Here is a 57,671-nt window from a genome sequence, read left to right on the forward strand (position 1 = left end):
GAGACCTCCTATGACCGCAATGCTATCAACCTGATAGCCGCCAACGATTTCCTGGACGCCGGCACCAAATACATTGCCGGTTATACAGAAAACCGCAAGATGATCATTGATGGTAAAAAAGTAGCCAAAGACACCACTGTTGGCGTAGACGGCGTGTCTACCTGGACCCCCGGCGACGTGAACGTGGCGGAGAAAAAAGGCGGCCTGGTTAGTATTGCCTCTACCAAAGAGTATGCTTCCCAGATGCCTAACATCACCATCACCATCAAAAAGTTCGCTTACGATCACAGAACAGATATCGAGAACCTGATCATGGCCCTGTCACAGGCAGGCGACCAGGTACGTTCCTTCTCAGAAGCCAAGGCTTTTGCGGCTGGCGTATCTGCCAAAGTGTATAACGAACAGGATGGCGCTTACTGGCTCAAATATTACAACGGCCTGGAAGAAAAAGACGCACAGGGTATTAATGTTAGCCTGGGCGGCTCTATGGCCTTTAACCTGGCAGATGCGGCCAACATGTTTGGTTTAGGTAAAGATGGGCTGGACCGCTACAAGATCGTGTACAACACCTTTGGAGATATCCTGGTTAAAATGTACCCGGAACTGGTGCCTACCTACCCCGTGTATAACAAGGTGGTCGATAAATCCTTCCTTACTTCCGTGGTATCTAACCACCCGGAACTGATGGAAGGCGCCGCTATCCAGGAACAATATGCTACAGAGATCACCCGCGAGGTATCTTCCAAATCATATGAGATCCAGTTCGAGACCGGCAGCGCGGTAATAAAACCCGCTTCCTACACTGTTCTGGACGAGATCCTGAAAAGCGCCGTGGTGGCAGAAGGTCTTAAGCTGGGCGTATACGGCCACACAGATAATGTTGGTAACGACGCCGCTAACCAGAAGCTGTCTGAAAGCCGCGCAGAATCCGTGAAGAATTACCTGATCAGCAAAGGCTTATCAACAAGCCGCCTGGAGTCTAAAGGTTATGGCGCTTCCAAACCTATTGAAGATAATGGTACCGCAGAAGGCCGCGCCAGGAACAGGCGTGTGCAGATAGTACTGGGTAACTAATCATTCTATTACAAATGTCCTGTCCCATACAGGGGCAGGACATTTAATTTCCTATACCATGCATTTTATCAAATCCATTTTTGAACCACTACGTATCATCAGCCGGCGGAACATGCTGTTCCTGATGATCGCGGAAGCAGTGCTGGCCCTGGTTGCCTGGCAGCTGAGCGGCGGCGGGCTTATTCCCACGCCTGTCAAGGTGCTGCAGTCCCTGGGCGCCATTGTTACCGAACGTGATTTTATAGATAACCTCTTTAGCAGCCTTTCCCTTACCATCAAGGGCATGGCTATTTCCATTATCATAGCGCTGGTGATCAGTTACCTGTCTATGATCCCCTTTTTCCATCCTATTTCCCGGTTTGTGGTAAAATGCCGTTACCTCACCCTTACCGGTCTTATATTCCTGTTTACCTTATGGACGCAGAATGGCCATCAGCTGAAGATAAGCCTGCTCATCTTTGGTATTGTGCCTTTCTTCGTTACCTCTTTGCTGGCCGTTTTTGAGAACATCAGTGTGCAGGAGTTCGAGCTGTGTACCACCTTGCGTATGAATTCCTGGAAAACATGGCTGGAGGTAGTGATCCGCGGCCGGCTGGACCAGGTGTTTGAAGTAATGCGGCAGAACTTTGCCATTGCCTGGCTCATGATCACCAGCGTGGAAGGCCTGAGCATGAGCGAAGGCGGACTGGGCGTAATGCTCATAAAAGCCAATAAATACGTGCAGCTGGAAAAAGTATTCGGTACCCTGGTGATCATTTTTATACTGGGTGTTTTGTTTGATTATATCCTGGGCAAAATGCGCCACTGGCTGTTCCCCTATACCCAACTTCAAATCCGCCACTCATGAATTATACGAAACATAACGTGTTGTTAAAGGCTGATGGGGTAAACCTGCAGTATGGCGACAAACAGATCTTGCGTGACATCAATTTTTCGATCCAGGATATTCACCGGCCGGAAGTATCACAGGGCCAGGTAGTATCTCTCATAGGCCGCAGCGGCATTGGTAAGACCCAGCTGTTCAAGATCCTGGCAGGGTTAATAAAACCCACCAGCGGCATAGTGACCATAGAAGAAGACCAGCACCCGGTAGCTGCCGGCGAAATGGGTATTGTGCCCCAGCATTATGTGCTGTTCAACCACCGCACCATTTACCATAACCTGAAGATAGGGCTGGATAATGCCGCTGTAAAACTATCTGACGATGAAAAGAAAAGGATCATTGCTGATTACGCGGAGACCTTTGAATTAACAGAGCACCTGAAGAAATATCCCGCACAGTTAAGCGGCGGGCAGCGTCAAAGGGTAAGCATCATTCAGCAGGTATTGACCGGCAATAAGTTCATATTGCTGGATGAGCCCTTCTCCGGTCTGGATATACTCATGATCGATAAGGTGATCAAACTGCTGCTGCGCGTATCTACCCTGCATGAGCAGAATACGCTGATCATTGTAAGCCACGACATTGAGAATGCGGCGGCCATCTCTGATACCGTTTGGATCCTGGGTACGGAAGAAGGCAAACCCGGCGCCACCATTGTAAAGGAATATGACCTTTGTAAAACGGACCTGGCCTGGAGACCGGATATCCATACCAATCCTGATTTTATAAAACTGATACAAGAGATAAAACAGCAGTTATAAAAACTGCTGTTATGTGTGTAAGAGGTAGTGGATGGATACCCGTCCGTTCTCTTCTATAATAGCGCAGTGGTGGCGTTTGGAAATAGTCCTTACGGCTACTATGGCGCTATCTGTATTGATCACCATGAAAGGCTCGTCTTTTTTGCCATGTATATCTTTCATGCTATACACAGCGGCATGTTTAGGTCCGGCTACCACTACCAGGCCACCTGGTACATAACAAACAGCTTTGATCCCCTGTCCGGCGGCAAAATAGTGTTGTTGCACATTCATGTTATACTGGGTAGGCACCAATAATACACAGCCGGCTTCCGTAGCGGCTACAATAGTGGTGGCCGTATCTATGGTGCTGTCAGCCAGCATTATTACACTGCCCTTCAGGCGCGTGGCCTGCATCTCGCCAAGGAACGTTACCCGCAACACATATTCCCCATAATACAGGTAAAAATAATTATCGCGGCAGATCATCTCCTGGGCAGCGGCCGGCGCCGTAATAAAGCGCATGCTGTCGCCGGCTATCCGGCAATCATTTACATACCGGAGGCCAGTGGTAACGCTATAGCATCGCAGGGTGAGATGGTGATTGTCCTCTACATGCACGGTGAAAATATGCCCATCTGGCGACAAGCCAAAGCCCAGCAGGTTTTTGGGCAGCCATGTAGGGCATTTTATGGGTATTTTCTTTGGGAAAGCAGGCGTTTGCGTCAGCAGTTTATCCTGTAAGCCCACTGTGGTACCATCCTTCCAGCCCTTCTTATCGGAATAAATATTAGCCTGTAAATATACATTGTCAGAAAAAGAAGGATTGCTAAGGAACGTGAAGCCCGCGAGCTTTTCCACCGGCATGGACCACAGATGGTATTCCAGTTTGCCTTCCTCATTGGCGCGCACCAGGTACATACCGGTATCTTTTACCCCCAGTATCAGCAGCTGGGCGCCATAACTTACCGCGCCCACCCAACGGGTATCCCGGGCCAGTTGAAAGCTGGTGACCGCCGGCCGTGGTTTGGGCAAAGGTTTCCGGTTAGCGGTGAACCGTTGCAGGTCCACGGGTAACAGGCGGTCTTCCGGTATAAAATGCTGCAGCAGGGCTATGTTACTGATATCGTCTTCAGACAGCTGTTTGCCTATTACCTCATAGGTGATATCTGCGGCGGTTGTGGTAAGTTCCGGCTGGGAATATTGCTTATGCACGGCCATCAGCACGCTCAGGAAATCAATATGCCGGGATGCCGGCGTTTCCTGGTCAAATACCTGGCGCACATGGTCTTCCAGCGGGCCGGCTTCCTTATCGGCCGCTGTCATCTCAAAATAACGGGTAAGACAGGACACTGCCTGCCGGTTATCCTGCCAGCCCTGCATCAGGTTTTGTTTGGCCCTTTCCGGCTGTTGCAGCTTTTGTTCCATGATACGGGCCGCATCCAGCAGGTTTTGATGGTTGAGGGCATATTCAATACAACGCTCATAGCGTATGGCTGCCTGCTCCCGTTGTTCCATCCGCATATACAGGTCGCCGGCCTGTTCGTGCTGCAGCAGGCTGTCATACAGTTCAATGGCCTCCAGGTACAATCCGCCTTTCTCCAGGCAGGCTGCCGCCGCGGGTAAATTTTTGATATGTTCCTTATACAATGCAGCTGCTTCGCGGTAATACCGGCCCTGTTCCAGTGCCTGGGCTGCGGCCTGGTAATTGCCCAGCAGGTGGGCATAGATATAAGCGGCTTTTTTATAGTTACCGGCCGCCAGCTCTTTTTCTGCGGCCTGCTGGTATTTTTGACGCAGATCGGAGTAGTAATTGCCCACATTCCAGTTGTCTATGGGCTGTCCGCCACCCAGCCGGCTCAGGTCAAAATTGGTGGGCCGTTTGTCCAGTTGGGCAGAGGGGGGCGCTTCTCCACGGCCCATATAAGGGTCTCCCAGCGGTATGGCATATTGTAAAGCCTCATCCGGGTCCGTATCAAATAACTTCATCAGGCGTTGCAGCTCGCTGTCTCGTTTGGCCATCAGTTCCTCCATACGCATTTCCACCCAGCTTTCTATCCGCTGCACCCAGCGGGGCCGCCGCCATTGCCATTGCCATGGCCATTGCCACCGCTTACGTGGTTTACCGGTAATGGGCCGCTCCTCTTGCCTGTAGGGGGTGCTGCTGCTGGTAACAGGCGGCTTGCTGCGGTATAAGTTTTGCGCCAGCAGAAATAAAGGCCGCAGCAACATACCCAGTAGTTTAGACGGTATGCTGCGGTCCTGTTCCTTTTCCCTTTCCGGGATAATATCCGTCAAAGGCCGGTGACCTACAGACTCCTGGAGGGATTCGAAAACGGATGCGGCGTTAAGCCGCTGTACGCTCACCTCCTCCAGCGGGGCCGGCGCAGGTAGCCCGGTATGCGCAAAGGTCCAGTCATTGTCCAGGGGCGCGGGCCAAGCCAGCAGGTCTGCCAGCGATAAGCGGTCTGCGGTCTCAAAACCTACAAAGCCGATGGAAGGATGGTATAGCTGATAATCCCATACCAGCAGCTCCTGCAGCTCCGGCAGGGTTAAGACGGGCGTAAGGTCTGCATGCACAGGCAGGAACAATTTGCCGGCCACCACGCCGTAAGGATAACGGAGACTGTTGGCAGCGGGCGCTTTACCCTGCGGAAAGATCACCAGCAGGCCGGCTGCAGCTACCTTGTCAAATTGCTGCGGCACAATAAAACAGGTAAGCTGTTCTACGGCTATGCCCCAGTCGTTTATTTCGCGCAGCCATATACCGGGTGTGGCGCCTTGTATAAAAGCCGCGGCAACCGGGTGTTTGATATGTGGGTTAAACTGTAGTGCGAGCTGCATAATTTATTAAGCTATCAATGAAACGTTGGATATAATGTTGGTAGAAGTGTTTTCCACTCACATGTTTCTCCGCTTCGTTTAAAATAAAATAGGTATTGCCGCAGGTGGTCCCATCCGCCGCCCAGCAGGCAGTGAACTGGTCCAGGATCAGCAAAATGCATATTTCCGGTATGGTCCTGTCCGCGCTGCGTAAATACAACAGGCCGCGTGAGTCTACAATGGTCTCGCTGCCGTCCGGCCAGGTAAATGTCTCCATTGTTACCTTCGGGTTAAAAGGAGCAGGGAATGTGGCCCCTTTGCGCACGGCAGTGATCTTTGGCATGTAGCCCGGCCAGCTCGTCTGCCTGGCAGGCTGCTTTCTGAGTTTTATGCGGTCATCCTCCTGCGCGTCCACCACCCAGCTGCCAATCATCAATCGGTGAGCGCCGTTAACGTAGAGCCCTCCGATACTGCTTAATACGCTGTATCCGTTGTTTATGAATGAAGTTATCCGGTTCCGTACTTCCAGCCCCAAGGCATGCCGCTTACTCACAGACTCCAGTACCGCTTCACTCAGGTGTTCCCCTTGCCGGATAGTAGCATTGTCTGCATTGATGGAGAAAGTGCCTGCAGCCGTTCTTACAAAAAAGCAGTTAAGGTAAAATACCGTCTCCCTTATACCTGTTACTTCCTGTTCCAGTGATGTGCAACTTACATCCAGCGTATTCAACGATATTTCATACAGCTGCAGCCGTTTTTTTGAGATCATGTACAGCAGCAGGTATACCCGTGCCTTCTGCTGGTCAACCCCAAAATAATAATTGCCCTCCTCAATAAAGCTCATCACTTCATAAGCGCCTTTTTTGCGGGTATCCCAGTATAATACACGCTGATCCTGGGTAACCGCTAGTACGCCCCTATCTCCGAGATGGACAACAGTGTATTGATTTATTATCACTTTGGAGGTCGGAAATCGCAGCGGAAAAGGATCTTCCTTAAAGAGCACCGGCCAGTCGCCTGCTGGTAGAACACGGGGAGTAACGGGCGTTTTATCTGACTGTTTAGGCGGGGCAAACAGCAGCTCATCCAGGTCAAAAAAGGCATAGGCAACCGGCTTTTTACGGCCGTTCACCAGCTCATAACAACACAGCCCGCCATTCCGGTTCACGGTGATGATAAACCCCGGATGCTGGTACAAGCTGGCCAGGGCCGGCTGAAACGCGGGCGACGCCAGTGTTTGCTCATCGGTGATCAGGAAAAAGGAACGGTCGTCGCTCCGGGGCTGCTGTCCCAATAAAGCCAGCAGTGCCTCCCCGCTGTGTAAGGCAGTATCCATTTTCTCCAGCCCGTTAATAATACCGTCCTTGCTCAACAGGTCCAGCGGTTGATGGCTTTTATTACCCAGCGTATAGGCCTGCAGGCTGGCATGCGCCTTATTGTGGCGGGAGCAGGCCAGGGCGGCTGCCATGGCAAACACGCGCGGCAGGCCCCACATCTTTAGCGTGGTATCCACTAGTATTACCCATTCCTTATTGCGTTTGGAAGGCAGTTCCTCCCGGCGCAGGTACAGGGCTTCGTTATTAGCCAGGCGGGCGCTCAGCAGCTCATCATCATATGCCAGCTCACTTAACAGCAGGCGGTCAAAACTGCCGCGGTTCGTGATATCTGATACGCCGCCAAATGACTGGTCACTGCTGCCCTGGGCATGCATAGGTATCTTTAACGCCGCCATTACGCGTTGTGTTAAACGGGTAAGGCCGGCGGTATTTTCATCTTCTGCCAGTTGTGTTAGGAGGTCTTTTTCAGATGGCGGCGGTTCCGGTAGCGTAATAGGGGCCGGCGTTGGTATACGTTCTACGCCGGTGCGCAGTTTTTGTAACAGCGCTTCGGTGGAGGCATAGGTTTTTATTGCCGGCTCAAATGCTTCCAGGTCTGTACGGAAATGGCTCCGTAACCGCCGCCGCAGGTAAGCGGGCATGGTATCCAGCGTTACGTCTGTCGTTACGCTATCCAGGATGGCCTGATCATATTCACCGCTGTTAAACATGCTTAGCAGGTCATCTTGCCCCTGCAGGGTGGCCGCGTCTTTAAAGATGATTTGCAGCAACAGCGTTTTATTGCTGCCGGAACGGTATTCTGCCGGCAATTGCGAGATATGTTGCAGCAGTTGCACCACCCGTATCAGCAGCGCCATATCCGCTACTACGGTAGCCCTGTCTTCGCCTTCCGGTGGCAACACTAAGTTTTGTAGCGTATTAACAGTTATAAGGGAAGGATTCCCGCAGGCCGTCATCACCAGCAGTATGGATGCCAGGGGTGGTAAGCCCTGCGGGGCCAGCGCTTGCAGGATATTAACCAGCTCCTCCCGGTAACAGATGGTGGCTTGCTGCTGCCATTCAATTGCCTCCATGGGAGGCGCGGGAATATCGAAGGTAAGCGGCGGAATGACCTCTTCCTCCGACCAGTTCCAGAAATGGCCTGGTGGCGTGCTGAAATAGGCATTCAACCGGATCAGGTCATTAGTCATCTTCGGTCCTCCTTTCTTTTGTAAGCCGTATTGCACTACGTGTACAGGGTACAAAGTACTCCGGCGGTATCTGCTCCCATTGCCCCTCGGTATCGAACAGCAGCAGGTTTTGCTGCTGGGGGTTCAGCTTACGGGCTACTAATGCCGCTATCACCGGCGGGTCAAATTCAAACCCGCAGGGCAGCAATATATTATCGCGTAGGAAATACTCGCGGCCGGGCACAGGCGGTAGCGGGGTGCCCAGTATCAGCACGGTATTGTTTTCAGATACAGCAAAACGCAGGGGCTGCAGGCGGACCTGCGGCGCTCCCTCCGCATATGTTTTCCAGGTAGCCAGGTCCGTTAGCAGGGCATTGCCTTCCTGCGGTGTGCTGCAGGGCGCCAGCTGTATAGGGTAGGGGGCCGGTAATGCGCCTGGCATGGCGGATACCGGCAGCGTAACAGGCATAAACTCCTTTAAGGTTCGCCAGCGCACCCGGGGTAATTGCCCTATAGGTGTAGGCTTGCCGGGCGGGAACAGGCGTTCCTGTTCATCCAGCATATAGGTATGCAGCGTGGGTAATTGTTGCAGCTTCAGTTCCGCCCTGGCTGCTATGCTAATGCCCCTTACCCACAGTTCTTCCCCATGCGTGGCCGCCCGCAGCCCTTCCAGGTCCCGTACCGCGCCCAGCGCGGCAACGTCCTGGTGGGCCAGTACCAATATCCATTCTTTTATACCACTCATGCGGTTTGCATTATTTTCTGCCATAACTGGTCAATTGGCTGCAGCACATATTGGCGTTGAGTATCATTGCTGATCCATTCGCAGCGCCCGTTCAGGTAACGCAGCCGGTCTTTAATGGCGGAACGGTCTGCACGGGCGGTTTCCGGTTGGTCCCATTGGGCTGTTAGCGCCATCACCTCCTTATAGATCTCGTCCGCATCCGGTGTGCTGTTAACACGGGAGCGGGGATGGTTATCCGCACGTTCCTCATCCGCTTCCACCACGGTGTTTACAATACCGGCAATGATCTCCTGTTGCTCTTCCGTGTCCCAGATATATTTCAGTACCCACAGATCAGAAGGGTAGGCGGTAAAACGTTTGCTCAGCAGGGCGCTGGCGGCTATCAGCCTTTGCAGCTTTACCGCGCGCCTGTCAGATACCATAAGGCCGGCGTTACGGAGCTGTTGCACCAGCGTTATATAAACAGGCCGTATGCCTTGCAGGTCTACGTTGGCCAGTTGTTGTTGCAGCAGGCGTATATCTTCCGCATCCATAGCGGTATGCAGCGCCGTTTTAGGTAGTTCCAGGTTCCAGCCGGCGTGTAATACGGCGGATAACTGCTGCGGGTCCACATAATCACAACGTACCCGTATCAGGAAACGGTCAAACAGGGCCTGCAGCGCTTCATCTTCCGGCAGGTGGTTACTGGCGCCAATGATCATCAGCGCCGGCAGGTGGCGGGTTTCGCGGCCCCGGCGGAAGATCCTTTCATTCAGCACCATGAGCAGGCTGTTAAGGATAGCGCTGTTGGCATTCAGCAGCTCATCCAGGAAGATGAGCGAGGCCTCTGGCAACATACCTTCCGTATTGGTCACCAGGTCGCCCTCCCGCAGCTTGCGGATATCAAAAGGGCCAAACAGCTCATTAGGCTCCGTAAAACGGGTAAGCAGGTACTCGAAGGACTTGCCTTCCAGCAGCCTGGCCAGCTCCCGTACCAGCGCGCTTTTAGCCGTGCCGGGAGGGCCCAGCAGGAACAGGTTCTCACGGCCTGCCAGGCAAATGCCCATCAGGTCTATAATATCATCCTTGCCTACGAAGGTGCTTTTGAGGTGTTGCATGACATCATTCAGGCGGTCTACCAGTTGCCATACTTTCGTTTGTTCAGTATCCATTCGAACATTATTTTTTCAGAAGAAGGGGTAATTCCGGCCACAACTTTTCAGGATAGGCGCCCAGGGCTTCCAGCACAAGCGCTGTTATATGCGGGTTATTACAACGGGCCGTATCGCGCCGGGTAATGATCCTGTCCACATACGCTATCCGTAGCGAAGGGTGATCAAGGACCGTATCCAGCGCAGGCTCCGCCGGCAGGGCAATACCCGCGGCAGAAAAAGGCCATTGCAAAGCAGTGTCTGTAAGGCGCTGTACCAGCGGATCTCCAGGGGCCAGGCTCCTGGCCAGCTGAAACAGTTCCGGCAAATGCCGGAATGTAAGATCCGTTGTATAAATGGCGGCTGCATCTATTTCACCGGGAAACGGGATCAACAATACATCGAGTTGTTCATTTCCCAAATGACGCAAGAGCATCAACTGGATCACATGGTATAGGTAGCGGGCGCTCCAGGCAGCTGCCTGTGGGTTGAACGCCGGGGCATGGTGAGGCATCCCGATGACATCATTAACATAGTATCGTCCTAATACATCAATGGTTTCCTGCACATCATCTTCCCCAAACGGAAGTACTTCTCCGGCTACCGTTACACCAGTTCCCCCAATCAGATCTGATATAAAACCGGTTAACCTCATATTAAAAATGAAGATAATTAAACTTATTTAAACCCTTTATGCTTTTGTGATTAGCTTATAATTATTTCTTTCTGGCCCTTACATTTGCACCTATGATCAGAAAACTCATTGGCTTTTGTTGTGTATTCCCTCAGCTGTTGCATGCCCAGTATCTGCCCGGTAAGAACTATCCGCAGGGATATTTTCGTGATCCGCTGAATATCCCCATCGTACTGGCCGGCAATTTTGGCGAGCTGCGGCCTAACCATTTCCATTCCGGTATGGATATTAAGACCCAGCAGCGCGAGAACCTGCCTGTGCATGCCGCCGCAGACGGATATGTGAGCCGCATCAGCGTGTCGCATACGGGTTTTGGCAACGCGATCTACATTACGCACCCCAATGGGTATACCACCGTGTACGCGCATCTGAACCGCTATTTCCCGGAGCTGGAGCAATATGTGAAACAACGGGAGTATGAGCAGGAGGGCTGGGCAATAGACATTACCATCCCGGCAGACCGTTTCCCGGTTAAAAAAGGGCAGTTTATTGCCTGGAGCGGTAATACCGGCGGCTCCGCAGGCCCCCACCTGCATTTCGAGATCAGGAACTCACAAACAGAAAAACCGCTCAACCCCCTGCTGTTTGGTTTTGACGTGCCGGATACCCGCGCGCCGGAAGTATCCCGCATAGCCATCTACGATATGGATAAAAGCATCTACGAACAGCAACCGCTGATGGTGCCGGTAAAGAAGGCAGGCGGCGAGTATGTGACCACCCAGCCCATCATAAAAATACGCGCAGCCAAGGCAGGCGTGGCCGTACAGGCCATTGATCGCCAAAGCAATTCAGACAATCCCAACGGCATTTTTGAAGCCGTATTGATAGATAACGATATACCCAATATCGATTTTCAGCTGGACGATATTGGCTACGAAGAAACGCGTTACCTGAATGCGCATATTGACTATAAAGTGAAAAAAGGCGGCGGGCCTTTTCTGCAGCTTATGTTCTCTTTGCCCGGCAATATGCTCAACATCTATCACAACCTGAAAGGAGATGGCGCCCTGGACCTCACAGATGGAACGGCGCATGCCATTAAGTTGCTGGTAAAGGATGCCTATGGTAACAGCAGCACCGTAAGATTCCAGCTGCAACAGGAAGGGCAGCCGGCCCCAGCCCCGGCCTGCGCCAACACCATGTACCCGCAGTCGCATAATATCTTTGAAAATAACCAGGTGGAGTTTTTCCTGAAAGATTCCGCGCTGTATGATCAGATCTGTTTCACTTACCAGGAGCTGCCTAATAACAGTTCCAAGGCCTACTCCAACAACTATCGCCTGCATACGCCGCTGGTGCCCATACAGGAAGATTTTGAGCTGCGTATAAAACCCAGCCGGCCCATACCGGAGCACCTGCAATCCAAAATGGTGATCGTGCGGGAAGGGATGGGAGAGAGCGTATCCGGCGCGGTACTGGACCAGGGCTGGAACAAGAACGGATGGTATACCGGCAGCTTCCGCGATTTTGGCGTATTCCACCTGGAGGCGGATACCATTGCCCCAAGGGTTACTGTGCTGGGCGCTGTAAAGAACGGAGCCAGCTTATCCAAAGCGGTAAAGCTATCCTTCAGCATGAGCGATAACAGCGGCATTAAGAGTTACCGCGCAGAGCTGGATGGTAAATGGCTGATGCTCTCCCGTAAAGGCATGGTGCTTACTTACACATTTGATGAGCACTGTCCGCCAGGCGCACATAGCTTAAAGCTGATGGTAACAGACGTAGCAGGCAACATTGGTACACATACATTGAATTTTAGAAGATAGAACATGTTCCATTTAAAAGTAGGTGATAAAGCACCGGCATTTAAGGGCGTAGACCAGGATGGTAATACCATTAGCCTGGCATCACTTAAAGGCAAAAAAGTAGTACTGTATTTTTACCCGCATGATATGACGCCTACCTGCACCGTGCAGGCCTGCAACCTGCGGGATAACTACCAGCTGCTGCTGCAGAAAGGTTATACGGTAATAGGCGTAAGCGAAGACAGTGTAAAGAGCCATCAGAAATTTGCAACAAAGCATGAGCTGCCTTTTCCCCTGCTGGCAGATGAGGACAAAACGATCCTGAACGCTTATGGCGTGTTTGGAGAAAAAAAATTCATGGGCCGTATCTATGACGGCACGCACCGTACCACTTTCCTCATCAATGAAAAAGGGATCATCCACCGCATCATTGATAAACCGCATTCCAAAAACCATACACAGGAAATACTGGAAGCCTGGGGAGATTAGTTAATGTGCTAATATGCTAATGTGCTAATGTGCTAATGGGGGATGATGATACTATTTTAACCAAATACCCCCGGGACAAGGATAAGACAAGGAGAGCACTAGGAGAGGACAAGGAGAGGACTAGGAGAAGCCTGTTAAAATATCACCAGAAAGGGCCGGCCAAAGGATAATACCTTCAGACCGGCCCTTTTTATGCCTTATACGTAACAAAGTATTAATCCACTTTCTGGATCTTTACCCGTTTGTGATACACGCCGCTGGAAATATCCATGATATAAAGGCCGGTGCGCAGTCTGCTTACATCCAGGCTGTAAGTGGATTGCGGCGCCCTTACTTCCTTACGCAGCTGCTGACGCCCGTTAAGGTCGTAGATAGTTACGACATGGGAAGGATACTTGCCGGGCAAGGTATAGTTCACCTGCGTGCGGAAAGGGTTGGGATATACTACAGAAGGTATCTCTTCTGTAGCTGCTTCCTGTTTAACAGCCACCATTCTTGCGTTAGCGGCTGCAGCGCCCACTACGCCCCAGTTAAAGGCTTCCCAGCCCTGTGCTTCCGGACGGTTACAGTTCATGGCTTGTGTACCGTTTTCAGAAGATACGAACATACCGTTATTACCTCTCAGGGAGATAGTGCCATCCGCATTTTTGATCCAATCAAACTCTTCCCAGGCTTGCGGGGCAGGGCGGTTACAGGTCATGGCCTGTTCGCCGTTCTCAGAAGATACATACATGCCCTGGTTGCTGAGGGTAATCTTGCCATTACCCGCATCGGATACCAGGAACTGGTTCCAGCCGCCTACTACGGTAGCGTTACACCACATGGCGCCTACGCCGTTCTTGGAGCTCACGTACTGGTTGTTGAAACCGCGTAACCAGATAGTTTGGCCAATGGGCGCTACTGTGGTATCCGGGTCTTCTGTGGGCGGATTAGTGGTGGTATCCCCCGTAGCCGTGAACTGCATCCAGTTCAGGTTAAAACCAGCGCTCAGCGCCTGGAAACGGATGGTTTGCTCGCCTGCTGCCAGGGTGGCGGTGCTGTTAACGGTGGTCCAGGTTTGCCATGCGCCGGTAGCAGGTGCTGCGGTGCTGGGCGTCAGGGCGCTTGCGCCGGATAACAGCTGGAAGCTGCCGCCGCCATTCTGGCTGGCTACTCGGAACTGTACATTGTAAGTGCCGGCGGTCTGTACTTTTACCTTATAATCCATCCAGCTGCCTGCATCAATATAACCTACGTTCATGCCACCGCCAGCATCGGTAGTTACCTCTGTCTGGATGTTGTTCATGTCGGTAAAGTTCTCTGCCTGTACGGTGCCGGGAATGGCAATGGCAGGCGCAGGGCCGGTGGGCGCGCCGCCCAGCCACAGGATAGCGTCTGTAATGAACCGGTTCTGGATCTCGCTGCCAAAAGTGGAGGAGAGGCCCTGGTTGGTGGCGTAGTTCATGGCATTATGCCCAAAATTGGCATATACCATCTTGTAATTCTTGTTCGTCCAGATAATAGGATAGTAACCACTGGTCCAGATATTACCATTCTGGTTACCCAGCGGGAAGCTCTGCGGGTTGATGGAGCAGAGCACCTTGATGTTAGGGTTCTGGCGCAGGTCGTTGTTCCAGCTGTACCATTCGCTCACTGCGGAGGTGAAGGTGGCGGGCAGGCGCTGCGTGCTGGGATGGGTGCGGTCTTCGCAGGTCAGGATAGCGCTGGAAGGCCCCCAGGTGTTGCCACGGAAATTGCCGGAGCCCAGGAATGTGTTGTTGTACCAGCTCCAGTTATTGGAGTTGTCCGTATAAGCGCATACGTGGAAGCCCATCCAGCCTCCGCCGTTCTGCATATACGTTTGAAATGCCGCACGCTGTGCCGCGCCGGTAGGCGCATCATCCAGGAACAGCACTACCTGGTATTGCGAAAGATAGCTCGCATTCAGGTTGTTCCAGTTGTTGGTAGCGGTGTAAGAGAATCCGTACTGGGCAGCCAGCTGGGGGAACCAGCGGTTGGCTTCCTGCACAAAATTGATGTGGGCGGCGTCGTAGGTGCCGTTGTAGAACGCTACAACCTTAAACTTGGGCGTTTGCGCCTGTACGTTGAATGCTACGGACAGTAACATGGCAAGTAGGGCGAATGTGAGCCGCTTGCATAGGGACATGTTGGTTTTCATGAGGGTGGATTTAGTGGTTATTACGAATAGGATATGGATTTGCAGGCGCTACGACAGGTTAATGCTACGGGTGATATGGTTTACAAAGGCAAAGGCACAGGTACTGTAGGTATAGGCATTAACTTATACAAAAAAGAAAACGGGCTGACTAAAAAGTATCTTCATTTCACTTTTTAATCAGCCCGTAAAATTTATCTGCTCAGCTTATACAGCTGCTACGATCTACTATCTCTTCTGACGCTGTTTCTTGAACAGGTTACCAGTTTTGAACTTGTTACCTTCTGGACTACCTACGCGGTCCATAGCGCAACGGAAGCCAACGGTGTTGGTAGCCATATCTTCCTGCATGTAACGGCGGGTACCGGGAGACAGCCAATAAGCGCGGTCGTTCCAGCTACCACCTTTTACTACGCGGGATTTATCGTTCACCAGGGAAGTGACGCCGTAACCATACTGTACCTGTGACAGGGAGTCACCATCCAGGTAGTTGATCACATCACCTTTCTGGTAGTTCAGACGGTTAGCGCTTTCTTCGTCGGTCACATCGCGCATCTTCAGCACGCCCAGGCTATCTTTTTCAGGCTCATTCTCGCCATTCATATAGGTAGTCTGGAACTTGTTACCACGGAAGTAGTTAAAGTCATCCCCATCGATCGGGTTCAGTGGTCTGTAAACGTCCAGTACCCATTCGCTTACGTTACCGGACATGTTATAGATACCGAAGGTGTTGGGGAAGAAGGTGCGGGTAGGGCCAGGGATGGAAGCACGGTCATTCAGACCACCTGCCATACCCATGTTATCACCGGAACCGCGTTTAAAGTTCGCCAGGAACTGACCTTGCCAGTTGCCGCGGCGGATATCCCTTAAACCGCTGGTATTGGTACCCCAGGAGTACACCTGTTTGTTCATGATCAACTCCTCACCACGTTTACCTTCTTTCTTGGAAGGAGAGGGGTTCTGACCTACATAACCTAAAGCTGCATATTCCCATTCTGCTTCTGTGGGCAGGCGGTAAGCCGGCAGCATTACACCGTCTTCGAACTGGGCGGTACGGGGTGAGCCGTCTGCGTTCTTGAACTGGTCTTTTACAGATTTGGACATTTTACCGGGTGTACCTTCGTACAGGCCGGCGGTATATGCTTTGGTATCAAAAGTATTGTCATCTGCCTGGTTGGCTACGTCTGCTTTGTTCAGCAGGCCTTTATCCATCAGCATCTTTTCGTTCACACGGTTAGAACGCCATTTGGCATAGTCGGTGGCCTGTTTCCAGGTTACGCCTACTACCGGATAGTCGTTATAGGCCGGGTGACGGAAATAGTACTCTACCAGTGGCTCGTTATAAGCCAGCTCGCTACGCCATACCAGCGTATCAGGCAGCGCCTGGCGGTATACCTGCGGGAAAGATTCGCCATATACGCGCTGTAACCAGAAAAGGTACTCGCGGTAGTGTACGTTGGCAACTTCAGATTCATCGATATAGAAGGAGGAAACTGTAATACGACGGGGAATGTTGTTCCAGTCCATCATTACATCCTGTTCGGTGGCGCCCATCGCGAACGTACCACCCTGCACAAACACCAGGCCCGGACCGGTTTGTTGGTCCTTTTGTTTAGCCACGCTGAAACCACCCATTTTCGGGTCGTTATAGTTCCAGCCGGTTGCAGAGGATTTTTCCTTTTTCTTGCCGAAAAGCCCTCCGCCATCCTTATTACAGGCGGTCGTGGCCAGCATCACACTGGTGCCTAAGAGCAAAGACAGAGAGGTTAATCTATGCATGAGATTCAGCTTTTAGTATTGGTTTTATAGGTAAACGCAAATTTAGTACATTTTATTTTATAGTGAAAAAAATTAATTTGTAAAGATTTGGACTTAATTTAGCTTCATTGAATTTGGCTTTCAATGGGTTAGGGAAAACAGCCGTCAGCTGCCGCCCATTTACCCTAACCGCCCGGGCCCTTTCATTGACCGCCAGCCTACGGCTGTTACGATGAAGATCCGGTGATATTTCAACGATAATCCAATGATTAAGCATAGTAAAAGCGTAGTGCATTATATTTAACGCCGCTATGAAGTCCTTTAGTCTGTTGCTATTACTATTGCCCTTTACCTGGTCTGCCGCCTCCGGGCAACGTACCTATGCCCCCCACTCCGTATTGGCGTCCGGTACCTGGTATAAGTTGGCAATTACGCAGCCGGGTATCTATAAAATTACGGTTTCCCAGTTAAATGATATGGGCATTAATACGCAGGCACTGGCTGCCGGCGCGGTACGCCTGTTTGGCCGTGGTGGTCAGCCCCTGCCGGAAGATAACAGCATATCCCGGCCGGATGATCTGCCGCAGATAGCCCTGCAGGCAGCTGATGGGGGAGATGGCCTGCTGAACGGGGACGATTACCTGCTGTTCTACGCCCCCGGCCCGCACAGCTGGACCTACGCCGCCGCCACCCGTACCTATACCCACCAGTATAATATTTATAGCGATACCGCGTGGTACTTCCTGAACATTGGGCAGAACGGCCTGCGCATAGCTACCGATAATGCCCCGCCGCCCACGCCTACCGCAGACATCAACGCCTTTGATTACCGCGCCTTCTATGAAAAGGACAGCGTAAACCTGGTGAACAGTGGCAAACAATGGTGGGGGCCGGTGTTCAGTAACGCCCCCGGCGGTACACTTAGCGGTAGCGTAAACTTTAACCTGCCATCTGCCCCCTCCGGCGCGGTACAGCTGCGCGCCCGTGCCGCCGCCCGCAGCAGCGGCAGCAATTTTAACATCAGCGTAAACCAAACCGCCGCCGGCAGCCTGTACCTGCTGCCGGTAAGCGGCAATATATTCGAGGCCTTTGCTACTGCTGCCATTGGCAACTACACTGTTAATAACATAGCCAGCCCCCAGGTGCAGGTAAACCTGCAATACAGCGGCGGCAATGGCGATCAGGGCTGGCTGGACTACCTGGAGCTGCAGGCCCGCTGTGCGCTGGCCCTGCCCGCACAGGAACCGCTCTTTTTCCGGGATGGGGCCAGCGTAGCCCCCGGCGCGGTAGGCCGTTTTACCATCGATAACACCGGCGCCGCCACCCAGGTATGGGATATTACCGTGGCCGGCGCCCCGGTGAATATACCGGCACAACACAGCGGCACAAGACTGCAGTTCGTACGGCCGGCGGCCACCCTGCGTGAGTACGTGGCTTTTAACCCCGCGCAGCTGCCCCAGCCAGCCTATACAGGCCAGGTAGCTAACCAGGACCTGCATGCCGCCACGGCAGCAGACATGATCATTATTACCACCCCGGCCCTGCAAAGCGCCGCCGCCCGTTTAGCCGCTTACCATACTGCACATGATCAGCTGCAGGTAACCGTAGCCCTTACGCAGCAGATCTATAACGAATTTGCGGCTGGTTCGCCAGATCCCACTGCTATCCGTGATTTTGTAAAGATGTATTATGATAAAGCCGGCGGCGCCGGTCCCCGTTACCTGCTGCTGTTTGGAGATGCTTCTTATGACTACCGCAACCGGGTACCCAATAATACCAACCTGGTGCCCACCTGGCAAAGCGATGCCTCCCTCGATTTCATTAACGCTTACCCCTCTGACGATTTTTATGGTTTCCTGGATGATGGGGAGAATATAACAGACATCAGCGCCCGCAACCTGCTGGATCTGGGGATAGGCCGCCTGCCGGCGCAAACGCCCGCCCAGGCGCAACAGGTGGTGGATAAGATCATCGGTTATCATAACCCCGCCAATTTTGGCGCCTGGCGTAACCGCTTCACCTTTGTGGCAGATGATGGCGATGATAACCTGCACCTGCAGGATGCGGAAGCAGTAAGCGATACCGCCGGCGTAACCTGGCCCCAGGGTATCATCGATAAGATCTACCTGGACGCCTATCCCAAAGAGTCCGGCGCCGGGGGCGCCCGCTATCCCCAGGTGAACAGCGAGATCCAGCGCCAGATGAATAACGGTAACCTGGTATGGAACTACACCGGCCATGGCAGCTATTCCCGCCTGGCAGAGGAAGTGGTGGTGGATAATACTTCTATACAGGGCTGGGACAATGCCCAACGCCTGCCGCTCATGATCACCGCTACCTGCGATTTTGCGCCTTTTGATAACCCGGGCTACACCTCCCTGGGCGAGCAATTGCTGCTGCAGGCCGCCGGCGGCGCTATTGGCCTTATGACCACCACCCGGGCCGTGTTTGCATACTCCAACCGGGTCATGAACACCAATTATTTCAGCACCGCTTTTACGCCCCTGGCAGGCGGACGTATGCCCAGCCTGGGAGAAGCGGCCATGCTGGCCAAGAACCTTACGTATAATAACCTCAGCGATGTAGCCAATAACCGCAAGTTCCAGCTGCTGGGCGATCCTGCCCTTACCCTGGCCTTTCCCCGCTACCGCGTGGTAACGGATACCATTAACGGCAAAGATGTAAAGCTCACGGCAGATACCCTGAAGGCCCTGGGCCGTTACACCGTAAGCGGCCATATAGCAGATGAGCAGGGCGCCCCTTTGCATGATTTTAACGGCACGCTGGAGGTAACGGTATACGATAAACCTCTTACACAACGTACCCGAGGCAACGATGCCGGCAGCGAACCGGCCAGTTACAGCCTGCAACAGCAGGTGCTGTTCCGCGGCCAGCAAAGCGTACGGAACGGCCGCTTCAGCGTTACATTCGTGGTGCCTAAGGATATTGATTATAAACCCGGCGCGGGTAAGATCAGCTATTATGCGGCCAGTGAAGATGCAGACGCCGGCGGGTATTTTGATGGCTACCAGGTAGGCGGCACGGCGGCTAACCCACCCCTGGACACCACCGGCCCGCAGATCCAGGCCTTTATGGATACGGAGTTGTTCCGCAACGGCGGCCCTACCGGCACAGATCCCGTACTGCTGGTGAACCTCCGGGACAGCAGCGGCATCAACACCTCCGGCTATGGTATAGGGCATGATATGGTGGCCGTACTGGATACCGCCAGCCAGTATTTTATCCTCAACGATTTTTATACCGCCGCCCTGGATGACTACCGTAAAGGCAGCATCCGCTTCCCGTTCTATAACCTGGCAGAAGGCCCGCATACCTTATACATCAAAGCATGGGATACGTATAACAACTCATCCACCGCCACCCTGCAATTTGTGGTAACAGGTAGCTCCACGCTGGATATTCCGGAGGTGGGCAACTATCCCAACCCCTTCCATGACCAAACGCGGTTTTTCTTTACCCATAACCAACAAGGAGAGGAACTGCAGGTAACTTTGCAGGTCTTTACCGTTACCGGACAGCTGGTAAAAACAAAGCAGGAAACAATAAAAGCATCCGGTAACCGTTATGATGGCATGCTTTGGGACGGCGCTGCGGGGTCCGGAGCGAAAGTACCACCTGGAATATACATTTACAGGTTGACTGTCAGCACTAAACAAAAAACTAAAATTTCAGGAGGAAAACTCATCTTATTTTAAAACCTATGCAAAAAAAGACTAATTTCAGCATCCCTGGCCTGACCCCTTTTCTTGGTATTTATAAATTAGGCGTTATTTTTACAACCTGTTTCAAATATAAAAATTACATGATCCGTAAGGTAACTCTGAGCCTTGTGTTCATTTATGGCACTTTCACCAGTCTGACGACCTCCGCGCAGATTGGTTCCGGTGATCTCGACGGCCGCACCAACACTATCAATACGGCTGTTCCGTTCTTACGGATTTCCCCAGATGCACGTAGCGGCGCCATGGGCGATGTAGGCGTGGCCATCTCCCCGGATGCAAACTCCACTTATTGGAACCTGTCAAAACTGCCTTTTGCTTCTAAAAATGCAGGCGTGGCCGTTACATATACCCCCTGGTTAAAAGAGCTGGTAAACGATGTGTTCCTGGCTAACCTGAGCGGTTATGTGAAGCTGAACGAAAATGAGGCTATCGGCTCCTCTTTAAGATATTTTTCACTGGGCACCATCCAGTTTACAGATTTCTCTGGTGCATACCTGAACGATTACCGCCCACGCGAATGGGCGTTTGACGCCGGTTATGCCCGTAAGCTCTCTGACAACTGGTCTGTAGGCGTGGCCCTGCGTTATATCTACTCCAACCTGGCCAGCGGCGAGATCAACGGCAACGTGATCAAACCCGGTAAGGCATTTGCCGGCGATGTAAGCGCTTTCTATACCAAGGACTATGAGAAGGATAACGGTACCGTAAATACCTGGAACTTTGGCGTAGCCATCACCAACGTAGGTACTAAGATCTCCTATACAAATTCTGCCCTTAACAAGGACTTTATACCCACCAACCTGGGCTTAGGCACCGCCTATACCTTTGGCCTGGATGAATATAACAAGATCACCCTGGCGCTGGACATCAATAAACTGCTGGTGCCCACCCCGGATAGCACCGGCGCTTATAAGGAGAAAGGTACAGTGGAATCCATCTTCTCTTCCTTTGGCGATGCGCCCGGCGGTTTCAGCGAGGAGCTGCAGGAGCTGATGTTCTCTGCCGGCGCGGAATACTGGTACAACAACATGTTTGCCGTAAGGGCCGGTTATTATAACGAAAATAAGAACAAGGGCAACCGTAAATACTTTACAGCAGGTATAGGGATCAAATACGATGTATTTGGCCTGAACTTCTCTTACCTGGTGCCTTCCGGTACAGGTATACAACGTAACCCGCTTTCCAACACGCTGCGCTTTACCCTGAGCTTTGACCTGTCCAGGGATGGCGATGACAACAGCACTTCCGCAAACTGGTAAGATCTTTCATGACTAAACTACGCATAGGACAAGGAGTAGATTTCCACCAGCTGGTGGAAGGACGTGAGTTTTGGCTGGGCGGCGTACTGGTGCCCCACCATAAGGGCGCGCTGGGCCACAGCGATGCAGACGTGCTGTTGCACGCCATCTGCGATGCCATGCTGGGCGCCGCTGGCCTGGGGGATATTGGCCTCCATTTCCCGGATACGGATAATACCTACAAGAACATAGACAGTAAGATCCTCCTGGCGCGCTGTGTGGAACTGATAGGAGGGAAGGGCTACCAGGTGGTGAACGTGGATAGTACCCTGTGCCTGCAGGCGCCCAAAATAAAACCCTTTGTACCACAGATGCAGGCCGCCATTGCCGGCATACTGAAACTAAGCGCTGAAGAAGTGTCTATAAAGGCCACTACTACAGAAAAGCTGGGCTTTGTAGGCAGGGAGGAAGGCGTTGTAGCCTATGCCTCCGTGCTGCTGGAAAAGGCAGATTAACCCATATGCAGATATGGCCCGGCATCCATCAGGATTTGCATAGTCTCAGGACTTTTAAATGCTTATCTTTGCCGAATGGCTGAATTAATTGTCAAGATCATTAACCGGTCGGCTAATCCGCTGCCTTCCTACGCCACTGCAGACGCAGCCGGCATGGATCTGCGGGCGCACCTGGAAACAGCGCTTACGCTGCAGCCCCTGGAGCGTTCATTAGTACCTACCGGTTTATTTATAGAGCTGCCGTCTGGTTACGAAGCACAACTGAGGCCCCGCAGCGGTCTCGCCATCAAACAAGGCATTACCCTACTGAATACGCCTGGCACGATAGATGCGGATTATAGAGGTGAGATCAAGGTGATCATCATCAACTTATCCAATGAACCGCAAACCATAGCCCCCGGCGACCGCATTGCACAGATGGTGATTGCGCCTGTTACGCAGGCAAGCCTGGAACCAGTAGAGATATTAACAACAACAGAAAGGGGACACGGTGGTTTCGGACACACCGGAAAATCCTGAGGAATGCGTTTAATTGTTACCGCTATAGGGTTTGGATGCGCGATCTTACTAAGCGCGTGCAGTAGTTCTAAAAGTACCACTGCGCAAACTGTGCCTGTAATTAAGGATCCTACCTTGTTGCAACAGCGTACAGACAGTCTGTTTTTTGCCGCACAGCGCTCCAAAATGCTGGGCGATTTCCGGACGGCCATTACCCAGTACTCCGATTATCTTCGCCTCAACAGGCAAAATCCTACCGTTTATTATGAGCTGGCCCGCCTCTTTATGGAGGTGAACAACCCTCAGTACGCCCTGGGCTTTGCCCGCCGGGCCGCCGCTTTGGATAGCTCCAACCGCTGGTACCTGCTGGCCCTGGCAGACGCCATGGGCATGAATAACCAGTTCGACAGCGCAGCCGTGGTATACGACCGCCTTAGCAAACGTTACCCGGAAAGCGAAGATTACCTGTTCAATAAAGGCATGCTGCTCTCCAAAGCCGGCAAAACACAGGAAGCCCTGGACGTATTTGACCAGCTGGAAGAAAAGTCCGGGGTAGTGGAAGAGCTGGTATACCAGAAACAGCGTTTACTGCTCAAACAGAATAAAGTAGACAGCGCCGCCGCAGAAATACGCAAGCTCGTAGCCCAGAACCCGCAGGAAGTACGCTATTACCAGCTGCTGGCGGAAGTATATGACGCCAACGACCGCGTAGCGGAAGCCACCGCCATCCACAAGGATATCCTGGCCCGCGATCCCAATAATGCCCGCTCCATGATAGCCCTGGCCAACTACGCCAAACAAAAAGGCGATAGCGCTACCTACTGGGGCTACCTGACCCAGGCATTCTCCAACCCGGATTACAGCATTGACGAAAAAGTAGCTTTTGTATATCCCTACCTGCAGATGATGCAGATGGACAGCACCAAGCTTAATGAAGGGCTGCTGCTTACCCGCCTGGTGATCCAGGCCCACCCGGCAGAGGCCAAGGCTTTTGCCCTGCGGGCAGATATGTTCTCCCAGGCAGATATGCTCGATAGCGCCCTTGCAGATTATAATAAAGCCATCAGCCTGGACTCTACCCGGTTTTCCGTTTGGTACCAGCTGATGTGGATCTATTCCCGCAAGGAAGACGCGGCCAGCCTGCTCAAAGCCAGCAGCCTGGTTACACAGCGCTTCCCGGAGGAGTTTATGGGATTCTATTTCAAAGGGGTAGCCAGTTTCCTGCTGCAGCAATACCCCGGGGCCATCATCTCCCTTAACCACGCCATAGGGCTCGGCTCCGGCGATAAACGGTTTATGGGGGATGTGTACTCCCTGCTGGGCGATTCCTACCACGCAGTAGGCAGACACCCGCAGTCAGACAGCAGCTATGAAAAGGCCCTCACCGTACGGCCAGACGATGCCGTGGTGCTGAATAATTACAGCTACTACCTGTCCATGCGCAGCGAACGGCTGGACAGGGCCGCGGAAATGTCGCGCCGCTCCCTGGAGCTGCAGCCGGAAAGCGCTACCTATATGGATACTTACGCCTGGATCCTCTTTCGCATGGGTAAGTATGAAGAGGCCCGGGAGTGGATAGAGAAAGCCCTGAAAGACCCGGACGCGCAAAAGGATCCCAACGTGTTAGAGCACTATGGCGACATCCTGTTTAATCTGAAAGATGTAGCAAAAGCATTAGAGTACTGGCAACGGGCCAAGGAGCAGGGCGCTTCTTCCATAGGCCTGGCTAAAAAGATCGCTGAAAAAAGGTATATTGATTTATAGAATTACAAATTGCTTATTACTAATGATGGCCACAGCGCTTCGTAATAGTAATTTGTAATTGGAAATAGGTAATTGGGATTATGAAGCAACTAATTCTACTGGGAGTAGCCAGTATTATATTCGTATCATGCAGACATTCGCGGCAAATAGCACGCACATCCTTTCCGGCGGCAGATACCACCAGCCATATCACGGCCGCAGACAGCGCCTCCAACGCAGAGGCAGCAGCATATAGCCGTACCATCCTGGCCGGCATACGTAAAAATCACATCGGCTTTAATACTTTTTCCGCCAAGCTGAAGATAGATTTTGAGAATGACAAACAACGTCAGTCCAATATCAGCACCAATATCCGCATGCAGAAAGACAGCATCATCTGGATATCGGTATCCGCCCCCATCATCGGGGAAGTGGCCCGCGCCATTATCACACCGGACAGCCTGAAAGCGTATGACAAGTTCAATAAAAAACTATATCTGCGCGCGCTCAGCGACGCTAAGGACCTGCTGAATATCCCCTTTGACTTCAGCACCCTGCAGGATATGATCGTGGGCAACCCCGTTTTCCTGTCAGATTCCATGTACCAGGTAGTAAAAACCCCGGCCATTATATCATTCAGCTGCGATAGCACGTTATATACAAGCCTGTTTAACGTATTTGCAGATGACTACCTGCTGCAACAAAGTAAGGTAATGGATAAGGACAGTACCCGTAACCGCTCCTGCGAGCTCACATATGGAGAGTATAAAGATGTAGATGGCCGTAAGTTCCCCTTCCGCCGCCGCATCTTCGTAGAAGAAAAGAATGTGACAAAGATAGCCATGGACTTTAGCCGTATGGATTTTAACCAGCCGCAGAGCTTCCCCTTCACCATACCATCTTCCTACAGCAGGGAATAGCCTGGTATTAACATTGGGTATTTGCGATTTGTAATTTAACTTTAACGTTTATAGGAAATATATTTGCGGCCATCTTAAAATGATCAAGTTGTATCTGAAGAAGCTTATCCCGTGTTTACTCATTCTTTGGTTAGCACCTGCATTGCTGCAGGCGCAGAATAATCAACCCACGCGGGAGGATCTGGAGCGCCGGAAAAAAGAGCTGCAAAAAGAGATAGATGAAGCCAACGAAGCGTTAAAGGATACCAAGCGATCCACCCGCGAGAGCCTGGGCCAGCTAAGGGCCCTGCGTAATAAGATCACCCTGCGTACCCGCCTGATCAACAATATCAACGAAGAGATCAATTTCATTAACGGCGATATCAATACCGCCTACCGTGATATAAAGACCCTGCAAAAAGACCTGGATACGCTCAAGGCGCAATACGCCCAGCTCATAGTGTATGCATACAAGAACCGCAGCACCTATGACCTGATCAACTTCGTATTCTCCGCCCAGAGCTTTAACGACGCCGTTCGCCGTTATCAATACCTGAAACAATACCGGGAGTACCGGCACCGGCAGGCTACTACCATTGTGCAAACGCAGGACCTGCTGAACCAGAAGATCGAAAGCCTGCGTGACCAGAAGGAAAAACGGGCCGGCGCGCTCAAAACGGAACAGGATGAGCGTAAGACACTGGAAGATGACCGCAAGGAACAGGACGAAGTGCTCAGCAAGCTGAAAGGCAGGGAAAAAGAGCTGGTAGCAGATATCAACAAGCGCAAGAAGGATGCGTTGAATGTACAGAACGCCATCCGCGCCGTAATACGCCGCGAAATAGAAGCAGAGCGCCGCAGGGTAGAAGCCGAAGAGCTGGCCCGCCGTAAAGCGATAGAAGCAGAAAAAGAAAGACGCCGCAAGGCCGAAGCGGAAGAGGCGGCCCGTCGTAAAGCCGCCGCAGCTGCTGCAGCTGCCGCCGCGGCCAATAACAACAATAATACCGCTGCCAATAATCCCCCGCCGGTAAAAGAAACGCCCAAACCACCACCGCCTCCGCCTCCTGCGCCGGAACCGGAACGTACACCGCCCCCCACCCGGAGCGCCAACGTGCTGGAAGCTACGCCGGAAGCCCTGGCCCTCTCAGAAAGCTTTGAGAATAACCGTGGCAAGCTGCCCTGGCCCGTAACCAGCGGCAATATCATCGGCCATTTTGGTAAACAGCACCATGCCGTAGTAGAAAAGATCAATGTGGAGAACGATGGTATCATTATCGCTACCTCCAAAGGCGCTGCTGTAAAGACCATTTTCCAGGGCGAAGTAAGAAGGGTAATGGTGATACCGGGCAGCGGTTATGTAGTAATGATCCGCCATGGCCAATATTTTACCAACTACGTACGCCTGCGTACCGTAACCGTGAAAACAGGCGATGAGGTAAGGACCGGCCAGATGATCGGCACCGCCGGTGTGAACGACATTGAGAACCAGGGCGAGGTGGAACTGCAGATCTACAAAGGCGTAGTGAAACAGAACCCGGAACTGTGGATCATGAGAAGATAACAGTACTTACTGATCATAAAAAGAGAAAGTCCGCAAGGTATCATACCTGCGGACTTTCTCTTTTATGCTTAAATATTTTGATCAATAGCTGGCTGCGGCCGCCGCTTTTTCCCTTACCCTTTCATACAGCGCCTCATACTGCGGCACGATATTATTGATATGGAAACGGGCTGCCTGCTCCTTAGCATGTTTGCGCATAGTGGCCAGCTGCTGCTCATTGGATAACAACGCTATGGCATGTGCTGCCATGCTGGCTACATCGCCCACCGGGCTTAAGAAACCGGTTTGGCCGTGGATATTCACCTCCGGCAGACCGCCTGCGTCAGAAGAAAGTACCGGCACCTCAGAAGCCATGGCTTCCAGGGCGGCCAGACCAAAGCTCTCGTATTCAGATGGCAGTATAAACAGGTCGCCAATGGACATTACATCCTCCAGCTGCTCCTGCTTGCCTACAAAACGCACATCATCGCACAAACCCAGCTCGCGGCACATACATTCAATAGTGGGGCGGTCCGGGCCATCGCCTACCAGCAGCAGTTTGGAAGGCACCTGCTCCCGCACCCGCTGGAAGATCTTTATTACATCCGGTACGCGTTTTACCTTGCGGAAATTGGATACGTGCAATAAGATCTTTTCGCCGTTGGGCGCAATGGCCTGGCGGAAATGCGGCAGGTCCTGGCGTTTGAAACGTTCTATATCCACAAAATTGTAGATCACCTCAATATCTTTCTCTATCTGGAAAGACTTGAATGTTTCTTCGCGCAGGTTATTGGATACCGCCGTAATAGCATCAGATTCGTTGATGGAGAAAGTTACCACCGGTGCATAGGTCTTATCCTTACCTACCAGCGTAATATCCGTGCCGTGCAGGGTGGTGATGAAAGGCACAATACGGCCTTGTTTGCTCACGATCTGTTTGGCCAGGTAAGCCGTGCTGGCGTGCGGTATAGCATAGTGCACGTGCAGCAGGTCCAGGTGCTGGTTCAGGATCACATCCACCATGGTGCTGCTCAGCGCAGACTCATACGGCGGAAAATCGAACAAAGGATAGGTGGGCACCTGTACCTCGTGATAATATATATTTGCGTGAAAAGCGTTGAGCCGTACCGGTTGCTGATAGGTGATAAAATGCACCATGTGTCCCTTATCCGCCAGGGCCTTTCCCAGTTCTGTTGCCAATACGCCACTACCTCCGTAGGTAGGATAACATACTATTCCTATTCGCATGGAATTACATTTAATGAAAGAGTTGTGACAAGTTAGTTTTCTAGTTGTTAGCGATCATGCCTGTAGCAACCACCGCTAACTACTATTTACCGGTAACTAGCTTACCAGCAACCATTTCGCAATTAGCCCCGCTAAGGTACTTTACAAAATTCATTTACTGTTTACCGTTCAGCCATTTATTTGTAATAACAAGCCTAATTAATTAGTTTTAGACGATAAATCATGCCTGCTTTATGCTACGTTTTCTTTTGCCTGTATCACTCGTTTTTTCCGTTTCTTTTGCCAGCGCCCAGCAACCTGCAGATGATGCTGCAACGCTGCGCAAACTGGCCGATGAAGTGCTGACCCATAGCAATGCCTATGCAAATTTACGAACACTTACCAAAGAGATCGGCGGCCGCCTGGCAGGCTCTCCGCAGATGCCCAAGGCAGAGCAGTGGGGCCTCAAGGCGCTGCAGGCCGCAGGCGCAGATACGGCCTACCTGCAGGAGTGTATGGTGCCGCATTGGGTAAGAGGCGCAAAAGAAGAAGTACGCATTATCTCCAAACGCCGCGATTTTGTGCCGCCCCTGCAGGTGCTGGCCCTGGGCAACTCCGTAGGCTGCGGGCCGGACGGTATTACCGCCCCGGTGCTGGAAGTAGGCTCTTTTGACGAGCTGGAGGCCAAAAAAGACCAGGTAAAAGGCAAGATCGTTTTCTATAACTATCATTTTAACCCAACTTTTATTAAGACCTTCTACGCCTATAGCGATGCGGTGATCTACCGCGGCGCCGGCGCCAGCAGGGCCTCCAAATATGGCGCGCTGGCTGTGATCGTAAGGTCTATGTCACACGCCGCCAACAATTTCCCCCATACCGGCGCTATGCGGTATAACGACTCTTTCCCCAAAGTACCCGCTGTGGCAATTGGCCTGGAAGACGCCGACCTGCTCAGCGATCGTATTAAGGACGATAAGGATATGAAGGTATACCTGCATACCGATGCCCATTTCCTGCCGGATACCATTGGCCACAATGTGATAGGGGAGATCCGCGGCAGCGAGCATCCGGAAGAGATCATCACCGTAGGCGGCCACCTGGACTCCTGGGATGTGAATGAAGGCGCGCATGACGACGGCGCCGGCTGCGTACAATCCATAGAGATACTGCGCGCATTCAAGGCCCTGGGCATCCGGCCCAAACGCACCATCCGTATTGTGCTGTTTGCCAACGAAGAAAACGGTACCCGTGGCGCCCGCAAATATGCAGCAGCCGCCAAAGCCGCCAATGAGCACCATGTTTTTGCACTGGAAAGCGATGCCGGCGGTTTTACCCCCCGTGGTTTTTCCTTTGTTATGCCGGCGGAGAAAAGGGCTAAGATAACGGCCTGGAAACCCCTGTTCCTGCCTTATGGCCTCTACGATTTTGAAGAAGAAGGCGCCGGCACGGACGTTGGCGAGATAAATGAGGCCATGGGTACGCCCATGGGTGAACTTTCCCCCGACTCCCAGCGTTATTTTGACATCCATCATGCCGCATCCGATGTGTTTGAAGCCGTAAATAAACGGGAACTGGAGCTGGGCGCCTTTGGCATGGCGGGTTTGATCTACATGATCGATAAATACGGATTATAAGCTAAGCTATACCTCAATATGCGCAGATTCCTTTTTATTGTGATAGGCATCCTGGTACTCGTGGCAGTACTGGGTTTCTCCTACAAATACTATTTCGTGTTTGGCCGCGGCGTAAAAGCCGGGGAGCTGAACTTTTTTGTACAGAAAGGTTATGTCTTCAAGACCTATGAAGGCAGGCTTATCCAGACCGGCTACAAATCCCGGCAGCCAGGCTCCATACAGAGTAATGAGTTCGATTTTTCCGTAGTGGATGAAAAAGTAGCGCAGCGCCTCATGACCTGCAGCGGTAAGATCGTGGAGCTGCATTACAAAGAGTACCTGGGCGCCCTGCCCTGGAGGGGCTTTAGCCAGTTTGTGGTAGATAGCATTGTGGCTATTACCAATCCCAATACTAACCAGAAAGAACCACTGAACTAAATAGCAATTAGCAAATAGCCTTTAGCTGTTAATGATCGAAGCAATGCTTCCTCTTTAATAGCTAAAGGCTAATTTATTACGACAGTATATGATTTATGGTAAGCCACCACCGTGGTATTGCTACAGTTAACCTTAATTAGCACGCATCTCTTCAGCAGCCAACAGCTCACAGCTAAGCGCTGATCAAAAATATCGCCGGCTTCTTATGCAGCTCCGGCAGCGCGGTTTTCCACTCCTTAATTGTCCTGGTGCGGATAAATTCCTCCGGCCCGGTGATATCCGCGGCAATGCACAACAGTGTCTGATCCTTACAGTTGGCTAGTATATCCTTTAACAGCGGGTTGTTGCGGTAAGGGGTTTCAATGAAGATCTGTGTTTGTCCTTTCTTTTGGGAGATGGTTTCCAGTTCCCTGATGGTCTTGATACGCTCCGGCGGTTTTACTGGCAGGTAGCCAACAAACTGGAAGTTTTGCCCGTTCATGCCGGAAGCCATCAGTGCCAGCAGAATGGAGTTAGGCCCTACCATGGGGATCACCGGTGCATTAACGCGGTGCGCCACCTGCACTACCAGGTGCCCCGGATCCGCTATGGCCGGGCAGCCGGCTTCGCTCATAATACCGATATCATGACCTTCCAACAGCAGTTTTCTGGCCAGGGCAGTATCCGGCGGATGGTTTTCGTGCATCAGGTGCAGCTGCAGTTCATCAATATTGATGTTCCTGTCCAGCGCCTTCAGGTAACGGCGGGCAGTGCGCTCATTCTCCACAAAAAAGAAACGGAGCGGCCGCACGGTTTCTGTAATATAGGCGGGGATGGTGTGCAGCGCGTCTGGGCTCAGCACGGTGGGTATCAGGTATACTTTGCCGGGCGCGCTCATTACAGCAGGCGTTTATCTTGTAAATGAATGGTGGCCGCTATTACCGCATAGGAAGGCGCCAGCGCCCAGCCTATTATGGGAATGAACATCAGCAGGTAAAATACCATGCCGTTGCCCAGGGCCATACCCCGGTGCTCTTTGATAAAGGCAATGCTCTCACGCATGTTTAGCCGGTGCCGCTCGCAGCTATAATCCATCATAGAAAAGCCAAAGAAATAACATTCTATGAAAAAGCCTATCAGCGGCGTTATCCAGCCCAGTACGGGAATAAACGAAAGCAGGAACAGCAGCAGCAGGCAAATGGTCTGGTACAGCATATTCCGGAAAGAGAGTTTAATGCCCCGTAATATATCCTTCAGCAACTGTTGCATGCTAAAGGGAAAATCGCGCCGCTGGAGGATGGCTTCTGTTTTTTCAGACAGCCACGCAAACAGGGGAGCGCCCAGTATGAGGAAGAAATATTTGAAATAGGAAAAATAAAGTAACAGTAACAGTATCCGGATAGAAAACCCAAGCAATATAAATACAAAACTTACCCAGCTGCTTTCCAGGTCCTGGATCCAGGTGCGCAGGGGCAGCAGTCCAAAAAGGTATTCCACAAAATCGCCGGAATAGCCCCATACAAGATAAATACCTGCAATAAATAACGCGCAGTAGATAATACCGGGTATCAGTATCCAGCGCCATAATTGCTGACGGCTGATGAATTGGTGTGCTTTTGCGTAAGATTGTATGGCAGCCAGTACTTCTCTGAATGAAAACAAGGTCCGCTGTTTTTAGTATGACAGATGAATAATGCTGTAAATAACTAAAAATCAACGGAACGTTCGTAAAAATATTTTAGCTAACAACCCATTATTAATGAGCTGTTAGCTATTATCCGTTAGCTTTTAGTTATTTCCGCGTTTTAATACTCCTTAGCTGATAGCTAGCTGCTAAAAGCTAATAGCTGTTCATTAAAACTTAGGACATAATGTTTTGTACTTGCTGTTTTCGCTGGTACGGTGAACGTAGATAACTGAGATCTCCATACCACCACGGTAGTTAGAGGCCGGTTTCAGGGTAGACACGTTCAGGTCATAGGTAAGGCCGATATTGAAACCGCCGATCTCCAACCCTACATAAGGATTGATGGCGTCTTTCAAACGGTACCAGCTACCCAGGTAGAACATGGTAGGATTATCGTCTGGTACACCGCTGAGGTTAAAACCATACGCCGCACCGATAGAGGTTTCAGAAGCAGTGCTCTGTTTCATGTACAGGGCGCTGGCATGTATGCGGTTATAACCATTCACCGGGAAGGAACCGCCACCGTGTACAGTATACCGGTAGCTGAGCCGGTTATTATCCTGGCTCATAAAGGTTTCTGTGGGTTGGGTGATATGGTAATAGGAAACGCCCAGGTAAATATTGGACGCTTCGCCAACCAGGCCATTATATAATATACCCACGTTAGGATCAAAATAGGAGATCTTGGGATTGGTGAGCGTTTCGCTGCTGGGTAATCCCGGGTTGTAACCATTATTATCAATCTGGTTTTCGAAGATCAGTTTGCTCTGGTCTACCCGTTTCTGCATCCATGCGCCCTGCAGGCCAATGGCCAGGGTATGGTTGCCTTCCGGATCCAGGCCTTTATGATAGGAAGTGCTGATAGCCACATAGTTGGATACCAAAGCGCCGCCGCCGGTCTTATCATACAATGCCATAATACCCACACCCCATATATCCGTATAGGATATTACGTTTTTCAGGATGCTGAAGTCTGCGGAAACAGTACCGGTAACATACGGAGTGGCAATGCTTCTCCATTGTGAACGGTAGTTGCCTGCAATACGGTAATCGCCTGAAAATAAGCCGGTAAAGGCCGGGTTTAATGTCATGGGAGAGGCGAAGAACTGCGAAAAATGCGGGTCTTGCGCCCTGCTCGCAGGGTGCAAATAAAGAATTATGGTTAATAGTAGTAGTAATGCCTTTTTCATAAAGGTTAATACGTTATGGTATAGGATAGGATGAAACACGTTCACTTTTGCCAGTGTAAGGTACAAAAAGTGGTTAATATTTCAAATTAAATTCATATAACTATGTAACGGATTACTGCTGCAATTTGTTACCGAAGGCCAGATCCCCGGCATCTCCCAGACCCGGAACAATATAGCCCTTGGCGGTGAGCTCGTCGTCGATATCGCCGGTCCAGATGCTAAGGTTCGGGTTAGTATGGCGCTGTACGTATTCAATGCCTACAGTGCAGGCAATAGCTACTACCAGGTGGATATGTTTGGGTTTGCCCAGGTCTTCCAGGTGCTCGATGGTTTTTACCAGGGAGGCGCCGGTGGCCAGCATGGGATCAGAAAGGATCACCACCTGTCCTTCTATGGAAGGACTGGAAACATATTCCAGGTTGATGTCAAAGGAGCCGTCGCGGTTATGTTTGCGGTAGGCGGATATGAAAGCATGGTCGGCTTTATCAAAATAGTGGAGCACTCCCTGGTGCAGGGCCAGGCCAGCCCGGAGGATGGTGGCCAGTACTGGCTGGTGTTTAAGCACGCGGCAGGTGGCAATACCCATGGGGGTCTGCACCTCTTTCTCCTCGTACTCAAGGGTTTTGCTGATCTCGTAGGCAGCTACTTCGCCAATACGCTCCATGTTACGCCGGAAGCGCATACGGTCGGTCTGTATCTCCATACTGCGGATCTCGCTAAGCCATTCGCCCACCAATGAATTAGTCTCACTCAGATTGATAATCATTACTAGCCGTTTGGGGGGCAAAATACTCAAAAATTTTTAATGTGGCGGGATGGGTAACGGCGCATTGGTATTATTTTACCTAACCTCTTTAATCCTTCCCCCAGACTTTTGATACCATTATGTGACTGGTTAAGATAGTATCAGTTCGGACAAGTATAAAAAAGAGCGTATCTGAAAGTGCGCTTAAAAGTCATGAACGTTGGATGGTGCACTTCGATACGCCCTTTTTTGGGTACCAGGTCGGGGACAATGCCCCGGCCCGGTTTTTTTAGGGTCTCCTGATCTTACTAACTAGCCATTAATTATCATTTTTGCAGCAGGGCTGCCTTCTTTACCAATTGAATAAATTCTGAACGGTAACCTTCCGGGTCCTCGCCTTTAGCGCCGGTAGCCATAGCCACCACTTCATCATAACTGGCCTGCCCTTTATAGCTGGAGTTCCGGAGCAGCTGTCCAAATTCAGCTACTGCGGCGCACATCCGGAAATCGGCAGGGGCGTTGCTGATAGGCTGCAACTGGTAGGTCAGCACGCGGGTCATCAGCTGGCTTTTCTTTTCCGCAGGCCGTTTGTAGCGCAGCTTTACCGTCAGCACTTCCCCGCCATGATTGCCAACTACCGTGGTCTCCTGGTATTTCAGCGGGTCTACCCAGCTAACGGTATTGGATTTGGTCCCGGCGGGGATCACTTCGTACAGGGCGGTCACCGTATGTCCGGCGCCCATATCGCCCGCATCTTTTTTATCATTGTTGAAATCCTCGTTCTGCAGCAGGCGGTTCTCATAACCTACTAACCTGTAAGACTGTACGTATTTAGGGTTGAATTCTATCTGCAGCTTCACATCCTTGGCAATAGTGAACAGAGTGCCGCCAAACTCTGTTACAAAAGTGCGGCGGGCCTCTTCAAAGTTATCGATATAGGCATAGTTGCCATTGCCCTTATCTGCCAGCAGCTCCAGTTTGTTATCTTTATAATTGCCCATACCAAAACCCAGCACAGAAAGGGAGATGCCTTTTTCCCTTTCTTCTTCTATCATACGTTGCAGCTCCCCATCGCTGGAGGCGCCTACATTAAAATCGCCATCGGTCGCCAGTATCACCCTGTTATTACCGTCCTCTATAAGATTGCTGGCAGCGGTTTTATAAGCTAGCAATATACCCTGGCCACCGGCAGTGGAGCCGCCGGCTTCCAGTTTATCCAGCGCATCCAGTATCGTGGTCTTTTCGCTGCCCGGGGTAGATGGCAGCACCAGGCCGGCAGCGCCGGCATATACTACAATGGCCACTTTATCATTAGGCCGGAGCTGCTGTACCAGGGCTTTGAGCGCCTGTTTTACCAGGGGCAGCTTATTTTCACTGCCCATAGAGCCGGAAACATCTATCAGGAACACCAGGTTGGAGGCCGGTAGCTTATCCGTAGCCACCGTCTTGCCTTTGAGCGCTATGCGTACCAACTGATGCTCCTTATTCCAGGGGCATACCGCCATATCGGTATAGATAGCCACGGGGTCCTCCGTGGTGGGCGCCTGGTACTGGTAATCAAAATAGTTGATCATCTCTTCCACCCGCACTGCATCTGCCGGCGGCAGCTGGCCGCTGTTCAGGAAACGCCGCACATTGCTGTAGGCGGCACGGTCTACATCTATGGAGAAAGTGCTCAGGGGCTGATTATTCACCGCACGGAAGTCGTTTTCATTGATGGGGCTATAGTCTTCCGTATTAAAATCACCGGTAGGAGGGAGTGGCGCTGCTGCGTCGGCCCTGCCCCGCATTTTTGCACGGCGGGCGCCAGCCATCCAGCCGGACACGGGTTTACTAAACGTTTGGGCCTGTACCGTTGATACACTGCCAGTTACCATGCTTTTCTTTTGTACTCCATACCCAATTACCACTACCTCGTTTAGTGCCGTGTTGGCGGTCTGCAGATCAATAGTAACAGTATCTGTTTTAGCATTTAATGTGATGTTCTGGCTGGTATAACCAATAAGGTCTACCCGCAGTATCAGGTTTCCGGTAGGTACGCTTAGTTGGAAAGCGCCGTTACTATTGGTAACCGTACCTCTTGTGGTGCCGGCTATTTTTATCGTTACACCGGGTAGTGCGGTAAGGGTGGCCGCGTCCCGCACGCTGCCTTTAATAGTACGTTGCTGCGCAATGGCCGTCAGGGTCGTAAAACAGGCCAGTAATAGGAGGGAGAGATATCTTTGCATAGCTAATTGTTTTAGTCCGCAAACAGGATGCACGGAATGGGTGGAATTCCATATTATCTTTGCAAAAATTTTTCGGCATGGTTTACAATGTTATAGGTATTATGTCCGGCAGCTCGCTGGACGGGTTGGATATCGCCTTTGTGCAGTTAACAGAAGTGCGGGGCCAATGGGAGTATCTGATCAAAGCCGCGGAATGCCTGCCGTACGAACCGGAATGGGAGCAGCGCCTGGCAGGCGCCACCACCTTGCCCGCCGGGGAATACATGTTATTGCATAGCCACTATGGACAATATATAGGCGCAAAAGTGAACCAGTTCATCACCAATCACCAGCTGGATCACCAGGTGCATTTTATCGCCTCTCACGGGCATACCACTTTCCACATGCCGGACCAGAAAATGACAGCCCAGCTGGGAGAGGGCGCTGCCATTGCCGCCGTAACCGGCCTGCCCGTGATCAATGACCTGCGCGCCATGGATGTAGCCCTTGGCGGACAAGGCGCGCCCATAGTGCCTATTGGCGAACAGCTGCTGTTGCCCGGCTACCAGTACTGGCTGAACCTGGGCGGCATTGCCAACGTATCCGCCCCCCTGGCCGGCGGCTTTGCCGCATTCGATATCTGCCCCGCCAACCGGGTGCTGAATGCCCTGGCCACAGAACTGGGCCGCCCGTACGACGAAAATGGGAACCTGGCGGCGGGTGGTATTACAGATAAACACCTGTTAACCGCGCTGAATGCCCTGCCTTATTATGAAGCGCCCTGGCCTAAATCCCTGGCCAATGAATTTGGTACGGAAACCGTGCTGCCACTGATCCGTAATACGCGAATTTCCATTCAAGGCAAGCTTAATACCTATACCCAACATATAGCCGTGCAGATAGCCCGCGCGGTAACCATGCTGCAGGAGAAAGAAGCGCCCGCAGGCGAGCAGAAAATGCTGATTACCGGCGGTGGCGCGTTTAATGGGTTTTTAGTAAAACAGATCCAGGAGCAATTGCAGCCGCTTAATGTAACGGTGGTAGTGCCGGATGAGCAGACCGTGAATTTTAAGGAGGCGGTTGTTATGGCGCTGATAGGGGCATTGCGTTGGCGGCAGGAGCGGAATGTGCTGGCCTCTGTGACGGGGGCGGAAAGGGATAGTGTAGGAGGGGCGTTGTGGCAGGGGTGATAAAATAACAACGTAATATTTTCAACCTATTTACCTATGAAATTTACCCAAAGAAACATTGGTTTAGTACTGGTATACGTCCTTTGTGCATTGGTAGCGTTTGCTCCTTTATCAGGCTGTTTGATGCACTATCATCAGTTATATGCAATGCTGCCTTTCACAGGCTATTATCCATATATAACACTGTACTTTTGTGGCCCGGTGCTGGTTATATCGGGTTTGATATTATACTATGGGTATAAGCATCGTATAACCGGAGGATGGTTTTTCATAGTTGGATTATGTGTTATAGCTGCGATCATATATGCATTGAAAGATGGGATTAGATAAATGGCAAAAAGCTTAAAAAATAGATACAAACCCAAACCCATCCCCATCAAACAACCCTTTATCACTCAGCTTCAAATGCGGGATCACCAACAATGCCATAAACGATAACGTCATAAACGGCGCCCCTAACTCACTTCCTAACTCCTTAGCCGCTTTATCCAGCGCGCTATATCGCTCCGCCACCACATACCCATCCAGCTGGCTCATTAACCCGGCCACCGGTAACGGCAACACCTGCACCTCATCCCCATTCACCACACTAATGCCGCCCCGCTCCCGTATCACCGCATTCACCGCCGCGCACAGGCTCTCATCATCCACGCCCACCGCAATAATATTATGACTATCATGCGCTACAGAAGACGCAACAGCGCCTTTAGTAAACCCAAAATTCCGGATAAAACCCAGCGCCGCTGGTGCGGGTTGATAACGGTTCACCACCGCCAGCTTCAACACATCCTGTGAGGGATCACTATATAAAGCTCCATCTTTTACCGGCAATGTAGCGCTGATACGATTCGTGATCAGCTGCCCATCCAGTGCTTCAATTACCTGCACCACCGCTGTTTGCGCATCACCGTCCACAGGTATACGAAAATCCTCTGGCGTTTGCCTGCGGCAGTCAAAATTGTTTACAATACCGGCCTTTACAGAATTGATCAATGTTTTGCCGGCAGCAGCCACCTGTATACCATTGATATAGGTGGATAGTACGTTAAATTCAGTAGTATTATCAACCACCACAAAATCCGCAGGATCGCCTTCGCGCAGCAATCCCACATCCATCTTATAATGCAGCACCGGGTTCACGCACGCGGCGCGTAACACCTTAAACAGGTCTATACCCAGCGCCAGCGCCCTGCGTACCAGCAGGTTAATATGTCCCTCTACCAGGCTGTCCGGGTGTTTATCATCACTGCAGAACATGATCTTTTCCGGGTGGTCATGTAACAGCGGTATAAGCGCGTCAAAATTCCTGGCGGCGCTGCCTTCCCTTATCAGGATATGCATGCCGTACTGTAATTTCTCCAGCGCTTCTTCTATCGTAAAACATTCATGATCGGTGCTAATGCCGGCGGCAATGTATTGCTGCGCCGCTTCGCCCCGCAGGCCGGGCGCATGGCCGTCTACCGGTTTGCCTGCTGCTTTGGCTACCGCTATTTTTGCCATTACTTCCTGGTCTTTGTGCAGCACACCCGGGAAGTTCATCATTTCTGACAGGTATTTTACCTGGGGCAGTTGCAGCAGGTCGGCCACATCCTTCACATCTACGGTAGCGCCGGCTGTTTCAAAACTTGTGGCTGGCACACAGGAGGGAGCGCCAAAATAGCTTTTGAACGGCGTTTGCAGGCCGTTCTCCATCATGTAGATCACACCGGGCACACCCAGCACATTGGCTATCTCATGCGGATCAGAGATAGTGCCCACTGTGCCGTGTACCACCGCCAGCCTGGCAAATTCCGCCGGCGTAAGCATGGAGCTCTCTATATGTACATGGGCGTCCACAAAACCAGGCAGCAGGTATTGCTCATACGGTCCCGCAGACCGCTCGATCCGCCGGATGCGGCCGTTTTCGATATGCAGTGTAGCGGGGTATATCTCTTGTTGTAATATATCTATCAGGTTACCGGAGAGCTGGAAATTGTTCATAACAGTAAAGATATCACATGGGCCGGTATAAATGACCATCTGACCGCTTTTATAGCCGGATGGCCGGGTCCGCCTTGGGGGATTTAACTTTATTCCTGTAATTTGTGCTATTAAAACTTTATTTTATGAAAATGAGCAAAATGTTGACCCTCCTGTTCATTGCGGTTACAACAGTATGCGGCGTACACGCACAAACGGTGGACGATATCGTAAATAAACATATTGCTGCTATGGGCGGGGCCGACAAATTGAAAGACCTCCAGAGCATGTATACAGAAGGCGTAATGGAAGTACGCGGCATGGAAATACCCATTAAGCTGTGGGTGGTGAATGACAAAGCCATCCGTATGGAATTTGAAGTGATGGGCTCTAATAACATACAGGTAGTGACCCGCGATAAGGGCTGGATGCAAATGGCTATGCAGGGCAATGAGCCTAAAGAAATGGACTCCGCCATGGTGCGCACCATGCAGCCCCGCCTGGACCTGGCCGGCGAACTGTATAACTATAAGGCAAGAGGCCGTAAGATCACCCTGGAAGGCAAGGAAACTACCGATGGGGCAGAGGCCTACAAGCTGAAAGTGCTCAATCCCAACGGCGCGGAGCTTACCATATTTGTGGATGCCGCCACCTATTACATTGATAAGATCAAGACCCGTATGAATGTACAGGGGCAGGATATGGAGCTGACCACCGTGTTAAGCGATTACAAGAAAACGCCCAACGGTTTTGTATATCCTTCCAGCACTACCCAGGACCCTATTGGTACCAAGATCAGCGTGAGCAAGGTAGACATTAACCAGCCGGTGGATGACAGCCTGTTCCAGATGCCAAAGAAATAATTACCGCATTTATTTATACAGATCCTTCATGGCGGCTGCTTCAGCCGCCATTTTTTGTACCAGGCGGGCAGGTTCCAGCACCTTCACATTGGCGCCATAACTCAGCAGCATCATCTGCAGCTCCGGGTTGATCACCACGTTCAGCGATATACGGCATTCCTGCGCCGTATCTGCCAATAACTGCTGGGAACTATGTAATGGCTGTGATTTAATGTATTTACCCTGGTGCGGGGTAAAGGACAGCACTACATTTTCAGGCTCCCCTTCCAGCACGGTAATGCCGATCGCGTTGCGGTAATAGCTGGCGTCATCAAAATTCTTTTCGTCAAAATGTTTATTGGTAGGCCATAACTGCACGATCCTGTCCAGCGCAAAAGTGAGCAGGGTACCGCCTTTGGCTTTCTGGCTTTTGCCTATCAGGTAAAAACGGTGCTGGTATTCTCGCAGGTGATAGGGCTCCACCCAATGCTCTTTGGGCTCGTTGCGGTCAAAGCTCTGGTAGGCGATACGTATCACCTCCAGGTTCTTGATGGCGTCTACAATATCCCGGATATGCTCTGCGCCCTTATACTGCGCGGCGCCACGGGTAAATTTGATCAGGCCTTTATGCTCCAGCGCCTGCCGGTTCATTTTCAGGCTGGCGGCTATTTTCAGGATGGCGTCTTCAAACTGCTGCACCACAGGCAGGCTGCGGAACTGTTCCAATATGCCAATGGCAATTTCCAGGCCCTGCAGGTCAGCCTCTTCAATAGGGATATTACTGATGGAATAGGACTCGTCCTCATAACGGTAAGTACCGCTGCTGCGCTCATACAGGATAGGAGCCATATAGTTCAGCTCCGGGTCCTGGCGCATATCCTGTATATCTTTCTGTATGGTACGGGTAGAGATAGTAGCATCCATTTTCTCCGACACATAGGCTATCAGCGTATCCAGGGTAGGCTTGGGCAGGCGCTTGTTGCGCAGGCGCTCGTCTATCCAGCGGTAACGGGAAAGCGCATCTTTATTCTTTGGCATGGATAATAAGGGTTTTGGGCGCTAAAAATAAGTAATAAAGCCCGTAAACAGGGGATGGATAGTGCTGAAATAAAGTTTTTTTATCAACGCAGCACTACGCAAATCCCGTGCGTTTTGCCCAGGTAGCTTTGTATCGTTATCAAATACCTGAGATGATGAATAAGGCAAAAACACAACATTCACTGAACCAGAAAAAAGTACTGTTGAACGAGGTAAATACCGCGTCCGCCACCGAATGTCAGGCTATTTCAATAAGCCAGATCATATTGGATGATTCCAATTACCTCACTTTCTGGGGTAATATAAAAACAGCAGATGGCTGGTTACGTTGCGATTTTATAACAAATTATGATGTGCTGAACGATATGCTGCGTTATGCCGGCGAGCACCGGGATATAGTACAGATGAGCGTTGTACAGCACCTTGAAGATATGCAGCACATTCCCGAAGTGGTGGACCTGGAAGCCAAACTTGGCGATGCTATTGTCTTTGACAATATGTTGTTCCAGCTAAGCCGCCCCCGCCTGCAGCAGCATGGCCGCTGGGTAGAATACGCGGAAGGCGCCTGCTATTACATTACCCGGGTAACGCCGCTGCCGGTAAAGGAAACTCCCCGGCCCGCGGAGCAGATAGACCAATGTATGGCCCTGCTTTGCAAAAGCTATGAGCTGTACCTGGGCTACCTGGAGCTGGAATTTGAAGAAACAGCCGCCCGCCAGGAAGCAAATTTGAGTGATGACCTGAAATATACCATGGCCTATTGCGCATGGAAGCAACAAGGCCTGTAACCCCATTGTTAACCCCGGATTTGACCCCGGTTTGATACGATCCCATGAACCCCCTTTTTATCCCTTTACCGCTTAACTGTTAACCCCTATCTCTGAGCCATAGTTGTTTGTTAAAACCCTTCCCTACCCCTGACCGGGGTAGGGAAAAAATTTTCAAAAAAGCATCTTAAAGTCTATAAAAATTGTAGGAAATTATTACATTTGGTGTTATAAAGGACAAACCATGAGTATCAGACTAGGAGATATAGCGCCTAATTTTCAGGCACAGACAACCCAGGGAGAGATCGATTTTTACGAGTTCTTAGGAGATAGCTGGGGCATATTATTTTCACACCCTGCGGATTATACCCCGGTGTGTACCACAGAATTAGGTAAAACCGCCCTCCTGAAGGACGAATTTGCCAAACGTAATGTAAAAGTACTGGCTGTCAGTGTAGATCCCCTAGATAAACACAAAGGCTGGATCAACGATATCAACGAGACCCAGAACTGTGAAGTGACTTTCCCTATCATCGCGGACGAAGACAGAAAAGTGGCCGGCCTGTATGACATGATCCACCCTAACGCTTCCGAGACCTTTACCGTAAGGTCCCTGTTCGTGATAGGCCCCGATAAAAAGGTGAAACTCACCATCACTTACCCCGCCTCTACCGGCAGGAACTTCTTTGAAGTGCTGCGTGTGGTGGACTCCCTGCAGCTGACCGCCAACTATAGCGTGGCTACCCCGGCTGACTGGAAAGATGGCGAAGACGTGATCGTAACAGCCGCCGTGAAAACAGAAGATATACCGGCGCGTTTCCCTAAAGGGCACAAGATCATTAAGCCTTACCTGAGAACTACCCCCCAGCCGAACAAATAAGGCGGGTATAGTGTTAAAGGCTAACAAACAAACGAAATAAAAAAAGCCTCCACGGAGGCTTTTACTTATAAAGACTTTTTAATGGTTGGTTTTTGATTTTTACGAAACGGGGATTTTTCCCCGTTTTTTATTTTATACCAACCTAGGCCTGCTGGCCCTTATGTTTGCGCAACTGGCTTAGCACAGCCTGCATATCCTTGGGCAGGGGCGCTTCCACCACCTGGTCTGCCCCTTGCTGGTCTTTAAACTGCAGCTGCCAGGCATGCAGGGCCAAACGGCTCATCAGGGGGCGCTCTTCCTCTGTAAACTTACCCAGGCGGAACTTCTTTTTGATAGCGGATAACAGGATAGGCGACGCGTTGCCATACAGCTCATCCACCGCAATGGGATGGCCCATATGTTTCATATGTACCCGTATCTGGTGGGTACGGCCGGTATGGATCTCCAGTTTTACCAGGCTGTACAGGCCGCCAAAGGTTTCCTGTACTTCGTAGTCCGTCAGGGCGGTCTTTCCCCGGCGGTTGGTCACCATTTTACCCCGCTGCACCGGGTGCTCCATAATAGGCTCGTTCACGCTGCCACTGGCTGGTACCAGCTCGCCGGTTACCAGCCCCAGGTAGAATTTCCGTACCTCGCGCGACTCAAATAACTGGGAATAATAGCGGTGGGCCGCTTCATTACGGGCAAACAGGATCAATCCACTGGTATCCCGGTCCAGGCGGTGCACCGTAAAAATATTCCCGTAGGCCTTTTTAAGCTGGGTTTGGAGGGAGGGCAGCTCCTGATCATGCCGGTCAGGGATGGTAAGTAGCCCTGAAGGTTTGTTCAGTATCAGGTAATCATCTGTTACTTTTATCAGCCAATCGTTAACCATAAGCTCTTAGCGTTTATCTGTCAGCTTTTAGCCGTTCACCAGTACAGTCGGTCCAGTGCTAACAGCTAAAAGCTAACAGCTAAACGCTGTTATTTAAAGTGTTTCAGTAGTATTATTTCTTTGTCAGACAACATGCGCCACCTGCCGCGGTTCACGTTCTTTTTGGTAAGGCCGGCGTACATAACACGGTCCAGCTTTTCTACCTTGTATTCCAGGTGCTCAAAAATGCGGCGCACAATACGGTTTTTACCGCTGTGTATCTCAATGCCCACTTGTTTTTTATCCTTTGGATCCACATAACCCAGGGCGTCCACCAGGGCCAGGCCGTCTTCCAGCGTAACGCCGTTGATGATCTTGTCAAAATCCGCCTTGGTCAATGGTTTATCCAGTTCTACCTGGTAGATCTTCTTGATATTATGTTTGGGATGCGCCAGCTTCTGGGCCAGTTCCCCATCATTGGTAAGCAGTAACAGGCCGGAAGTATTGCGGTCCAGGCGGCCTACAGGGAATACCCGCTCATCCGTGGCATCCGCTATCAGTTCCATAACGGTCTGGCGGCCTTCCGGGTCGTCTGTGGTGGTAATATAACCCTTGGGTTTATTCAGGAGGATGTACACCAGGTTCTTCTGGATGGTGATCCGTTTGTTGGCCACCTTCACCTGGTCCTTGTCCGTTACCTTAAACGCCGGTTCCAGTACCTGTTGGTCGTTTACGGTGACTTTACCTTCCTTTATATAGTCTACCGCTTTGCGGCGGGAGCATACGCCGCAATGGGCAATGTATTTATTCAGCGGCATGCCTTCGCCATCCAGGGTTTCTTCCCCTTCTTTGGAACGTTTGCCTTTGCTGTTAAAGCTATCCGCATCCCGCGATTTCCGGGGGGCTGTTTTCCGGGCCTGTTTATCCGCAAAGCGGTCATTGGCCCGGTCAAAGAATTTCTGGCGGTTAAAGCCGCTGGGCGTTTCCCTTACAGGGCCTTTACGCTCCGGCTGAAAATCGCCATGGAAGCTGCTATCGTCATTATCGCGCTTAGCGGCGGGGCGGGCAGGTCTGTCGCCGGCTGTTTTCCTGGCCGGGCGTTTATCCTCGCTGCGGAAACCGCCTTTATCATCATCCCGCTTAAAGGTACGGGCCGGTTTGCCATCCGCCCTTCTGGCCGGACGCTTGTCCTCGCTGCGGAAACCGCCTTTATCATCATCCCGTTTAAAAGTACGGGCCGGTTTGCCGTCCGCCCTTCTGGCCGGGCGTTTATCCTCACTGCGGAAACCGCCTTTATCATCATCCCGTTTGAACGTACGGGCCGGTTTGTCATCATCTTTCCGTACGCCGCGTGCCGGGCGTTCGCCTTCACTGTTACGTTTATCTGTACTGCGCTTGTTCTCTTTAAATGGAGAGAAGCCTTTAGTAGCGGCAGGTTTGTTTTTTTTCATCCTTGATTGTTAGCTTTTTGTTTGCATTATCCCTTATTCGCCAGTTGTCCGCAGGCGGCATCAATATCCTTGCCGCGGCTGCGCCGCAGGCGGGCATTGACCCGGTTTTTGCCCAGGTACTGCATAAATTGCTCTACGGCATCTTCGTCCGGCTTCTGAAAACGCGCATTATCAATGGGGTTGTACTCAATGATATTGATCAGGTCCGCCGGTACCTGCCGGTAGATCTTGATCAGCTCATCAGCGTCCTTCAGAGAGTCGTTAAAGTTCTGGAACAGGATATATTCAAAGGAGATCTGGTTTTGGGTGGCCTTGTAAAAATAGTTCAGGGCGTCTACCAGCACCTTCAGGTTGTTGGTGTCGTTGATCGGCATGATCTCGCTGCGCTTACGGTCATTGGCCGCGTGCAGGGAAAGCGCCAGGTTAAACCGTACCTGATCATCGCCCAGCTGCTGTATCATCTTGGCTACGCCCGCGGTGGATACGGTGATCCTTTTGGGAGACATGGCCAAACCACCATCAGGAGAGGTGATCCTTTCTATAGACTGCAGCACATTACGGTAATTAAGCAGGGGCTCGCCCATACCCATATACACGATATTGCTCAGTTTTTTGCCGGATGATTCCAGGGATTGCTGGTTCAGGATGGCTACCTCGTCATAGATCTCGTCAAAATCCAGGTTACGTTTGCGGTCCATATAACCGGTAGCGCAGAATTTGCAGCTCAGGCTGCAGCCTACCTGGGAGGATACACAGGCTGTTTGCCTGTTTTCTGTGGGGATCAATACCCCCTCTACCAGGTGCCCGTCATGCAGGCGGAAACGGCTTTTGATGGTACCGTCCTCGCTCACCTGGGTGGTATCCACCTTCAGGGCCGGGAGGGTAAAATGCTCTTCCAGCGCGGCGCGCAATGGCTTGGAGAGGTTGGTCATTGCCTCAAAGCTGGCGGCATGTTTCAGCCACAGCCATTCGTACACCTGTTTAGCGCGGAAAGGCTTTTCTCCGATCGTGTTAAAATACTCCTGGATAGCCGCTAAGCTAAGGTGCCGGATGTTCTTCTTGTCAGATTTCATCTCTGAAAAATAGTTTGTTTCGAAGTGATTGTCTTTTGCTGCATTCACTGGGGCCTGTCAGCGCCGGTGAACGTTTCGCATTTCATTTTCCACAATGACCTTCTTCGTTTTGATTCGTTTGTAAAGGCCAGATAGAACCTGCCATTTTAATTATCAGTGATCCCTGAATGAGTAAATGGCTGCCTTACGGCAGTCGGAAAGCAACCGCAAAGGTACATAATTTAGTTTATTAGTAGACAGGCGCTGCGGACAAGGGCAGGATACAGCCCTTCTGGCCTCTTTCAATCCATTGAAAATGAATCGTCGCTTTTCCCTTACTTTTACACCTCAATTTTGAAAAACATGCAAGCTGCTTATATAGTTGACGCCGTACGTACCCCCATTGGCAAATATGCCGGAGCGCTGCGGACCGTTAGGCCGGATGATATGCTGGCGCTTATGATCCGTTCGCTCATGGAGCGCAACCCGGGCGTAGACCCTGCCGCCATAGAGGATGTGATTGCTGGTGCGGCCAACCAGGCCGGAGAAGATAACCGGGATGTGGCCCGTATGGCAGCCCTGCTGGCCGGCCTGCCCGTATCAGTGGCCGGCAATACGGTAAACCGCCTCTGCGCCAGTGGCTTGCAGGCCATTATGGACGCCGCCCGTGCCGTAATGTGCGGTGAGGGGGAGATTTACCTGGCTGGCGGCGTGGAAAGCATGACCCGTGCCCCTTTTGTAATGGCCAAGGCAGAAGGTCCCTTTGCCCGTAAGAACGAAATGTTTGACAGTACCATTGGCTGGCGCTTTACCAACCCTAAGATGATAGACCTTTATCATCCTTATTCCATGGGCGAGACTGCGGAGAACGTAGCCCGCCAATGGCAGATAAGCCGGGAAGACCAGGACCTGTTTGCCTTTGGCAGTCAGCAGAAATACCAGCAGGCGCTGGCAGCCGGTAAATGGCAGGCAGAGATCATCCCGGTGGAGATCACGCCCAACAAAGAAGAGCGCGTGGTAGTAGCGAAGGACGAACCGCCCCGCGAAACCTTCCTGGAAAAACTGGCCGCTTTAAAACCCGCTTTTGCCAAGGATGGCAGCGTAACCGCAGGTAACTCCTCCAGTATCAACGATGGCGCTTCCATGGTGCTCATCGTATCTGAAAGCGCGTTGAAACGTTTCAACCTTACGCCCATGGCGAAGATAAAGGCAATGGCAGTAGCCGGCGTAGACCCTTCTATTATGGGCATAGGCCCCGTGCCATCCTCCCAGAAAGCATTACGCCGCGCGGGCCTCACCGTAGACCAGCTGGACCTCGTAGAGCTGAATGAGGCTTTTGCCTCTCAGTCCCTGGCGTGTATGCGCGACCTGGGCCTGAACCCGGATAAAGTGAATGTGAACGGCGGCTCCATAGCGATAGGTCATCCCCTGGGCTGCAGCGGCGCCCGCATTACCACTACTTTATTACATGAGATGAAACGCCGGCCGGATAGCCGTTACGGTCTCGCGACCATGTGTGTAGGCGTAGGACAAGGGGCTGCGATCATTTACGAAAAATGCTAAGAGAAGGAGAGAAGGCCGCTACTCAAATAAGCGGTACTTAAACAGGTAAGATATTCCTGAGAAGAATAAAACTGGCATAAAATAAACGAGCGGTCGGATACTACCGGCCGCCCGTTGATGGCAAGCAAAAAAAGGGATCACAAACAAATCTGCTTCTCCGTCATCATCTTACGGAGATTGATTAAGCCATAACGCATACGGCCTAATGCGGTATTGATACTCACCTGGGTGAGGTCTGCAATTTCTTTGAAACTTAGTTCAGCATAGTGACGGAGGATGATCACCTCACGTTGTTCTTCCGGCAACATATCCAGCATCTTACGTACCCGGTCATGACTCTGGCGCGTGATCATCAGATCTTCCGCACAACTGTCACTGAATCCCAATACGTTAAAGATGTCCTTGTCATCGCCGGTCTTGATAACAGGCGTGCGTTTGATCTTCCGGAAATGGTCCACGCACAGGTTATGCGCTATACGCATAGCCCAGGGCAGGAACTTACCTTTTTCAGTATAACGCTCCGCACGGATCGTATCTATGATCTTAATAAAGGTATCCTGGAAAATATCTTCAGCCAGAAAGGGATCTTTTACAAGTAAAACGATGGACGTGAACAGTTTGTCCTTGTGGCGGTATACTAATTCCTCCAATGCAGAGGAGTGACCCTTCTTAAAGAGGGTAATTAGTTGTTCATCGTTTAATTTATACATTATTTGCATAAACATCTACTAATAGCGGGTTAGTAAATAATACGGACTTAACAGTCTGTAGGTTGTGTGTTAAGTAAAGTTTATGCTATAATCTGGAAGTTTTATTGATTAAATATTGGTTCTTGCTAAATCTAAGGTATAGAGTATGTCTGTTGCAAATATAGTTGAATGTTTCAATAAAACAATTACCGCAAAATAAATTTCACGATGATTTTCGTCAGTTCCCAACCCGCTGTATGGGCTTACCATGGCGGGCTTCAATGATCCTGGTCAGTCAGGATGTCGTAACTGTAACAGTATCAATGTGGTCCATGTAACGTAACCCGCGCTCCTTGGTCATTAGCGAAATATGGAAAAGAGTAGAACGGGCGGCCGCCGTCAGGGTTAGGACTGCCAACTTTCGTCAGAATACCGTACTTTCGGAGATACATTTATTTTGGACAAGCGTACATAGCCCGCCATCTGCTGCCTGCTATCACAAGCGCCGGCAATGGATCAGGGCTTTTATTCAGATTGTCAACTTTTTCGAGGAAATTTGCGCTTTAATCATGGCTACAAAAGTAAAGAAACAGGAAGCAGTAATTGATGATCAGGCAGTTAGCACACAGGATCATATCTTTATAAAGGGAGCACGGGTACATAATCTCAAGAATGTCAGCGTCTCCATCCCCCGCAGCAAGCTGGTAGTGGTAACCGGGGTCTCGGGCTCCGGTAAGTCATCCCTCACGATGGATACCCTGTATGCTGAGGGGCAGCGCCGCTATGCGGAAAGCCTCAGCGCCTACGCCCGCCAGTTCCTCATGCGTATGAACAAGCCGGATGTGGATTATATTAAAGGTATCTGCCCCGCTATTGCCATAGAGCAGAAGGTGATCACCCGCACGCCCCGCTCCACGGTGGGGTCTATGACGGAGATCTATGACTACCTCCGCCTGCTGTTTGCCCGCATTGGCAAAACATATTCCCCCATCTCCGGCCAGCTGGTAAAAAAGCACGAGGTAAGCGATGTGGTGGACTTCATCTCCCGGCTGCCCATAGGCAGTAAAGTACAGATCATTGTCCCGTTCCGCCGTCACGCCAAACGCGATGTGAAGGAAGAACTGAACATATTGATGCAGAAGGGCTTCTCCCGTTTATATATCACCGGTAAGGAAGGCGGCCAGCTGCTGCGTATAGAGGAGCTGCTGGAAGAAAAGAAACCTGCCGTAAGCGCAGATACCTTTGTGCTGATAGACCGCGTGGTAGTAAAGGAGTTTGACGAGGATGATAAACATCGTATCGCGGATTCCGTACAAACCGCTTTCTATGAAAGCGAAGGCGATTGCCTGATAGAAATAGACGGTACCCGTCAGCAACACTTCTCCAACCGTTTTGAGCTGGATGGGATCCAGTTTGAAGAGCCGGTACCCAACCTGTTCTCCTTTAATAACCCTTATGGCGCCTGCCCGGTATGCGAAGGCTTTGGTCAGGTGTTGGGTATAGACCCGGACCTGGTAATACCGGATAAACGTCTGAGTGTATATGAAGGCGGCATTGCGCCCTGGAGAGGGGAGAAGATGGGCGAGTACAAAGAAGCCCTCATAAAAGCCGCCCGTAAGTTTAACTTCCCGGTGCACAAACCCATCGCAGAGCTAACGGACGAGCAGCAAAAGATGTTGTGGACAGGCAATGAGCATTTCTACGGCATCAACGAGTTTTTTAAGATGGTGGAGCAGAACTTGTATAAGGTGCAGTACCGCGTACTGCAAGCCCGCTACCGCGGTCGTACCGTGTGCCACGAGTGCGGCGGCGGCCGCCTGCGCAAGGAGGCCCTGTACATAAAGGTAGGCGGCAAGAACATCGCGGAACTGGTAGACCTGCCGGTAACAGACCTGAAAGATTGGTTTGACCAGCTGCAGCTCAGCGAGTACGATCAGCAAGTGGCCAAACGTATACTTATAGAAGTACATCACCGCATCAAGACCCTGCTGGATGTTGGCCTGGGCTACCTGACCATGAACCGCGTGGCCAATACGCTCAGCGGTGGGGAAAGTCAGCGTATACAGCTTACCCGTTCCCTGGGTAGTAACCTCACCAACTCCCTCTACATCCTGGATGAGCCCAGCATAGGCCTGCACGCCCGCGATACGCACCGCCTTATAGGCGTGCTAAAGGAGCTGCGTAACCTGGGTAATACCGTAGTGGTGGTAGAGCATGATGACCTGATGATGCAGGAGGCGGATTATATCATAGATATGGGCCCGCTGGCCAGCCACCTCGGTGGGGAAGTGATCTTTGCTGGTACCTACCAGGAAATGCTCAAGGATCCCAACAGCCTTACCGGCAAATACCTGAGCGGCCAAATGACCATAGATCCGCCTACCCATGTACGTAAATGGAAACATGCCATTACGCTCGAAGGCTGCCGGCAGCATAACCTGAAGGATATTAATGTAGACTTTCCGCTTCAGGTGCTCTGTGTAGTAAGCGGTGTAAGCGGCTCCGGGAAAACCACGCTGGTAAAACAGATCCTGTACCCCGCGCTCATGAAGCTGAAAGGCGAGTTTGCGGAAAGGGTAGGGCAGTACCGCGCACTAAAAGGCGCCGTGGATGATATCACGCAGATAGAGATGGTGGATCAGAACCCCATCGGTAAATCATCCCGCTCTAACCCGGTTACTTATATCAAGGCGTATGATGAGATCCGTGACCTGTTTGCCAAACAACCGCTTAGCAAGATGCGCGGCTTCCTGCCCAAACATTTTTCATTTAACGTAGATGGCGGCCGTTGCGACGCCTGTAAAGGAGAAGGGGAAGTGATCGTTGAAATGCAGTTCCTGGCAGATGTGCACCTGACCTGCGAAAGCTGCGGCGGTAAACGCTTTAAGGACGAAGTGCTGGAAGTGACCTACAAAGGCAAGAACATATACGATGTGCTGGAAATGGGCGTAGATGAAGCGCTGGACTTTTTCCGCGATGAGAAGGACGTATGCAACAAGATCCGCCCGCTGAGCGATGTGGGTTTAGGTTACGTAAAACTGGGCCAGAGCAGTGATACCCTCAGCGGTGGCGAGGCGCAACGCGTAAAGCTGGCTTCCTTCCTGGGCAAAGGCCGGGCGCAGGGGCATATCCTGTTCATCTTTGACGAGCCAACCACAGGATTGCATTTCCATGATATCAAAAAGCTCCTGAACTCATTTAATGCGTTAATAGACCAGGGCCATTCCGTACTGGTCATAGAGCATAATATGGATGTGATCCGCAGTGCGGACTGGGTGATAGACCTGGGACCGGAAGGCGGCGCCGGCGGCGGTAACCTGCTGTACACCGGTGTGCCCACAGGATTAAAGAAAGTGAAGGAAAGTTATACAGGTAAGTACCTGTAAGTAACAGCTATTCATAAAACGCGCAGGCCGGATGATCATTCATCCGGCCTGCGCGTTTATACCTTCAGGGAACGGTTATCTTAACCGGTCCAGTGATTTGATCAGTTTCTCATCCTTATAAATGCCCCTGGCCGCCAGGAACAGGAAAATAAGGATCAGGATAGGCAGAAAAGCGCCCGGCAGGTAAGTAGCGGATATGATGTTCAAACCGGCCGCTACCAGGCCATTAGCATGGTCCTGTACCTTAAAATACTGTAACGCAATAGCGCCTATCGCAAAAAGTACATTGATCACCGTTAACCGGAACTGCAGCTTGCGGTTCTTATACAGGAAAATACAGATAAGGGCCAGCAGCACAATGATCATGTATACAGTAAATACCAGGTAGCTGGATTGGGCATTGAAATAGCTCTCCGTATTGTTGCTCAATTTGGCTTTCCACAGGTTAAGGAACCAGGTGGCAGTACCGGCCCCGGCCGCCAGCAACAGGTAAAGGCTTTGAATGCGTTGTATCATGATATTTGCAAATGTTTAACAACCGTAAATGTAAGTAATTTTAACAGTAAGCTGCTATATCCCCCTCTTTCGTGGTAGTACCCTTTCTTCTAATACTTCGTATATTGCAGCCCCAACGGTCTTTTATATTTTATTTATGGCGAGAAAAAAACTGAATAAGCAGGATGCACTGGACTACCATTCCCAGGGCAGACCAGGGAAGATTGAAGTTGTGCCTACGAAGAACACCAAAACACAATGGGACCTATCCTTGGCTTACTCTCCGGGCGTCGCGGAGCCCTGCAAAGAAATTCACCGCGATGTAGAGAATGTTTACAAATACACCGCTAAAGGCAACCTGGTGGCTGTGATCAGCAATGGCACCGCCGTGCTGGGCCTGGGCGATATTGGCCCGGAAGCCGGCAAACCTGTAATGGAAGGTAAAGGCGTGCTGTTTAAGATCTTTGCAGATATAGACGTATTTGATATTGAGCTCAATACCAGGGATGTAGACGAGTTTGTACAGGTGGTAAAAGCCCTGGAGCCTACCTTTGGCGGCATTAACCTGGAAGATATCAAGAGCCCCGAGTGTTTTGCCATCGAAGAGCGCCTTAAAAAGGAGCTGAAGATCCCCATCATGCATGACGATCAGCACGGCACGGCCATCATCTCCGGCGCCGCCCTGCTGAATGCCCTGGAGCTGGTAAAGAAAAAGATAGAGAAGGTAAAGTTCGTGGTGAATGGGGCAGGCGCTGCCGCCATGGCCTGCGTAAAACTATACGTAGCCCTGGGCGCTAAACACGAGAACTTTATCATGTTCGATAAGAACGGCGTTATCAATAAAAGCCGTACCGATCTCACGGACATGCATATGCAGTTTGCCACTACTTCTAAGATCACAGAGCTGGGCGTTGCTATGAAAGGGGCGGATGTATTCATCGGGCTTTCTGTAGGCAACGTGGTAACCCCGGAAATGATCAAAGGCATGGCCAAACAACCCATCGTATTTGCGATGGCCAATCCGGACCCCGAGATCGCTTATGAGGCCGCCATAGCGGCCCGCCCGGATATCATCTTCGCTACCGGCCGTTCTGATCATCCTAACCAGGTGAACAATGTACTGGGTTTCCCCTACATTTTCCGCGGCGCCCTGGACGTAAGGGCCACCCAGATCAACGAGGCCATGAAACTGGCCGCCGTGCGTGCCCTGGCAGACCTGGCCAAAGAGCCTGTGCCGGATATCGTGAACCTGGCGTATAATGAGCGTAACCTGTATTTTAGTCCCAATTATATCATTCCCAAACCCCTGGATCCGCGCCTGTTATGCATGGTAGCCCCGGCAGTAGCCAGAGCGGCTATTGACAGCGGCGTAGCCCAGAAACGGATCGAAAACTGGGAGGCCTATTACGAAGAGCTGAACCATCGCCTGGGCCTGGATAACCAGCTGTTCCGCATAATAGGTAATAAAGCCCGTAAAGACCCGCGTAAAGTGGTATTTGCGGAAGCGGATAACCTTAAGGTGCTGAAAGCCGCACAGGTAGTAAGGGACGAAGGCATTGCCCATCCCATACTGCTGGGTGACGAAAGCCGCATCCGCCAGCTGGCAGACGATAACGGTATTGAAATAGAAGATATCGAGATCATCGATCCCAAGAGCGAAGAGATGAGCGCCAAACGCCATCATTTTGGCGACCTGTTCTTCCAGAAACGCCAGCGTAAAGGCTTTAACAAGTACGAAGCCGGCAAGATCATGCGCGAGCGTAACTATTTTGGCTGTATGATGGTGGAAACCGGCGAGGCAGACGCCCTCATCTCCGGCTTAACCCGCAAATACCCGGATACCATCCGCCCCGCACTCCAGGTAATAGGCATGGAAGAAGGCGCTAAAAGGGTGGCCGGTATGTATATCATAAACACCAAACGCGGCCCGCTGTTCCTGGCAGATACCACCGTAAACTTCAACCCCACGGCGGAAGAAATAGCGGAGATCACTATGATGGTGGCCAAAGAAGTAAGGCTGTTTAACATGGTGCCGCGTATAGCCATGGTTTCTTATTCCAATTTTGGCTCCAGCCCCACGCCGGAAGCCCAGTTGATGAGCAAGGCCCGTGACCTGGTAAAGAAAATGGATCCCACCCTGGTAGTGGATGGCGAAATACAAGCCGCCATGGCCTTTAACCAGGAGATCCTGAAAGATAGTTATCCGTTCTCTGAGCTGGTAGGGGAAGAGGTGAATACCCTCATCTTCCCTAACCTTAGCGCTGGCAATATTGCCTATAACCTGTTGCAGGAAGTGGCCGGCTTTGACGCCATTGGCCCTGTGCTGCTGGGTATGAAAAAGCCGGTGCACATACTACAATTGGGCAGCACCGTGCGCCAGATCGTGAACATGGTGAACATTGCCGTAGTGGACGCGCAGCATAAATGCTGCCACAGCGAAGCAACGGCGGGCGTTACTAAGAAAAAAAGAAAATAATGTGCTAATGTGCTGATGTGCCGATAAAACGGAGACGCCTCCTTTCATTTTTGTACTAATTTGTACATTAGCATATCAGCACATTAGCACATTAGCACATCATGCAAAGTATTTCCCGGAAAAAGATCTTCTTCCCGCTCAACCCGGCCTTCAGGCGTTACCTGAAGCTGTATGAAAGGGAACTGCCGCTGCCCGTATCCTACGAGGAGCTGCGGTATTTCGAGAGCGGCTTTGCCGTATATGACAAAGACGGGAAAGATACCTTATGGGAAACCGTTATGTATCCCCAAAGCATGGTGGGCCAGTTACACGCCGGTTTAAAACGTATTTACTCCTACCTCAAAGCCGGTGGCGACCAGGCGGCAGAAGAGCACCTGCATATTGAGCGTATCGATTATTGCACCTTCGGCAATTCGCATCCCTTCCGTATCAAGATCGTCAATAATTACAACGAGGTGTACGATTATTTCTACATCAAGATAGCAGACGCCTCCCGTATCTATGGCCTGGAGCTGGAACATATTCTCTCCCCGTACTGGATGAACTTTATGGTGGATGGTAACACCCTGGTAGAAGAGCATATCGCAGGCGTGCCCGGCGACCAGTTTGCCCTGCACTACCTGCAACGGCCGGAGTTCAACCCAAAACGTATAGCCAAAGAATTTGTAAAGTTCAATGAGCGCTGTTTTGTACGCCTGCTGGGCGATATGCGCTCCTACAACTTTGTATTTGATATAACGCCGGATTTTGATGATGTGCAGTTCCGTATACGCGCCATCGATTTTGACCAGCAGTTTTATGAGGGCAAACGCACCTTGTACATGCCACAATACTTTAAGGAGAACCGGGTATTTGTAGAGCTGGCCATAAAACACCTGAATGCGGAAGTGGTAAAACAGTACCAGCAGGAAGAGCGCGCGGTCATTGCCCGTCGTATCAAAGTACAGCGGCACCGCATCAAGGACCTGCGGGATGTGATCATGACAGATCATGTATCCTTCCCGGAAAAGATCCACCAGCTGGGCGAAGAGCTGGCCTTGTACTACAATGATACGGTCTTTGCCCGGTGCAAGACCATGGGCGAGATCATTGAAAGAAGCCTGAAACGCCTGCTCGTAAGCAGCCTGAAATAAAAGCAGTTAGCCCGTAGCGGTTAGCTATTAGCATTAACTCGCAGTTAAATATCCATGCCGCATAGCGCTAATAGCTAAAAGCTAATAGCTAACAGCTGTTAATTTTACTATCTTTGAAATTCTATGGAATTCAGATTCTTTTACCATTTTGGCGCTTATTTGCTGATGCTGAAGGGGATGTTCTCCAAACCGGAGAACCCAAAGATGTACTGGAAGCAATTTATGCAGCAGTGTGTGGACATAGGCGTTGGCTCGCTTGGCATTGTGTTCATCATTTCATTGTTCATGGGAGGGGTTACCACCCTGCAGACAGCCTATCAGTTGGTAAGTCCCATCATTCCCAAGGCCACCATTGCACAGATCACCCGCGATACCATCATACTCGAGTTTGCGCCCACCCTCACGTCCATCGTACTGGCCGGTGTGGTAGGCTCCAAAATAGCCTCCGAGCTGGGAAACATGCGTATATCTGAACAGATAGACGCCCTGGAGATCATGGGGATCAATACGCGGGGATACCTGGTAATGCCCAAGATCCTGGCCGCCTTGCTCACGATTCCCTGCCTGGTGATCATTGCCGGTTTCCTGGGTATCTGGGGCGGTAAATTTGCCGGCGTAGCAGCGGGTATTATCTCCAACGATGAATTTATACAGGGCCTGCGTCAGGAACTAAAGATCTATAACATATTCTTCGCGCTCAGCAAGTCCTATACCTTTGCATTTATTATTTCCAGTGTATCCGCCTACTACGGCTATAACGTGCAGGGGGGCGCCCTGGAAATAGGTAAGGCCAGCACCACCGCCGTGGTGGTGAGCTGTGTGCTGATATTATTTTCGGATTACGCGCTATCGGCAATATTACTGTAGCAGATTACTGAAACTTATGATCGAACTTCAAGATATTAAAAAGGGATTTGGTGATAAACAGGTGCTGAAAGGTGTATCCGCTACAATGGAGGCCGGAAAGGTAAGCCTGATTATCGGCTCCAGCGGCAGTGGTAAAACAGTGCTGATGAAGTGTATAGTGGGATTGATGGGCGTGGATGAGGGCAAAGTGCTGTACAACGAGCAGGATTTTACCGCCATGAACGATCAGGATAAGAAGACCGTTCGCCAGGAAATAGGCATGCTGTTCCAGGGTTCGGCCCTGTTTGACAGTATGACCGTAGAGCAGAATGTCATGTTCCCCCTGGATATGTTTGGCGTAGGCAGCTATAAAGAGAAGAAAAAACGCGTCATGGAATGCCTGGACCGCGTAAACCTCAAGGACGCCGCCCGCAAATTCCCCGCGGAGATCAGCGGTGGTATGAAAAAAAGGGTGGGCATTGCCCGGGCCATCGTGCTCAACCCCAAATACCTGTTCTGTGATGAGCCTAACTCCGGCCTGGACCCACAGACCTCCCTGCTGATAGATAAGCTGATCAAGGAACTTACCGTAGAATACAATATCACCACCGTGATCAATACCCATGATATGAACACCGTAATGGAAAGCGGGGACCATATCATATACATGTACCAGGGCCTCAAACAGTGGGAAGGCAGCAACGAGGAGATCATTTTTTCCAATGACGAGCGGCTGAATGACTTCATTTTTGCCTCAGACTTCCTCCGGGATGCCAAGGAAATGCGCCAGATGGAGATGTTCCGGGACAAAAACTGGAGGGACAGGCTTAAAAAAGAGCCGCCTGCCGGGGAAAAATAAGGGGCAGCCCCCCGCCGCCTGCCCAATTAATGGGTTTGGTATTTGCCAATTGTAGTTTTATTTTTGCCCCCTGAAAACCGATAAACTAATAGTTAAACTAATAAACCAAGCGCAATGAGTGTTTTACTTAATAAGCATAGCAAGGTAATAGTGCAGGGATTTACCGGTACCGAAGGTACTTTCCATGC

45 protein-coding genes (2 of these 45 cut by a window edge) are annotated in these 57,671 nt (G+C 51.2%); 25 read left to right on the top strand and 20 right to left on the bottom strand.

Translation table 11 applies throughout. The features are described from left to right. The 3 genes in view from F0L74_RS06290 to F0L74_RS06300 are tightly spaced (at most 58 nt apart) and all read left to right on the top strand, a layout consistent with a single transcriptional unit that may run on beyond the window. Positions 1 to 1,074 carry the 3' portion of an OmpA family protein gene (locus tag F0L74_RS06290; RefSeq protein ID WP_149836950.1) on the top strand. 693 nt of this gene lie to the left of the window's left edge, so 1,074 of the gene's 1,767 nt are visible here — the last part of the coding sequence; its start codon lies beyond the left edge, outside the window; its stop codon occupies positions 1,072 to 1,074. A 58-nt stretch (positions 1,075 to 1,132) separates the two neighbouring features. Then, positions 1,133 to 1,921, top strand: a complete 789-nt coding sequence (locus tag F0L74_RS06295; RefSeq protein ID WP_149836951.1) for an ABC transporter permease subunit — start codon at positions 1,133 to 1,135, stop codon at positions 1,919 to 1,921. Continuing rightward, complete coding sequence (locus tag F0L74_RS06300) at positions 1,918 to 2,718, top strand: ABC transporter ATP-binding protein (RefSeq protein ID WP_149836952.1); 801 nt, start codon at positions 1,918 to 1,920, stop codon at positions 2,716 to 2,718. Before F0L74_RS06295 ends, F0L74_RS06300 begins: the two co-directional genes overlap by 4 nt. 9 nt (positions 2,719 to 2,727) lie before the next feature. Here F0L74_RS06300 and F0L74_RS06305 read toward each other — a convergent pair whose 3' ends face one another. The 5 genes from F0L74_RS06305 to F0L74_RS06325 are packed head-to-tail and all read right to left on the bottom strand — an operon-like array spanning position 2,728 to position 10,556. After that, positions 2,728 to 5,541: a hypothetical protein gene (locus F0L74_RS06305; RefSeq protein ID WP_149836953.1), complete on the bottom strand. Its 2,814-nt coding sequence runs from the start codon at positions 5,539 to 5,541 to the stop codon at positions 2,728 to 2,730. Then, positions 5,519 to 8,047 (bottom strand): hypothetical protein, encoded by a 2,529-nt coding sequence (locus F0L74_RS06310; protein WP_149836954.1) that lies wholly within the window; start codon positions 8,045 to 8,047, stop codon positions 5,519 to 5,521. The genes F0L74_RS06305 and F0L74_RS06310 overlap by 23 nt, the downstream gene beginning before the upstream one ends. Continuing rightward, a complete protein-coding gene (locus F0L74_RS06315; RefSeq protein WP_149836955.1) occupies positions 8,040 to 8,771 on the bottom strand; it encodes a hypothetical protein in 732 nt (243 codons plus the stop codon). The genes F0L74_RS06310 and F0L74_RS06315 overlap by 8 nt, the downstream gene beginning before the upstream one ends. After that, entirely contained in the window at positions 8,768 to 9,922 is a 1,155-nt protein-coding gene (locus tag F0L74_RS06320) for an AAA family ATPase (protein ID WP_149836956.1), read from the bottom strand. The genes F0L74_RS06315 and F0L74_RS06320 overlap by 4 nt, the downstream gene beginning before the upstream one ends. Before the next feature lie 7 nt (positions 9,923 to 9,929). Continuing rightward, entirely contained in the window at positions 9,930 to 10,556 is a 627-nt protein-coding gene (locus F0L74_RS06325) for a conflict system bpX4 domain-containing protein (RefSeq protein ID WP_149836957.1), read from the bottom strand. 92 nt (positions 10,557 to 10,648) lie between these two features. Between F0L74_RS06325 and F0L74_RS06330 the strand changes: the two genes are divergently transcribed. Both F0L74_RS06330 and bcp read left to right on the top strand, forming a co-directional pair. Beyond that, on the top strand, positions 10,649 to 12,361 hold the full coding sequence (locus F0L74_RS06330) for a M23 family metallopeptidase (protein WP_149836958.1): 1,713 nt from the start codon (positions 10,649 to 10,651) through the stop codon (positions 12,359 to 12,361). Positions 12,362 to 12,364: 3 nt separating this feature from the next. Next, the gene (gene bcp, locus F0L74_RS06335) at positions 12,365 to 12,829 is read left to right on the top strand and encodes a thioredoxin-dependent thiol peroxidase (RefSeq protein WP_149836959.1); all 465 of its coding nucleotides are present in this window, start codon (positions 12,365 to 12,367) and stop codon (positions 12,827 to 12,829) included. Positions 12,830 to 13,043: 214 nt separating this feature from the next. Here bcp and F0L74_RS06340 read toward each other — a convergent pair whose 3' ends face one another. Beyond that, on the bottom strand, positions 13,044 to 14,987 hold the full coding sequence (locus tag F0L74_RS06340) for a ThuA domain-containing protein (protein ID WP_149836960.1): 1,944 nt from the start codon (positions 14,985 to 14,987) through the stop codon (positions 13,044 to 13,046). Between the two features lie 225 nt (positions 14,988 to 15,212). Next, positions 15,213 to 16,763, bottom strand: coding sequence for an SUMF1/EgtB/PvdO family nonheme iron enzyme (locus tag F0L74_RS06345; RefSeq protein ID WP_149836961.1), 1,551 nt, complete (start codon positions 16,761 to 16,763; stop codon positions 15,213 to 15,215). A gap of 290 nt (positions 16,764 to 17,053) precedes the next feature. Between F0L74_RS06345 and porU the strand changes: the two genes are divergently transcribed. From porU to F0L74_RS06380, 7 genes are all read left to right on the top strand, one after another. Then, entirely contained in the window at positions 17,054 to 20,458 is a 3,405-nt protein-coding gene (gene porU, locus F0L74_RS06350) for a type IX secretion system sortase PorU (protein ID WP_149836962.1), read from the top strand. A 107-nt stretch (positions 20,459 to 20,565) separates the two neighbouring features. After that, on the top strand, positions 20,566 to 21,744 hold the full coding sequence (gene porV, locus F0L74_RS06355; RefSeq protein WP_149836963.1) for a type IX secretion system outer membrane channel protein PorV: 1,179 nt from the start codon (positions 20,566 to 20,568) through the stop codon (positions 21,742 to 21,744). A gap of 8 nt (positions 21,745 to 21,752) precedes the next feature. Then, positions 21,753 to 22,238 carry a 2-C-methyl-D-erythritol 2,4-cyclodiphosphate synthase gene (gene ispF, locus F0L74_RS06360; RefSeq protein ID WP_149836964.1) on the top strand — a complete coding sequence of 162 codons (486 nt, stop codon included), beginning with the start codon at positions 21,753 to 21,755 and terminating at the stop codon, positions 22,236 to 22,238. Positions 22,239 to 22,313: 75 nt separating this feature from the next. Next, the gene (gene dut / locus F0L74_RS06365; protein WP_149836965.1) at positions 22,314 to 22,757 is read left to right on the top strand and encodes a dUTP diphosphatase; all 444 of its coding nucleotides are present in this window, start codon (positions 22,314 to 22,316) and stop codon (positions 22,755 to 22,757) included. Positions 22,758 to 22,847: 90 nt separating this feature from the next. Further along, positions 22,848 to 24,500, top strand: a complete 1,653-nt coding sequence (locus F0L74_RS06370; RefSeq protein ID WP_188315876.1) for a tetratricopeptide repeat protein — start codon at positions 22,848 to 22,850, stop codon at positions 24,498 to 24,500. Between the two features lie 80 nt (positions 24,501 to 24,580). Next, positions 24,581 to 25,399 (top strand): lipoprotein insertase outer membrane protein LolB1, encoded by an 819-nt coding sequence (lolB1, locus tag F0L74_RS06375; RefSeq protein WP_149836967.1) that lies wholly within the window; start codon positions 24,581 to 24,583, stop codon positions 25,397 to 25,399. A 79-nt stretch (positions 25,400 to 25,478) separates the two neighbouring features. Next, on the top strand, positions 25,479 to 26,939 hold the full coding sequence (locus F0L74_RS06380) for a murein hydrolase activator EnvC family protein (RefSeq protein WP_149836968.1): 1,461 nt from the start codon (positions 25,479 to 25,481) through the stop codon (positions 26,937 to 26,939). 81 nt (positions 26,940 to 27,020) lie between these two features. Here the strand turns inward: F0L74_RS06380 and bshA are convergent, their stop codons facing one another. Continuing rightward, positions 27,021 to 28,166 carry an N-acetyl-alpha-D-glucosaminyl L-malate synthase BshA gene (gene bshA, locus F0L74_RS06385; RefSeq protein WP_149836969.1) on the bottom strand — a complete coding sequence of 382 codons (1,146 nt, stop codon included), beginning with the start codon at positions 28,164 to 28,166 and terminating at the stop codon, positions 27,021 to 27,023. A 233-nt stretch (positions 28,167 to 28,399) separates the two neighbouring features. Between bshA and F0L74_RS06390 the strand changes: the two genes are divergently transcribed. Together F0L74_RS06390 and F0L74_RS06395 are read left to right on the top strand one after the other, a co-directional pair. Further along, complete coding sequence (locus F0L74_RS06390; protein WP_149836970.1) at positions 28,400 to 29,779, top strand: M20/M25/M40 family metallo-hydrolase; 1,380 nt, start codon at positions 28,400 to 28,402, stop codon at positions 29,777 to 29,779. 18 nt (positions 29,780 to 29,797) lie between these two features. Beyond that, complete coding sequence (locus F0L74_RS06395) at positions 29,798 to 30,196, top strand: hypothetical protein (protein ID WP_149836971.1); 399 nt, start codon at positions 29,798 to 29,800, stop codon at positions 30,194 to 30,196. Positions 30,197 to 30,368: 172 nt separating this feature from the next. On the opposite strand, the gene F0L74_RS06400 is transcribed toward F0L74_RS06395, so the two are convergent. From F0L74_RS06400 to F0L74_RS06420, 5 genes are all read right to left on the bottom strand, one after another. Next, positions 30,369 to 31,073, bottom strand: coding sequence for an SAM-dependent methyltransferase (locus F0L74_RS06400; protein ID WP_149836972.1), 705 nt, complete (start codon positions 31,071 to 31,073; stop codon positions 30,369 to 30,371). Further along, a complete protein-coding gene (locus F0L74_RS06405; RefSeq protein WP_149836973.1) occupies positions 31,073 to 31,837 on the bottom strand; it encodes an EI24 domain-containing protein in 765 nt (254 codons plus the stop codon). The genes F0L74_RS06400 and F0L74_RS06405 overlap by 1 nt, the downstream gene beginning before the upstream one ends. 192 nt (positions 31,838 to 32,029) lie before the next feature. After that, positions 32,030 to 33,052: a PorP/SprF family type IX secretion system membrane protein gene (locus tag F0L74_RS06410; protein ID WP_149836974.1), complete on the bottom strand. Its 1,023-nt coding sequence runs from the start codon at positions 33,050 to 33,052 to the stop codon at positions 32,030 to 32,032. Positions 33,053 to 33,164: 112 nt separating this feature from the next. After that, positions 33,165 to 33,818, bottom strand: coding sequence for a uracil phosphoribosyltransferase (gene upp, locus F0L74_RS06415; RefSeq protein WP_149836975.1), 654 nt, complete (start codon positions 33,816 to 33,818; stop codon positions 33,165 to 33,167). Between the two features lie 305 nt (positions 33,819 to 34,123). Then, complete coding sequence (locus F0L74_RS06420; RefSeq protein WP_149836976.1) at positions 34,124 to 36,025, bottom strand: vWA domain-containing protein; 1,902 nt, start codon at positions 36,023 to 36,025, stop codon at positions 34,124 to 34,126. 77 nt (positions 36,026 to 36,102) lie between these two features. On the opposite strand from F0L74_RS06420, the gene F0L74_RS06425 reads away from it, so the two are divergent. Then, positions 36,103 to 37,194, top strand: a complete 1,092-nt coding sequence (locus F0L74_RS06425; protein ID WP_149836977.1) for an anhydro-N-acetylmuramic acid kinase — start codon at positions 36,103 to 36,105, stop codon at positions 37,192 to 37,194. A 342-nt stretch (positions 37,195 to 37,536) separates the two neighbouring features. Here the strand turns inward: F0L74_RS06425 and ade are convergent, their stop codons facing one another. Beyond that, complete coding sequence (ade, locus tag F0L74_RS06430) at positions 37,537 to 39,174, bottom strand: adenine deaminase (protein WP_213086901.1); 1,638 nt, start codon at positions 39,172 to 39,174, stop codon at positions 37,537 to 37,539. Positions 39,175 to 39,299: 125 nt separating this feature from the next. On the opposite strand from ade, the gene F0L74_RS06435 reads away from it, so the two are divergent. Continuing rightward, entirely contained in the window at positions 39,300 to 40,016 is a 717-nt protein-coding gene (locus F0L74_RS06435) for a LolA family protein (protein WP_149836979.1), read from the top strand. A gap of 9 nt (positions 40,017 to 40,025) precedes the next feature. On the opposite strand, the gene F0L74_RS06440 is transcribed toward F0L74_RS06435, so the two are convergent. After that, a complete protein-coding gene (locus F0L74_RS06440; protein ID WP_149836980.1) occupies positions 40,026 to 41,033 on the bottom strand; it encodes a helix-turn-helix transcriptional regulator in 1,008 nt (335 codons plus the stop codon). A gap of 152 nt (positions 41,034 to 41,185) precedes the next feature. Here F0L74_RS06440 and F0L74_RS06445 point away from each other — a divergent pair, with 152 nt between their 5' ends. Together F0L74_RS06445 and F0L74_RS06450 are read left to right on the top strand one after the other, a co-directional pair. Further along, positions 41,186 to 41,821 carry a hypothetical protein gene (locus F0L74_RS06445; RefSeq protein ID WP_149836981.1) on the top strand — a complete coding sequence of 212 codons (636 nt, stop codon included), beginning with the start codon at positions 41,186 to 41,188 and terminating at the stop codon, positions 41,819 to 41,821. 223 nt (positions 41,822 to 42,044) lie between these two features. Then, positions 42,045 to 42,680 (top strand): peroxiredoxin, encoded by a 636-nt coding sequence (locus F0L74_RS06450; RefSeq protein WP_149836982.1) that lies wholly within the window; start codon positions 42,045 to 42,047, stop codon positions 42,678 to 42,680. A gap of 142 nt (positions 42,681 to 42,822) precedes the next feature. Here the strand turns inward: F0L74_RS06450 and F0L74_RS06455 are convergent, their stop codons facing one another. From F0L74_RS06455 to rlmN, 3 genes are all read right to left on the bottom strand, one after another. Then, positions 42,823 to 43,554, bottom strand: a complete 732-nt coding sequence (locus F0L74_RS06455) for an RluA family pseudouridine synthase (RefSeq protein ID WP_149836983.1) — start codon at positions 43,552 to 43,554, stop codon at positions 42,823 to 42,825. Between the two features lie 89 nt (positions 43,555 to 43,643). Then, a complete protein-coding gene (locus F0L74_RS33850) occupies positions 43,644 to 44,984 on the bottom strand; it encodes a pseudouridine synthase (RefSeq protein WP_246197634.1) in 1,341 nt (446 codons plus the stop codon). A gap of 26 nt (positions 44,985 to 45,010) precedes the next feature. Beyond that, complete coding sequence (rlmN, locus tag F0L74_RS06465) at positions 45,011 to 46,057, bottom strand: dual-specificity RNA methyltransferase RlmN (protein ID WP_149836984.1); 1,047 nt, start codon at positions 46,055 to 46,057, stop codon at positions 45,011 to 45,013. Between the two features lie 342 nt (positions 46,058 to 46,399). Here rlmN and F0L74_RS06470 point away from each other — a divergent pair, with 342 nt between their 5' ends. Beyond that, on the top strand, positions 46,400 to 47,599 hold the full coding sequence (locus F0L74_RS06470) for a thiolase family protein (RefSeq protein ID WP_149836985.1): 1,200 nt from the start codon (positions 46,400 to 46,402) through the stop codon (positions 47,597 to 47,599). 137 nt (positions 47,600 to 47,736) lie between these two features. On the opposite strand, the gene F0L74_RS06475 is transcribed toward F0L74_RS06470, so the two are convergent. Next, a complete protein-coding gene (locus tag F0L74_RS06475; protein ID WP_149836986.1) occupies positions 47,737 to 48,309 on the bottom strand; it encodes an RNA polymerase sigma factor in 573 nt (190 codons plus the stop codon). A gap of 548 nt (positions 48,310 to 48,857) precedes the next feature. Between F0L74_RS06475 and uvrA the strand changes: the two genes are divergently transcribed. After that, positions 48,858 to 51,674, top strand: a complete 2,817-nt coding sequence (uvrA, locus tag F0L74_RS06480; protein ID WP_149836987.1) for an excinuclease ABC subunit UvrA — start codon at positions 48,858 to 48,860, stop codon at positions 51,672 to 51,674. Between the two features lie 75 nt (positions 51,675 to 51,749). Here the strand turns inward: uvrA and F0L74_RS06485 are convergent, their stop codons facing one another. Continuing rightward, a complete protein-coding gene (locus F0L74_RS06485; RefSeq protein WP_149836988.1) occupies positions 51,750 to 52,190 on the bottom strand; it encodes a DUF4293 domain-containing protein in 441 nt (146 codons plus the stop codon). Positions 52,191 to 52,326: 136 nt separating this feature from the next. Between F0L74_RS06485 and F0L74_RS34055 the strand changes: the two genes are divergently transcribed. The 5 genes from F0L74_RS34055 to sucD form a co-directional block, all read left to right on the top strand. Then, positions 52,327 to 54,645 (top strand): NADP-dependent malic enzyme, encoded by a 2,319-nt coding sequence (locus tag F0L74_RS34055; protein WP_149836989.1) that lies wholly within the window; start codon positions 52,327 to 52,329, stop codon positions 54,643 to 54,645. Positions 54,646 to 54,746: 101 nt separating this feature from the next. Continuing rightward, positions 54,747 to 55,778, top strand: a complete 1,032-nt coding sequence (locus F0L74_RS06495; RefSeq protein WP_149836990.1) for a hypothetical protein — start codon at positions 54,747 to 54,749, stop codon at positions 55,776 to 55,778. A 123-nt stretch (positions 55,779 to 55,901) separates the two neighbouring features. Next, the gene (locus F0L74_RS06500; protein WP_149836991.1) at positions 55,902 to 56,645 is read left to right on the top strand and encodes an MlaE family ABC transporter permease; all 744 of its coding nucleotides are present in this window, start codon (positions 55,902 to 55,904) and stop codon (positions 56,643 to 56,645) included. 16 nt (positions 56,646 to 56,661) lie between these two features. Continuing rightward, entirely contained in the window at positions 56,662 to 57,483 is an 822-nt protein-coding gene (locus tag F0L74_RS06505) for an ABC transporter ATP-binding protein (protein WP_149836992.1), read from the top strand. A 114-nt stretch (positions 57,484 to 57,597) separates the two neighbouring features. Continuing rightward, positions 57,598 to 57,671, top strand: the 5' end (the start) of a protein-coding gene (gene sucD / locus F0L74_RS06510) for a succinate--CoA ligase subunit alpha (RefSeq protein WP_149836993.1). Its footprint extends 811 nt past the window's final position; only the first 74 of its 885 coding nucleotides appear in the window; the start codon lies at positions 57,598 to 57,600; the stop codon falls past the right edge of the window.

Source organism: Chitinophaga agrisoli (assembly GCF_008386695.1).
Lineage (GTDB): Bacteria > Bacteroidota > Bacteroidia > Chitinophagales > Chitinophagaceae > Chitinophaga > Chitinophaga agrisoli.

Bases quoted from the DNA above. Each gene is read 5' to 3' on its own strand.
- F0L74_RS06475 (WP_149836986.1), bottom strand. From the start codon at position 48,309: ATGTATAAATTAAACGATGAACAACTAATTACCCTCTTTAAGAAGGGT.
- bshA (WP_149836969.1), bottom strand. From the start codon at position 28,166: ATGCGAATAGGAATAGTATGTTATCCTACCTACGGAGGTAGTGGCGTA.
- F0L74_RS06315 (WP_149836955.1), bottom strand. From the start codon at position 8,771: ATGAGTGGTATAAAAGAATGGATATTGGTACTGGCCCACCAGGACGTT.
- F0L74_RS06325 (WP_149836957.1), bottom strand. From the start codon at position 10,556: ATGAGGTTAACCGGTTTTATATCAGATCTGATTGGGGGAACTGGTGTA.
- F0L74_RS06400 (WP_149836972.1), bottom strand. From the start codon at position 31,073: ATGAGCGCGCCCGGCAAAGTATACCTGATACCCACCGTGCTGAGCCCA.
- F0L74_RS06295 (WP_149836951.1), top strand. From the start codon at position 1,133: ATGCATTTTATCAAATCCATTTTTGAACCACTACGTATCATCAGCCGG.
- F0L74_RS06420 (WP_149836976.1), bottom strand. From the start codon at position 36,025: ATGCAAAGATATCTCTCCCTCCTATTACTGGCCTGTTTTACGACCCTG.
- F0L74_RS06440 (WP_149836980.1), bottom strand. From the start codon at position 41,033: ATGCCAAAGAATAAAGATGCGCTTTCCCGTTACCGCTGGATAGACGAG.
- lolB1 (WP_149836967.1), top strand. From the start codon at position 24,581: ATGAAGCAACTAATTCTACTGGGAGTAGCCAGTATTATATTCGTATCA.
- bcp (WP_149836959.1), top strand. From the start codon at position 12,365: ATGTTCCATTTAAAAGTAGGTGATAAAGCACCGGCATTTAAGGGCGTA.
- F0L74_RS06300 (WP_149836952.1), top strand. From the start codon at position 1,918: ATGAATTATACGAAACATAACGTGTTGTTAAAGGCTGATGGGGTAAAC.
- F0L74_RS06450 (WP_149836982.1), top strand. From the start codon at position 42,045: ATGAGTATCAGACTAGGAGATATAGCGCCTAATTTTCAGGCACAGACA.
- F0L74_RS06425 (WP_149836977.1), top strand. From the start codon at position 36,103: ATGGTTTACAATGTTATAGGTATTATGTCCGGCAGCTCGCTGGACGGG.
- F0L74_RS34055 (WP_149836989.1), top strand. From the start codon at position 52,327: ATGGCGAGAAAAAAACTGAATAAGCAGGATGCACTGGACTACCATTCC.
- rlmN (WP_149836984.1), bottom strand. From the start codon at position 46,057: ATGAAATCTGACAAGAAGAACATCCGGCACCTTAGCTTAGCGGCTATC.
- F0L74_RS06410 (WP_149836974.1), bottom strand. From the start codon at position 33,052: ATGAAAAAGGCATTACTACTACTATTAACCATAATTCTTTATTTGCAC.
- F0L74_RS06455 (WP_149836983.1), bottom strand. From the start codon at position 43,554: ATGGTTAACGATTGGCTGATAAAAGTAACAGATGATTACCTGATACTG.
- F0L74_RS06395 (WP_149836971.1), top strand. From the start codon at position 29,798: ATGCGCAGATTCCTTTTTATTGTGATAGGCATCCTGGTACTCGTGGCA.
- ispF (WP_149836964.1), top strand. From the start codon at position 21,753: ATGACTAAACTACGCATAGGACAAGGAGTAGATTTCCACCAGCTGGTG.
- ade (WP_213086901.1), bottom strand. From the start codon at position 39,174: ATGAACAATTTCCAGCTCTCCGGTAACCTGATAGATATATTACAACAA.
- upp (WP_149836975.1), bottom strand. From the start codon at position 33,818: ATGATTATCAATCTGAGTGAGACTAATTCATTGGTGGGCGAATGGCTT.
- porV (WP_149836963.1), top strand. From the start codon at position 20,566: ATGATCCGTAAGGTAACTCTGAGCCTTGTGTTCATTTATGGCACTTTC.
- F0L74_RS06505 (WP_149836992.1), top strand. From the start codon at position 56,662: ATGATCGAACTTCAAGATATTAAAAAGGGATTTGGTGATAAACAGGTG.
- F0L74_RS06380 (WP_149836968.1), top strand. From the start codon at position 25,479: ATGATCAAGTTGTATCTGAAGAAGCTTATCCCGTGTTTACTCATTCTT.
- F0L74_RS06470 (WP_149836985.1), top strand. From the start codon at position 46,400: ATGCAAGCTGCTTATATAGTTGACGCCGTACGTACCCCCATTGGCAAA.
- F0L74_RS33850 (WP_246197634.1), bottom strand. From the start codon at position 44,984: ATGAAAAAAAACAAACCTGCCGCTACTAAAGGCTTCTCTCCATTTAAA.
- F0L74_RS06305 (WP_149836953.1), bottom strand. From the start codon at position 5,541: ATGCAGCTCGCACTACAGTTTAACCCACATATCAAACACCCGGTTGCC.
- F0L74_RS06330 (WP_149836958.1), top strand. From the start codon at position 10,649: ATGATCAGAAAACTCATTGGCTTTTGTTGTGTATTCCCTCAGCTGTTG.
- porU (WP_149836962.1), top strand. From the start codon at position 17,054: ATGAAGTCCTTTAGTCTGTTGCTATTACTATTGCCCTTTACCTGGTCT.
- F0L74_RS06435 (WP_149836979.1), top strand. From the start codon at position 39,300: ATGAAAATGAGCAAAATGTTGACCCTCCTGTTCATTGCGGTTACAACA.
- F0L74_RS06485 (WP_149836988.1), bottom strand. From the start codon at position 52,190: ATGATACAACGCATTCAAAGCCTTTACCTGTTGCTGGCGGCCGGGGCC.
- F0L74_RS06445 (WP_149836981.1), top strand. From the start codon at position 41,186: ATGATGAATAAGGCAAAAACACAACATTCACTGAACCAGAAAAAAGTA.
- F0L74_RS06340 (WP_149836960.1), bottom strand. From the start codon at position 14,987: ATGAAAACCAACATGTCCCTATGCAAGCGGCTCACATTCGCCCTACTT.
- F0L74_RS06500 (WP_149836991.1), top strand. From the start codon at position 55,902: ATGGAATTCAGATTCTTTTACCATTTTGGCGCTTATTTGCTGATGCTG.
- F0L74_RS06320 (WP_149836956.1), bottom strand. From the start codon at position 9,922: ATGGATACTGAACAAACGAAAGTATGGCAACTGGTAGACCGCCTGAAT.
- uvrA (WP_149836987.1), top strand. From the start codon at position 48,858: ATGGCTACAAAAGTAAAGAAACAGGAAGCAGTAATTGATGATCAGGCA.
- F0L74_RS06310 (WP_149836954.1), bottom strand. From the start codon at position 8,047: ATGACTAATGACCTGATCCGGTTGAATGCCTATTTCAGCACGCCACCA.
- F0L74_RS06345 (WP_149836961.1), bottom strand. From the start codon at position 16,763: ATGCATAGATTAACCTCTCTGTCTTTGCTCTTAGGCACCAGTGTGATG.
- dut (WP_149836965.1), top strand. From the start codon at position 22,314: ATGGCTGAATTAATTGTCAAGATCATTAACCGGTCGGCTAATCCGCTG.
- F0L74_RS06495 (WP_149836990.1), top strand. From the start codon at position 54,747: ATGCAAAGTATTTCCCGGAAAAAGATCTTCTTCCCGCTCAACCCGGCC.
- F0L74_RS06390 (WP_149836970.1), top strand. From the start codon at position 28,400: ATGCTACGTTTTCTTTTGCCTGTATCACTCGTTTTTTCCGTTTCTTTT.